The sequence below is a fragment of the Gordonia ajococcus genome (assembly GCF_012974285.1).
GTDB lineage: Bacteria > Actinomycetota > Actinomycetes > Mycobacteriales > Mycobacteriaceae > Gordonia > Gordonia amicalis.
In genome coordinates, this window is sequence record NZ_CP052884.1 from 4,545,927 (window position 1) to 4,603,597 (window position 57,671).

At 67.3% G+C, this 57,671-nt stretch carries 50 protein-coding genes and 3 pseudogenes (1 of these 53 only partly in view); 18 read left to right on the forward strand and 35 right to left on the reverse strand.

What is annotated here, in order from left to right; all coding sequences use genetic code 11:
* Both GAA2_RS20530 and GAA2_RS20535 read left to right on the forward strand, forming a co-directional pair.
* Positions 1 to 1,126, forward strand: the 3' portion of a protein-coding gene (locus GAA2_RS20530; RefSeq protein WP_024499616.1) for a sulfotransferase family protein. It extends 137 nt beyond the left edge of the window; 1,126 of the gene's 1,263 nt are visible here — the last part of the coding sequence; its start codon lies off the left edge, out of view; the stop codon is at positions 1,124 to 1,126.
* A gap of 105 nt (positions 1,127 to 1,231) precedes the next feature.
* On the forward strand, positions 1,232 to 2,062 hold the full coding sequence (locus tag GAA2_RS20535) for a DUF1353 domain-containing protein (protein WP_024499615.1): 831 nt from the start codon (positions 1,232 to 1,234) through the stop codon (positions 2,060 to 2,062).
* A gap of 58 nt (positions 2,063 to 2,120) precedes the next feature.
* Here GAA2_RS20535 and lon read toward each other — a convergent pair whose 3' ends face one another.
* From lon to GAA2_RS20550, 3 genes are all read right to left on the reverse strand, one after another.
* Positions 2,121 to 4,448, reverse strand: a complete 2,328-nt coding sequence (gene lon, locus GAA2_RS20540; protein ID WP_191834537.1) for an endopeptidase La — start codon at positions 4,446 to 4,448, stop codon at positions 2,121 to 2,123.
* 87 nt (positions 4,449 to 4,535) lie between these two features.
* Positions 4,536 to 5,138: a glyoxalase gene (locus GAA2_RS20545; RefSeq protein WP_024499613.1), complete on the reverse strand. Its 603-nt coding sequence runs from the start codon at positions 5,136 to 5,138 to the stop codon at positions 4,536 to 4,538.
* Between the two features lie 159 nt (positions 5,139 to 5,297).
* Entirely contained in the window at positions 5,298 to 5,444 is a 147-nt protein-coding gene (locus GAA2_RS20550; RefSeq protein WP_191834538.1) for a hypothetical protein, read from the reverse strand.
* Positions 5,445 to 5,724: 280 nt separating this feature from the next.
* On the opposite strand from GAA2_RS20550, the gene GAA2_RS20555 reads away from it, so the two are divergent.
* Positions 5,725 to 6,144: a MauE/DoxX family redox-associated membrane protein gene (locus GAA2_RS20555; protein ID WP_024499612.1), complete on the forward strand. Its 420-nt coding sequence runs from the start codon at positions 5,725 to 5,727 to the stop codon at positions 6,142 to 6,144.
* On the opposite strand, the gene GAA2_RS20560 is transcribed toward GAA2_RS20555, so the two are convergent.
* From GAA2_RS20560 to GAA2_RS20575, 4 genes are all read right to left on the reverse strand, one after another.
* Positions 6,141 to 7,610, reverse strand: coding sequence for a DHA2 family efflux MFS transporter permease subunit (locus GAA2_RS20560; protein WP_024499611.1), 1,470 nt, complete (start codon positions 7,608 to 7,610; stop codon positions 6,141 to 6,143). The two genes, GAA2_RS20555 and GAA2_RS20560, sit on opposite strands and share 4 nt — an antisense overlap.
* A gap of 73 nt (positions 7,611 to 7,683) precedes the next feature.
* On the reverse strand, positions 7,684 to 8,199 hold the full coding sequence (locus GAA2_RS20565) for an alpha/beta hydrolase (RefSeq protein WP_024499610.1): 516 nt from the start codon (positions 8,197 to 8,199) through the stop codon (positions 7,684 to 7,686).
* 250 nt (positions 8,200 to 8,449) lie between these two features.
* Entirely contained in the window at positions 8,450 to 9,835 is a 1,386-nt protein-coding gene (locus GAA2_RS20570) for an IS1380 family transposase (protein ID WP_024498686.1), read from the reverse strand.
* A 132-nt stretch (positions 9,836 to 9,967) separates the two neighbouring features.
* Positions 9,968 to 10,549 (reverse strand): TetR/AcrR family transcriptional regulator, encoded by a 582-nt coding sequence (locus GAA2_RS20575; RefSeq protein ID WP_035760112.1) that lies wholly within the window; start codon positions 10,547 to 10,549, stop codon positions 9,968 to 9,970.
* A 93-nt stretch (positions 10,550 to 10,642) separates the two neighbouring features.
* On the opposite strand from GAA2_RS20575, the gene GAA2_RS20580 reads away from it, so the two are divergent.
* Positions 10,643 to 11,551, forward strand: a complete 909-nt coding sequence (locus GAA2_RS20580) for an alpha/beta hydrolase family protein (protein WP_024497354.1) — start codon at positions 10,643 to 10,645, stop codon at positions 11,549 to 11,551.
* Between the two features lie 108 nt (positions 11,552 to 11,659).
* Here GAA2_RS20580 and GAA2_RS20585 read toward each other — a convergent pair whose 3' ends face one another.
* The 3 genes from GAA2_RS20585 to GAA2_RS20595 form a co-directional block, all read right to left on the reverse strand.
* Positions 11,660 to 12,994 (reverse strand): lipase family protein, encoded by a 1,335-nt coding sequence (locus GAA2_RS20585; protein ID WP_035760132.1) that lies wholly within the window; start codon positions 12,992 to 12,994, stop codon positions 11,660 to 11,662.
* Between the two features lie 17 nt (positions 12,995 to 13,011).
* The gene (locus GAA2_RS20590; protein WP_191834539.1) at positions 13,012 to 14,262 is read right to left on the reverse strand and encodes a hypothetical protein; all 1,251 of its coding nucleotides are present in this window, start codon (positions 14,260 to 14,262) and stop codon (positions 13,012 to 13,014) included.
* Positions 14,263 to 14,470: 208 nt separating this feature from the next.
* A complete protein-coding gene (locus tag GAA2_RS20595) occupies positions 14,471 to 14,878 on the reverse strand; it encodes an SRPBCC family protein (protein WP_096274708.1) in 408 nt (135 codons plus the stop codon).
* A 104-nt stretch (positions 14,879 to 14,982) separates the two neighbouring features.
* On the opposite strand from GAA2_RS20595, the gene GAA2_RS20600 reads away from it, so the two are divergent.
* Together GAA2_RS20600 and GAA2_RS20605 are read left to right on the forward strand one after the other, a co-directional pair.
* Positions 14,983 to 15,156 carry a hypothetical protein gene (locus GAA2_RS20600; RefSeq protein WP_191834540.1) on the forward strand — a complete coding sequence of 58 codons (174 nt, stop codon included), beginning with the start codon at positions 14,983 to 14,985 and terminating at the stop codon, positions 15,154 to 15,156.
* A 74-nt stretch (positions 15,157 to 15,230) separates the two neighbouring features.
* Positions 15,231 to 15,944 carry a cutinase family protein gene (locus GAA2_RS20605; protein ID WP_238064022.1) on the forward strand — a complete coding sequence of 238 codons (714 nt, stop codon included), beginning with the start codon at positions 15,231 to 15,233 and terminating at the stop codon, positions 15,942 to 15,944.
* A gap of 7 nt (positions 15,945 to 15,951) precedes the next feature.
* Here the strand turns inward: GAA2_RS20605 and GAA2_RS20610 are convergent, their stop codons facing one another.
* The 6 genes and pseudogenes from GAA2_RS20610 to GAA2_RS20630 all read right to left on the reverse strand — a co-directional run bounded on the left by GAA2_RS20610 (position 15,952) and on the right by GAA2_RS20630 (position 20,420).
* Positions 15,952 to 16,617, reverse strand: a complete 666-nt coding sequence (locus GAA2_RS20610; protein WP_096274709.1) for a GntR family transcriptional regulator — start codon at positions 16,615 to 16,617, stop codon at positions 15,952 to 15,954.
* A 6-nt stretch (positions 16,618 to 16,623) separates the two neighbouring features.
* A complete protein-coding gene (locus GAA2_RS20615) occupies positions 16,624 to 17,358 on the reverse strand; it encodes an HAD family hydrolase (RefSeq protein WP_157753408.1) in 735 nt (244 codons plus the stop codon).
* Positions 17,355 to 17,717, reverse strand: coding sequence for a sulfurtransferase (locus GAA2_RS23290; protein WP_248664843.1), 363 nt, complete (start codon positions 17,715 to 17,717; stop codon positions 17,355 to 17,357). The genes GAA2_RS20615 and GAA2_RS23290 overlap by 4 nt, the downstream gene beginning before the upstream one ends.
* A 174-nt stretch (positions 17,718 to 17,891) precedes the next feature.
* A pseudogene (locus GAA2_RS23295) lies at positions 17,892 to 18,230 on the reverse strand (sulfurtransferase); the annotation flags it as partial.
* A gap of 16 nt (positions 18,231 to 18,246) precedes the next feature.
* Positions 18,247 to 19,587: pseudogene (locus tag GAA2_RS20625) on the reverse strand (LLM class flavin-dependent oxidoreductase); the annotation flags it as partial.
* A gap of 59 nt (positions 19,588 to 19,646) precedes the next feature.
* Positions 19,647 to 20,420, reverse strand: a complete 774-nt coding sequence (locus GAA2_RS20630) for a hydroxyethylthiazole kinase (protein ID WP_096274713.1) — start codon at positions 20,418 to 20,420, stop codon at positions 19,647 to 19,649.
* 168 nt (positions 20,421 to 20,588) lie between these two features.
* Between GAA2_RS20630 and GAA2_RS23300 the strand changes: the two genes are divergently transcribed.
* A complete protein-coding gene (locus GAA2_RS23300; RefSeq protein ID WP_232513028.1) occupies positions 20,589 to 20,765 on the forward strand; it encodes a hypothetical protein in 177 nt (58 codons plus the stop codon).
* Between the two features lie 313 nt (positions 20,766 to 21,078).
* Here the strand turns inward: GAA2_RS23300 and GAA2_RS20640 are convergent, their stop codons facing one another.
* The 4 genes and pseudogenes from GAA2_RS20640 to GAA2_RS20650 form a co-directional block, all read right to left on the reverse strand.
* Positions 21,079 to 22,458 (reverse strand): cytochrome P450, encoded by a 1,380-nt coding sequence (locus GAA2_RS20640; RefSeq protein WP_096274714.1) that lies wholly within the window; start codon positions 22,456 to 22,458, stop codon positions 21,079 to 21,081.
* Positions 22,459 to 22,675: 217 nt separating this feature from the next.
* Positions 22,676 to 22,969, reverse strand: a complete 294-nt coding sequence (locus GAA2_RS23305; protein ID WP_232513029.1) for a hypothetical protein — start codon at positions 22,967 to 22,969, stop codon at positions 22,676 to 22,678.
* Positions 22,957 to 23,154 (reverse strand): annotated as a pseudogene (locus tag GAA2_RS23310) (hypothetical protein); the annotation flags it as partial. The gene GAA2_RS23305 and the pseudogene GAA2_RS23310, both read right to left, overlap by 13 nt.
* Positions 23,155 to 23,165: 11 nt before the next feature.
* On the reverse strand, positions 23,166 to 23,486 hold the full coding sequence (locus GAA2_RS20650; RefSeq protein WP_096274716.1) for a hypothetical protein: 321 nt from the start codon (positions 23,484 to 23,486) through the stop codon (positions 23,166 to 23,168).
* A 75-nt stretch (positions 23,487 to 23,561) separates the two neighbouring features.
* Between GAA2_RS20650 and GAA2_RS20655 the strand changes: the two genes are divergently transcribed.
* Entirely contained in the window at positions 23,562 to 24,344 is a 783-nt protein-coding gene (locus GAA2_RS20655) for a sulfate transporter (protein WP_096274717.1), read from the forward strand.
* Between the two features lies 1 nt (position 24,345).
* Here GAA2_RS20655 and GAA2_RS20660 read toward each other — a convergent pair whose 3' ends face one another.
* The 3 genes from GAA2_RS20660 to GAA2_RS20670 are packed head-to-tail and all read right to left on the reverse strand — an operon-like array spanning position 24,346 to position 26,986.
* Entirely contained in the window at positions 24,346 to 24,990 is a 645-nt protein-coding gene (locus GAA2_RS20660; protein ID WP_096274718.1) for a TetR/AcrR family transcriptional regulator, read from the reverse strand.
* Between the two features lie 27 nt (positions 24,991 to 25,017).
* Complete coding sequence (locus GAA2_RS20665) at positions 25,018 to 25,899, reverse strand: LLM class flavin-dependent oxidoreductase (RefSeq protein WP_096274719.1); 882 nt, start codon at positions 25,897 to 25,899, stop codon at positions 25,018 to 25,020.
* Positions 25,900 to 25,942: 43 nt separating this feature from the next.
* Positions 25,943 to 26,986, reverse strand: coding sequence for an alpha/beta fold hydrolase (locus GAA2_RS20670; RefSeq protein WP_096274720.1), 1,044 nt, complete (start codon positions 26,984 to 26,986; stop codon positions 25,943 to 25,945).
* Positions 26,987 to 27,198: 212 nt separating this feature from the next.
* On the opposite strand from GAA2_RS20670, the gene GAA2_RS20675 reads away from it, so the two are divergent.
* Positions 27,199 to 28,290, forward strand: coding sequence for a Rieske 2Fe-2S domain-containing protein (locus GAA2_RS20675; protein ID WP_096274721.1), 1,092 nt, complete (start codon positions 27,199 to 27,201; stop codon positions 28,288 to 28,290).
* Between the two features lie 28 nt (positions 28,291 to 28,318).
* Positions 28,319 to 29,404 (forward strand): dihydrodipicolinate reductase, encoded by a 1,086-nt coding sequence (locus tag GAA2_RS20680; protein ID WP_096274722.1) that lies wholly within the window; start codon positions 28,319 to 28,321, stop codon positions 29,402 to 29,404.
* Between the two features lie 78 nt (positions 29,405 to 29,482).
* Here GAA2_RS20680 and GAA2_RS20685 read toward each other — a convergent pair whose 3' ends face one another.
* The 3 genes from GAA2_RS20685 to GAA2_RS20695 all read right to left on the reverse strand — a co-directional run bounded on the left by GAA2_RS20685 (position 29,483) and on the right by GAA2_RS20695 (position 32,609).
* The gene (locus GAA2_RS20685; protein ID WP_096274723.1) at positions 29,483 to 30,415 is read right to left on the reverse strand and encodes an oxidoreductase; all 933 of its coding nucleotides are present in this window, start codon (positions 30,413 to 30,415) and stop codon (positions 29,483 to 29,485) included.
* Positions 30,416 to 30,576: 161 nt separating this feature from the next.
* Complete coding sequence (locus GAA2_RS20690; RefSeq protein ID WP_096274724.1) at positions 30,577 to 31,935, reverse strand: styrene monooxygenase/indole monooxygenase family protein; 1,359 nt, start codon at positions 31,933 to 31,935, stop codon at positions 30,577 to 30,579.
* Between the two features lie 119 nt (positions 31,936 to 32,054).
* Positions 32,055 to 32,609, reverse strand: a complete 555-nt coding sequence (locus GAA2_RS20695) for a dihydrofolate reductase family protein (RefSeq protein WP_096274725.1) — start codon at positions 32,607 to 32,609, stop codon at positions 32,055 to 32,057.
* 159 nt (positions 32,610 to 32,768) lie between these two features.
* Here GAA2_RS20695 and GAA2_RS20700 point away from each other — a divergent pair, with 159 nt between their 5' ends.
* Positions 32,769 to 34,997, forward strand: coding sequence for an acyltransferase family protein (locus GAA2_RS20700; protein ID WP_096274726.1), 2,229 nt, complete (start codon positions 32,769 to 32,771; stop codon positions 34,995 to 34,997).
* Positions 34,998 to 35,004: 7 nt separating this feature from the next.
* Here the strand turns inward: GAA2_RS20700 and GAA2_RS20705 are convergent, their stop codons facing one another.
* The 4 genes from GAA2_RS20705 to GAA2_RS20720 all read right to left on the reverse strand — a co-directional run bounded on the left by GAA2_RS20705 (position 35,005) and on the right by GAA2_RS20720 (position 39,382).
* Positions 35,005 to 36,123 (reverse strand): ABC transporter ATP-binding protein, encoded by a 1,119-nt coding sequence (locus tag GAA2_RS20705; protein ID WP_096274727.1) that lies wholly within the window; start codon positions 36,121 to 36,123, stop codon positions 35,005 to 35,007.
* An 11-nt stretch (positions 36,124 to 36,134) separates the two neighbouring features.
* On the reverse strand, positions 36,135 to 37,628 hold the full coding sequence (locus GAA2_RS20710; RefSeq protein WP_096274728.1) for an ABC transporter permease: 1,494 nt from the start codon (positions 37,626 to 37,628) through the stop codon (positions 36,135 to 36,137).
* A gap of 58 nt (positions 37,629 to 37,686) precedes the next feature.
* The gene (locus GAA2_RS20715; protein WP_096275025.1) at positions 37,687 to 38,712 is read right to left on the reverse strand and encodes an extracellular solute-binding protein; all 1,026 of its coding nucleotides are present in this window, start codon (positions 38,710 to 38,712) and stop codon (positions 37,687 to 37,689) included.
* A gap of 103 nt (positions 38,713 to 38,815) precedes the next feature.
* Positions 38,816 to 39,382 carry a vancomycin high temperature exclusion protein gene (locus GAA2_RS20720; protein WP_096274729.1) on the reverse strand — a complete coding sequence of 189 codons (567 nt, stop codon included), beginning with the start codon at positions 39,380 to 39,382 and terminating at the stop codon, positions 38,816 to 38,818.
* A gap of 161 nt (positions 39,383 to 39,543) precedes the next feature.
* Between GAA2_RS20720 and GAA2_RS20725 the strand changes: the two genes are divergently transcribed.
* The 6 genes from GAA2_RS20725 (at position 39,544) to GAA2_RS20750 (ending at position 49,819) form a co-directional block, all read left to right on the forward strand.
* Positions 39,544 to 40,917, forward strand: a complete 1,374-nt coding sequence (locus GAA2_RS20725; protein WP_096274730.1) for a WS/DGAT/MGAT family O-acyltransferase — start codon at positions 39,544 to 39,546, stop codon at positions 40,915 to 40,917.
* A 235-nt stretch (positions 40,918 to 41,152) separates the two neighbouring features.
* On the forward strand, positions 41,153 to 44,473 hold the full coding sequence (locus GAA2_RS20730; protein WP_096274731.1) for a (Fe-S)-binding protein: 3,321 nt from the start codon (positions 41,153 to 41,155) through the stop codon (positions 44,471 to 44,473).
* Positions 44,474 to 44,595: 122 nt separating this feature from the next.
* Positions 44,596 to 45,849, forward strand: a complete 1,254-nt coding sequence (locus GAA2_RS20735) for a pyridoxal phosphate-dependent aminotransferase (RefSeq protein ID WP_096274732.1) — start codon at positions 44,596 to 44,598, stop codon at positions 45,847 to 45,849.
* 128 nt (positions 45,850 to 45,977) lie between these two features.
* Complete coding sequence (locus tag GAA2_RS20740; protein WP_096274733.1) at positions 45,978 to 47,759, forward strand: SDR family oxidoreductase; 1,782 nt, start codon at positions 45,978 to 45,980, stop codon at positions 47,757 to 47,759.
* On the forward strand, positions 47,756 to 48,682 hold the full coding sequence (locus GAA2_RS20745) for a metal-dependent hydrolase (protein ID WP_096274734.1): 927 nt from the start codon (positions 47,756 to 47,758) through the stop codon (positions 48,680 to 48,682). The genes GAA2_RS20740 and GAA2_RS20745 overlap by 4 nt, the downstream gene beginning before the upstream one ends.
* A gap of 9 nt (positions 48,683 to 48,691) precedes the next feature.
* Positions 48,692 to 49,819: a PDR/VanB family oxidoreductase gene (locus GAA2_RS20750; RefSeq protein ID WP_096274735.1), complete on the forward strand. Its 1,128-nt coding sequence runs from the start codon at positions 48,692 to 48,694 to the stop codon at positions 49,817 to 49,819.
* Here GAA2_RS20750 and GAA2_RS20755 read toward each other — a convergent pair.
* Positions 49,781 to 51,439, reverse strand: a complete 1,659-nt coding sequence (locus tag GAA2_RS20755; protein ID WP_191834541.1) for a DHA2 family efflux MFS transporter permease subunit — start codon at positions 51,437 to 51,439, stop codon at positions 49,781 to 49,783. The two genes, GAA2_RS20750 and GAA2_RS20755, sit on opposite strands and share 39 nt — an antisense overlap.
* Positions 51,440 to 51,551: 112 nt before the next feature.
* Between GAA2_RS20755 and GAA2_RS20760 the strand changes: the two genes are divergently transcribed.
* Complete coding sequence (locus tag GAA2_RS20760; protein WP_096274736.1) at positions 51,552 to 52,142, forward strand: TetR/AcrR family transcriptional regulator; 591 nt, start codon at positions 51,552 to 51,554, stop codon at positions 52,140 to 52,142.
* On the opposite strand, the gene GAA2_RS20765 is transcribed toward GAA2_RS20760, so the two are convergent.
* The 4 genes from GAA2_RS20765 to GAA2_RS20780 all read right to left on the reverse strand — a co-directional run bounded on the left by GAA2_RS20765 (position 52,143) and on the right by GAA2_RS20780 (position 57,578).
* On the reverse strand, positions 52,143 to 53,894 hold the full coding sequence (locus GAA2_RS20765; RefSeq protein WP_191834542.1) for a hypothetical protein: 1,752 nt from the start codon (positions 53,892 to 53,894) through the stop codon (positions 52,143 to 52,145).
* 77 nt (positions 53,895 to 53,971) lie between these two features.
* Complete coding sequence (locus GAA2_RS20770) at positions 53,972 to 55,408, reverse strand: UDP-glucose dehydrogenase family protein (protein ID WP_191834543.1); 1,437 nt, start codon at positions 55,406 to 55,408, stop codon at positions 53,972 to 53,974.
* A 76-nt stretch (positions 55,409 to 55,484) separates the two neighbouring features.
* Positions 55,485 to 56,057, reverse strand: coding sequence for a dCTP deaminase (gene dcd / locus GAA2_RS20775; protein ID WP_191834544.1), 573 nt, complete (start codon positions 56,055 to 56,057; stop codon positions 55,485 to 55,487).
* Between the two features lie 21 nt (positions 56,058 to 56,078).
* Positions 56,079 to 57,578 carry an HNH endonuclease gene (locus GAA2_RS20780; protein WP_024497374.1) on the reverse strand — a complete coding sequence of 500 codons (1,500 nt, stop codon included), beginning with the start codon at positions 57,576 to 57,578 and terminating at the stop codon, positions 56,079 to 56,081.
* Positions 57,579 to 57,671: the final 93 nt, after the last annotated feature.

Consider the following 57,671-nt stretch of genomic DNA (forward strand, 5'->3'; position numbering starts at 1 on the left):
CGCGAAGCACGGGGTCGAGGGTCTGGGCGAGCCGGCGCAGTGGCGTCCCGGCCTGGAGCAGTACCTGGAATCGGCCGGCGAGGACGGGCGGTTGAACGCCGTCGGCGTCCGGAATGCGCAGGACGCGGTGATCGGAAAGCTGCGGGCGCGCTCCATCTTCGACAAGACCCTGCGGGAGAACCCCTCGGTGAGTGAGCGTGATGTGCTCCCGCCGATCGTGATCATCGGGGGCTGGCGCACCGGGACGACGTTCCTGTATCGGCTGATGGCCCGCGATCCCCGTCTCCGCGCGCCACGCCCGGTGGAGTTGTACGCCCCGTGGCGGGTTGCACAGCTGTCGCCGGACGAGCGCGAGCAGCTGATCGAAACCCAGGCCGCCGAGCCCAATCCACTGCACATGCTGAATCCGGCGATGGCCGCGGTCCACGATTCCGGGCCGGCACTGCCCGAAGAGTGCGTGCTCGGAATGGGCACGACCATGCGCAACTGGGCGTTCAGCTCGACGATGCGCCTCGACAGTTACTCGCGCTGGCTGGCGGAACAGGACTTCGCCGGCGAGTACGCGGCGCACCGCACGATGCTGCAGATCCTCGACGATGGTTCCCGACGACGCTGGCTGCTGAAGGCACCGGCCCACACTCCCGAACTCGCCGACCTCGCACAGACATATCCCGGAGTCTGCATCGTTCATCTTCACCGCGACATCGTGGAAACCGTGGCCTCCGGCGCGAGTCTGTTCGCGACATACCGGTCGACCTACAGCGACGACGTCGACGGGCACGACGTCGGGCGGTTCCAGATCCAGCAGTCCGAGTTGTGGTTCCGGCGGGCACTCGAATTTCGCGACTCCCCTGCAGCCGGATCGGCGACCGTCCTCGACATCGACTACCAGGACCTGGTGTCCCGACCCGAGGAGACCGTCGGCCGGGTTTATGCCGCGGCCGATGTCGAACCCCCCGACATCTCGTCGATGCTCATCGAGCACAACGCCGAGCAACCGCGGCACAGCAAGGGCAGACATCGTTACGGTCCCGAGGAATTCGGGATCGACCCCGGAGCCTTGCGCGAACGGATGGCGTTCTACACCGACGTCGTCGCCGAGTGGACGTCGCACCCGGTGTCCTGAGGGCAGGACGACGACCGGTTGCACTTGTGTATCCGACGAGCCGATTTCTCGCCCGCACACCGTCGAACGGGGTTACCGTCGCGGTGTCGGACTCGGGAGGTCGAGATGGGCGAGGTCACGTCGGTAGAGGCCGAGACGGATGTCCGGTGGGTGCCGTGGCGGGTGGCGCCACATTCGGGTTTCGAAGTCGACGATCCCACGGGCAAGGGCAGCGTCCGGGTGGTCCAGGTCGACGATCGGCAGTTCGTCGTACTCAACACCTTTCGTTACTCGGACCCGGATGTCGAGAAGGACCTGTCGACGCGACTGGTCCGCAGCGGGATGAGTGACGCCCGGGCACGCGCGGCAGTTGACGACGCGCGGACTTTCGTCCCACGTGAGGACAATCCCACGGATCTGGCGTCGGTCCCGCGCTTCATGCGGTGGTTCGAGGACTCGTACGGGCGGCACACGCTAGCCGCGATGATCCATGACGAGCTCATCAGCGACGCGGTCAACTCCGGCGCGCTGCAGAGTGACACGCTCTCCGACCGCTTCTTCCGGGAGATGATGCGTACTTCCGGGGTCCCCTGGCTGAAGCGCTGGCTCATGTGGTCCGCGGTGGCGCTCCGCACCCGTTGGGTCGCAGGCGGTTACCGCCGGTGGAGCATCGTGCTGTGGCTGTTGCTCAGCGTCGTCGGGATCACTGCGACGGTCGGTTCCGCGGGCGCGTTGCTGTTCGACTGGCCGTGGCCGGTGTCGTCGCCGGCGTGGTCGCTCGTGGTGGCACTGCTGATGATCTTCGTCGCCGCACCGCTGTGGGGGCGACAGTGGGCCGCCAGCCTCATCGCCGCGGTCGGTGCGTTGTGGCTCGTGCCCGCCGCTGCGGTGACGAGTCTCGCCTGGCTTGTGTACGTGGTGCTGGAGAGGATCGCCCGGGATCTGGGGCTTCGGTGACAAGGGCGGGGCGTCGTCCGGTGGTCCGGACGACGCCCCGCTCTGGTGTGTTCCGACGTCAGGCCGCGCTGACCTGTTCTCCCGCTGCGGGTTCCAGTGCCTGCGCGACGATCTCGGCGACATCGGTCATCGGACGCACGTCGAGGGCGTCGAGAACCTCAGCCGGCACGTCGTCGAGGTCGGGTTCGTTGCGCTGCGGGATGAAGACGCTCTTCAGCCCGTTGCGCTGTGCGGCGAGCAGTTTCTGCTTGACCCCGCCGATCGGCAGGACACGCCCGTTCAGCGTGACCTCACCGGTCATGCCGACCTCGGCACGCACCCGTCGACCCGTCGCCATCGACACCAGTGCGGTGACCATGGTGACGCCCGCACTCGGCCCGTCCTTGGGCACCGCTCCGGCCGGAACATGCACGTGGATGGTCTTGTTGAGCAACTCCGGGTCGACGCCGAGCTGCTCCGCGTGCGCCCGCACGTACGACAGCGCGATCTGTGCCGACTCCTTCATCACGTCGCCGAGCTGGCCGGTCAGCTTCAGTCCGGGATCGCCGTCGGTGGCGTTGACCTCGATGAAGAGGACATCACCACCCATTCCCGTGACGGCGAGACCCGTTGCGACACCGGGGACTGCGGTTCGTTCGGCCGATTCCGGGGTGAACCGGGGACGGCCGAGGTAGTCGCGCAGGTCCGGCTCGTCGATGGTGATCGGTGCGCTCGCCTTACCCTGCGCGAGGTTGGTCGCCGCCTTGCGCAGCGCCTTTGCGAGAAGCCGTTCGAACTGTCGCACACCGGGTTCCCGGGTGTAGTTCGCCGCGATCTCGCGGAGCGCCGCGTCGGTGACGGTCACCTCGTCGGTGGTGAGTGCCGCACGCTCGGCCTGCCTGGGCAGCAGGTAGTCGCGCGCGATGGCAACCTTGTCGTCCTCGGTGTAGCCGTCGAGGGTGACCAGTTCCATGCGGTCGAGCAGGGCCGACGGGATGTTCTCGATGACGTTGGCGGTCGCGAGGAACAGGACGTCGGACAGGTCGAGATCGAGGTCCAAGTAGTGGTCGCGGAAGGTGTGGTTCTGCGCGGGGTCGAGGACCTCGAGCAGCGCCGCGGCCGGGTCACCCCGGTAGTCCGAGCCGACCTTGTCGATCTCGTCCAGCAGCACAACGGGATTCATCGATCCCGCCGCGCCGATGGCACGCACGATGCGGCCGGGCAACGCACCGACGTAGGTGCGCCGGTGCCCGCGGATCTCCGACTCGTCGCGCACACCTCCGAGGGCGACGCGCACGAACTTGCGGCCCAGGGCCCGGGCGACACTCTCGCCGAGCGACGTCTTGCCGACGCCGGGCGGACCGGCCAACACCATGACGGCACCCGATCCACGTCCGCCGACGACCTGCAGGCCGCGTTCGGCGCGTCGTGCTCGCACCGCGAGGTACTCGACGATGCGGTCCTTCACGTCGTCGAGGCCGTGGTGGTCGGCATCGAGGATCTCGCGGGCCCCCTTGATGTCCGTGGAATCCTCGGTGCGGGTGTTCCACGGCAGGTCGAGGACGGTGTCGAGCCAGGTGCGGATCCACCCGGTCTCCGGCGACTGGTCGCTGGCGCGTTCGAGTTTGCCCACCTCCCGGAGTGCGGCTTCGCGCACCTTCTCGGGCAGGTCGGCTTCGTCGATGCGCGACCGGTAGTCGTCGGCACCCTCGGGTTCGTCCTCGCCGAGTTCCTTGCGGATGGCGGCGAGTTGCTGACGAAGGAGGAATTCCTTCTGCTGCTTGTCCATTCCCGCACGGACGTCCTCGGCGATCTTCTCGCTGACCTCGGACTCGGCGAGATGGTCGCCGGTCCACTCGATCAGCAGGCGCAGGCGCGCGGCCGTGTCGGGTGTTTCGAGGAGCTCACGTTTCTGCTCGTCGGTGAGCCAGGATGCGTAGCCCGAGGTGTCGGCGAGGTCTGACGGGTCGGTCATCTTGTTGACCGCATCGATGAGCTGCCACGCCTCGCGACGCTGCAGCATCGCCAAGACGAGTTTCTTGTACTCGCCGGCCAGGGTCCGGACCTCGTCGGTGACCTCGGAGTCTTCGACCTCGGTCACATCGACCCACAGCGCCGCGCCGTGGCCGGGCGTACCGGTCCCGATCTGAGCCCGCTGCTCACCCTTGACGACGGCGGCCAGTCCACCGCCGGGGATACGCCCGACCTGCACGATCGAGGAGATCACCCCGTAGGTGGGATACCGGTCGTCCAGGCGTGGGGCGACCAGCAGTTTTCCGGTCTCGCTCGCCCGCGCGGCGTCGACGGTGGCCTGAGCGGCATCATCGAGCGGGATCGGCACGACCATGCCGGGCAGGACGACAACGTCCGGGACGAAGAGGACCGGCAGTGAATATGTCTGCGACATGAAACCTCCAGAGTTAAGCCTGACCGACTCAACTGAGGTGGCTGGAAGTTTGTTCCCGCGTGGTTTATGCCAGGGGCGAACGAAGAGTCACTCCCAACTGAACCCATCCGGATCGACGAACTGCCCGGCGTCACCGCCGATCATCAGCCGATGCGACCCGGAACCCGCGGCGTCGACGCCGGCATCCTTGGCCGCGGCTTTCCGGCCGTAGAGCGCGAGTTTCACCGAGTCCGGGCCGCTCTCGAACTCGACGTACTTGCGGCCGTAGCTCTTGCCGACCACGAACCCCCGGTCCACGTAGAACTGCTTGGTGGCCGCGACGTCGTCGACGCCGAGCAGCAGGACCAGGTCGTCGAACTCCCGGGCCCGTGCACCGGTCGGCTTCTTCGACGAGCTGGCGACCTTCCAGATCGCGCCGTCGGGCGCCTGGACCACGCCGCCGTAGCCCCAGAAGGACTTCTTGGCGGGCTTGAGCACGGTGGCGCCGGCGTCGATCGCGGGTTCGAGGAAGGAATCGGCGACCGTCGGGTCGGCGACCACGAGCGAGATCACGAAACCGCGAAAGCCTTGGCTCGGCGATGCGGCGGCCTGGAACCGCAGCCGATCGCCGAGTCCGAAAGCCTTGTCGTAGAAGACCTCCGCAGCGCTGATGTCCGGAACTTCGAGGGTGAGTGCGTTGATGTTCGTCATGCTTCGACGCTATGGCGCGTCGAAGCGTTCGCGCTTCTCGATTCCTGATCGATCGGTTCTGGTCAAGCGCTCACGAGCGTTCGGCTGGCTTCGATACGGCTCGTCGCAAGCTCCTCGCCTACTCAACCAGCAGGCGGATCGATCGGCAGCAGGGGTGGTTCAGCCCGGGAGGTCGGCCGCCACGCGGGCCGTGAAGACGACGACCTGCGCCACGACCAGTACCGCCAGTCCGACGGCGAACGCCGCCGCCGTGACGACCACCCCTGCGGAAGCCTTCAGCGCATCCCATACCGACTTCAGCGTCATGACCGATCCCCGAGTCGCGTGGCGAACAAGCGGTCTATGGACGGGTGTCGGCGGACCGACATCGAGTCGAGGGGCATGGGCTGACCTCCGTGCGGACAAATATCCCGGACGACGGTGTCCGGGGTCACATATGTACCACACATTAGTTGATACCGCGACTAAATTTGACGTTGGAGTCAGCGGGTCGACTCGCCGAGTCTCACTCCGGGGCAGTCCGAGAGCCGCCTCGGCCACGAACCACGGGGAACGCAACGCACACGCCAACATCCGAGGAGCTTGCATGTCGGTCCTGTCCCCCACCTCCACCCGCCAGCCGCTGGGCCGCGCCATCGCCCGGATCGCGCTCGGAGCAATCCTGGCGATCGCCGGCATCGGTCACCTGACCGCACAACGCGACGAGTTCCAGGCACAGGTCCCCGACTGGGTGCCGTTCAGCAAGGACTTCGTGGTCCTGGCCTCGGGTGGGGTGGAGATCGCATTGGGCGCAGCCCTCATCGCTCTCCCGCGTCATCGCAAGATCGTCTCGTGGATCGTTGCGGCATTCTTCGTCGCGGTGTTCCCCGGCAACATCCACCAGTACGTCGAAAACATCGACGCCTTCGGCCTCGACACCGACCAGAAGCGGCTCACGCGCCTGTTCTTCCAGCCGGTCCTGGTGCTGTGGGCGATCGCGGCCGGAACCGGGAAGCGTTCCGACTAGCGGCGACGGGTGCACGCATCCTGGCAAGCGGTGTCCATCCCGGCCCGGACCTGCGGCCGGAAGCCGGCGCCCGAGCTGATCGTCAGAGCGGCGACGAGCCCCCCGACAGCGCAACCCGCTGCACAGATGTACATCGCCGTCCGGAAGCCGTCGCCGAGAGGCTCGCCCGGTCCGGCGTCGATCCCGGCCACCGCGGGCAACACCGCCACCGCCAGCAGACCGGCCACGCGGGCCACCGCGTTGTTCACGCCCGACGCGGTCCCGGCCAGCGCATCGTCGACCGCACCGAGGGCAGCCGACGTCAGGGGCGCGACGGTCACCGTCATCCCGAGCCCGAACACCAGGACGCCGGGCAGCACATGAGCCAGGTAGTCCGTGCCCGGCTGCACGCGCGTCATGAGCGCGAAGCCACCCGCGGCGATCAGCGGGCCGACGGTCATCGGTAGCCGCGGCCCGGTGGTCTGGGCCAGCCTGCCCACCAGCGGAGAACCGAACAGCATGATGAACGTGCTCGGGAACATCGCCGCACCGGCTTCGAACGCCGAGTATCCGAGGCTCTGCTGCAGTTGCAGGGCAAGCAGGAACAGTGCGCCGCCCAGGCCCGCGTACACCAGCAGCGTCGTCAGGTTGGCGCCGGTGAACTGCGACGATCGAAACAGCCTCAGCGACAACAACGGCGACCGCACCCGCGTCTCGATGACCACGAACGCGACGAGAGCCGCCACACCCGCGAGACCGGCGGTCGTCGTACCGGCGGACCAGCCGCTCGACGGGCCCTCGATCAGCGCGTAGATGACGCCAGCGAGACCGAGCGTCATCGTCACCGCGCCCGCGACGTCGAGTCGACGCGGCGCGGACGGATCGCGGGACTCGGGCACATGCCGAATCGAGATGACCAGCGCACCCACCGCCAGCGGCACACTCAGGAAAAAGGTCCAGCGCCACGACGCCGCGTCGACGAGCCACCCGCCGACGAACGGTCCCAGCGCACTGGTCGCGCCCGACATCCCGGCCCACAGACCCACGGCCGCACCGCGATCCGACGGCGCGATCTCCGCGTTGATGAGTGCGAGGCTGCCCGGCACGACAGCCGCTGCCGCGACGCCCTGAACGAGCCGTGCGACCACCAGCCACTCGACGGACGGCGCCACCCCGCAGCCGATCGTCGCCACCGCGAACATCGCCAGGCCCCCGGTGAAGACGAGCCGACGGCCGTACCGGTCACCGGCGACGCCTCCCAACAGCAGAAGTGAGCTCAACGTCAGCAGATAGCCGTCGAGTACCCACTGCTGTCCACGCAGACCGGTGTCGAGGTCGCGGGCGATCGACGGCAGCGCGACGTTCACGACCGTGCCGTCGAGGAATGCGACGCCCGACCCCAGGACCGCGGCGACGAGCAGCCACCGCCCCGCCGGCGACGCAGCGCGAATGCCGACCGGTTCTTCCGCCGAACGGTTCGCGATCATGTCTGCCTTCCCGAGACCGGGGTCGCCGTCTCCCCAGGGTCATGGTCAGAACGTTGACGCGCAACCGTCGCCGTCAGCGACGCATATCGGCAGCGATGGCGTCGACCAGTCCGACGAACTGGTGTCCGCCGGTCTCGTGACGATGGAGCTGGGCGTCGGGAAGCAGCGCGGCGTTGAGATCCAGGTGGCCGATCGGGACTTCTTCGTCGTCGACGCAGTGGTGCAGGGACAGTGCGACATGGCGCGGTGGTGGTCCGGTGAAGTCGTACTCCTCCATGGCCCACCCGTCCGGCCCCCAGTTCGGCATCGCCAGGAGGACAGCGCGTCTCGGTCCGGCATACGCCGGCTCCGCCAGCAGGTGCAGCAGCACCGACGCCCCGAACGAGTGGGCCACGAGCAGGTCGTCGGCATCCATCGTCGACAGCCGTGCGCGCAGTGGGTCGGCCCACGCCTGCAGGGACATGTCGCCGGCGGAGAACTCGGGCATGTCGACGGGCACATCGAGCGCTGTGCCCAGGCCGGCGGCGATCGGCCGGTCGTCGGTGAACCCACCAGCACCGTGGATGAACAACAAATGTGTCTGACTCATCGATCCTCCTCGAACTCGTGCGTCACCGGGTTCGACTCGCGCAGACGCGCGATCTCATCGCAGGGTTGCGCTCCTCTTGACTCAGCCTGGATGCACCGATGTGGTGTGCCGGTGGTGGTGGAGGGTGTTGTGGGCGTGCGGTTTTGGGGGTGGTGGTATGTGGGCGTGGGTGGTCTGCCGATCTCGGAATGTCGGCTTGTTTCACTGGGTGTCCTGGTTGGGCCCGGGGGTGGGCGGGGTTGGTAGGGGTTTACGCGGGTTTTCGATGGTGGGTGTGGTCGAAGAGGTTCTGCCAGTACGGTTGCCAGGGCCAGTCGCGGGGTAGGTGCAAGGTCACGCGGCGTGCTGAGCGGGAGATGCGGGCGGCGATGCTGATCAGGGTGCGGCGCACGGTGGCGGTGGTGGCGGTGGTCATCCCGGCCACACATCCCGCGGCGCGGGAGAGGTTGAACGCGATGACTGCGCAGGTCAGCCAGGCGTTGTTCGCGGCGAACTGTGCCGAGGGCAGGTGGGCCAGGGGCCCGTTTTTGAGGTCGGCGTGGACGTTTTCGATGATGGCGTGTCCGCGGTGGATGGCGTCGGCGGTGACCGGATCGGGGTCGGGTTGGCTGGTGAAAAACGCGTGGTAGCGCCAGATCGGGAACAACTCGCCGGTCTGGGTGCTTTGTTCGTCGGGTACTCGCCGCACGATCAGGTGACCAGGCACTGGCTTCTTGCCGCTCATGTTGCCGGTGAATGCGGTGAACGGGGTGGCCGCGACCTGGGCGCGGTGGACCACGGTGTGGGTGTCGGGGTCATAGACCGGGCGGGTGTAGGTGATCGGTGTCCAGGCGGTGGCGTCGATGTTGGCGATGGCGCGCAGGACGTCGGGTTGGCGCCGCAGGGTGATCGAGACGTGCGCACCGTGGGCCAGGCAGGCGCGGACCATGTCGTAGGAGTAGAACGCGGAATCGGCACGCACCAGCACTGGTGGTGCAGTGGTGGTGGGCCTCAGACGGGTGAGCGTCTTCAGTGCTGAGGTGATCATTGACGCTGCGCCGTGCGAGGAACCGCGAGCACCGCGGCGTAGGCGCTGCCCACAGATCACCGGGGCCCGTCCTGGGGCGGTGAGCGTGGTCAGCAACACGTTGAGTCCGCGGGTGCCGGTGTAACCGACCTGCGCGCCCTGTTTGCCATAGCCGTGGACCTCGATGACAGTGTCATCGATGTCGAGCATCACCGAGGCGCTGGGATTACTGAGATCACCGAGCAGGCTGGTCTGTCGTGTCAGTTCGCCGAGAAACCGGGTGGCGACTGCGTCGAGTTGGCGGGTGTGGCCGTAGGTGAACATCCGCAGAAACGATCCCAGCGTGGACGGTGCGTAGGTGCGGTCGAACAGGGTACCCATCGCTCCGTGACGCAGCACACCCATGTCGGCGATGCTGTCCGCACCCATGACCATGCCGGTGACCAGCGCCGATACCTTCGCTCCTGGGTGGGCGCCTTTGTCGGTGGGGATCGTGAGCCACTCGTCGGCCAGGTCGGCCAAGCTGCACGAGGTGGCCAAGCCCATCACCGGCACGACCCCCGCTGCGGCGATCAGGTTCGGGTCGTCGAACGAGGCTGCTGCTACCGGGTTGGTATGAGAGAATCGCATCTGCGAGATGCCTTTCTTCGTGCCTGAATGTGTTCCTTAGACAAGTCCCATTCTTGCACTGCAGCAAGGCATCTCGCTTCTCAACACCCCATCAAACACCAGAAACCTCACCCCAAATCGGTGCATCCAGGCTCAGGGAGCAGGGGCGGACGTGGCGCCCGACCCCGCCAGCAGCAACCCGACCATCGCCTTGGCATCCGCTTCGGTGTAGCCGGGTCCGACGATGCAGAGGTTGCCGATCGCACGCAGGAACGTCACGGGGCTGACGTCCTTGCTGACCTCACCCGACTCTTGAGCCCGCTCGACCAGCGACGCGAACGCCGGAACGAGACTGTCGAAGATCAACGCGTGCAGGTTGTTCAGGCTCGGATCGTCCGAACTCAGAGCATCACTCAACCCGTGTTTGGTGACCAGGAAGTCGGTGAACGCCGAGGTCCAGCGACACAACGCATCCGTCGGAGGCACGTCGTCGGCGATCAATTTCTCGGCCAGTGCGACGCACTCCTCGACCTGATGGCGGTACACCGCGGTCACCAGGTCGGCGCGCGTCGGGAAGTGCCGATACACAGTGCCGACACCCACACCGGCACGCTTGGCGATGTCGCGGACCGGCGCTTGCACCCCGGTTTCGACGAAGGCCGCCGCAGCCGCATCCAGCAGCGCCTCACGGCTTCGTTCTGCACGTAGTTGACGTGCGGTTTTCGACTCCGACACAGTTCACCCCTTGCTCGCGGAACACTGTTCCGATAGGTTGGCGGAACAGTGTTCCGTCAAGATTATCGCAACCCTTCCGCGAGAGAAGCCATCATGTCCACTCCCCTGCTCGAACGTCGAATCGTCGCCGTCAAGCCGCTCATCGTGCCCACCACCGATCGCCCGGTCCCTCTTGCCGTGAAGGTCACCGCACCGGTCGACGGGGACAACCTTCCACTCATTGTGTTCTCGCACGGCAACGCGTGGTCCATGGACGGTTACGAACCGCTCGTGGACCGTTGGGCTGCTGCGGGATTCGTGGTCGTGAACCCCACCCACCTCGACTCCCGGCGCCACGGAATCGGATTCGACGACCCGCGGTTCGTCGACATCTGGCGCATCCGGATCAGCGACGTTCACGCCGTCATCGATCATCTCGACGACATCCTCTCGACCGCCGGTCATGACCTCGGCACCCGGGCCGACACATCGAAGCTTGCAGCCGTCGGACATTCCTGGGGCGGGCAGACGGTCGGCACACTTCTCGGAGCACGCGTCATCGACGTCGATGGTGTTGTCGGCAAAGACTTCTCACATCCGTCAGTACGCGCGGGAGCTCTCATCGCGACCGCGGGAACCGGCGACAGCCTCACCGACTTCGCGCGCGAACACCTGCCGTTCATGCGACCGGACTTCAGCCGGATGTCCACGCCGGCTCTGGTCATCGCGGGCGGAAAAGATGACTCGGCGTTGTCGACCCGCGGCCCAGAGTGGCTCACCGACGCCTACCACCTCAGCCCGGGGCCCAAGCGGCTGCTCTACATCGACGACGGCGAGCACACCCTGGGAGGGATTGCCGGAGAAGCGGTTCACGAGACCACCGACGAGGACCCGCGGCGGGTCGAACTGGTCGCAGACGCCGTATCCGCCTACCTGCTGGACGTATTCGGCCTCAGCACAGGCGAATGGGAGAAGATCGCCGTCGGCGCTGCGGAGGGTGCGTACAGCATCGACGGCAAGTAGCCCTTCGAGGCTCGTCGCTATCGCTCCTCGCACCTCAGGGAACAGGAGGCCGCACCAACCCTCCTCGCACCTCAGGGAACGGGAGGCCGCACCAACCCTCCTCGCACCTCAGGGAGCAGGCGACTCCAGCTTCTCCGCCAGCCAATCCACGGTCTGCATGCCGAACAGATCCGTGCCCCAGCCGTAGAGGTTGGTGAGGAACCGTACCATGCTGCAGTCGGTGGGCTGGTAGTCGACCTGGGTGCCGCCGCGGCGGTAGTCGGCGGCGAGCTTCCGCGAATCCGCGGCCGGGACCAGCGACATCGGCGAGTCGTCGGCCACGCAGGAGGCGATGAGCACCGGTGCGTCGGGCGACTTGCGGCCCAGCTTGTTGTCGTCGTACACCGCCTGGAAGTCGGCGATGTCGGCGGGATTCTCCCCGGACTTGAACAGCGCGTTCATCGGCACGAACGGCATCGTGAAATACGCCGGGGTCTGGCACTGGGTGCGGAACACGTCGGCGATGGCCTTGCCCGTCGGGGTGAGCTTCTCGTCGAGCTTCATCTCCGGGTAGCGCGGCTCTAGACCGAGCAGCGTCGCGAGGACGAAGGCCGAACCGACCGAGCCATCGGCGGTGGCGATGAAGTTCTTCTGGTCGACGACCATGCCCTCGAGGACGACGCCCTTGATCTCCAGTTCGGGCGCATACCTTTTCGCGTTCTCCGCGGCGAAGGCCGCGCCGACGCCGCCGCCGGCGATGCCGAACACGCCGAGGGGCGACGCGACCGACAGGCCGTTGTCCTTGTGGCGCAGTGCAGCTCGCAGCCCGTCGAGCAGCGCCTTGCCGGCGAACTTCCCGGCGAAGACGCCGTGCGGCTTGGGATCACCGTCGTTGCCGACATCGCTCATCATGACCGCGTAACCCTTGCCGAAGAACTGCGCCAGCGGACCCAGAGCAGACCACGACGCGCCGTCCATGGGATCGCCGCCGGTCCACATCGTGGAGGGATGGCAGTAGGCGCCGACGCTGTCGTTGGCCAGCTGATATCCGATCAGCGGTCGAGTGGCATCGGAGCGCCCGTCGCGCGGGATCATCAGGAGCCCGGTCGAGATCTCGGGCTCGTCGTGCAGTCCCCGGGTCACGTACATCAGCTTGTAGGCGTCGAGCTTGCCGGGACGCACACCCATGAACTGGACGGCGACCCTCTTGGCTTTCAGTACGTCACCGGGCTTTTCGCGACCGGTCAGACGCGGCTCGGCATAGAAGGGGTCACCGGCGACGAGCGGGTCTATGACCTCCTGCGGGCTGGCGAGCCGCCCGTCGCGCAGGGCGCCGACGACGAAGCCGTTCAGCACCTCGTCGAGGCCGGGCGTCCGGTTCGGTGCGGCGGTGGCCGGTGCAACCAGCCCGATACCCGACAGGACCATGACCAGCACGGCCGCGAGCGTGACGCTTCGGGACATGCGCGAGAAGGAGGAGATCACTGGTAGGTCACCTTGATCGAGGTCAGAACCGACTGCATCAGCGGCAGCAGGTTGCGGGTGGGACGGTGCGTTTCCATCTGCTCGAAGTACGGAGCCCTCATGGCCGCGCTCAGTTCCGGCCAGCTGTACTCGACCTGTGCGCGGTACTTCGGCAGCAGCTGATCGGTGATGTAGAGCCACCGGTCCTCGTACACCGACCAGTTCCATTCCGGCAGCGGCAGACTCACGACTGCGCGACGACCGTCGGGCGCGCGGCCCTCGACCTCCATCGGACGGAACGACCGCGGGGGCACCACGCCGGCGACCGACGGCGCGGCAGCAACAGTGCTGCCGTAGGTCATGGCCTCGCCGACCTCGCCCTTGTAGTTGCGGGTCGCATCCCACTGCTTCTTGATGACCTCCCCCTGCTCGCGCTGCAGCAACCGGGCGTTACCGGCGGCGACCGCGGCGGGATCCTTGGAAGCGATACCCTCCCAGGCGCGCATGATCTCGTCGTCGAAGATGCCCGCCTCGTGCATCTCCCGGAGTGCCGGCAGACCGCCGACGACGTAGGCCCGGTGCATCGGCATCAGGTCGGAGAAGATGTTCTTCTGCATCACCAGGATCTGCCCCTGGACCTGCCGGAGGTCGTCGGCGGTGATCTTCGCGCCCACGCGAGCCAGGGCGCGGAGACCACCGGGCAGGCTGTTGACCGCCTGCGGTCCCGCGAGTTCGTTGGCGCGCGCCACGATCGCGTGCGCGACCGGCTGCAGTCGGCTGAACTCGAAGATCTCGGTGGCGTCCTTGTAATCGAGGAGGCCGCCACCGAAGTCGCCGCCGACCAGACCACCCATTCCGGCCCACTGCAGTTCACGGTGTGCGAGTTGCAGGTCCTCGTAATAGCGGTAGGACTTCAGCAGGTTCTGGTGATTGGCGCCGACGCCATCGCGCGGGTTCCACGATGCGAGGTCGATACCGGCGCGTGTCGTGGTCTCGACGAGCCAGTACTGGAACAGCAACGCCTCATACGACGACGGGGCGAGCCCGCGATCGCGGGCCTGCTCGACCAATCGATGGAGAGTGCCGGGATCGGTCGGCAATGCCGGGTGCACGCCGCCCTGCCCCTGCGACGCATCACGATTCACCAGCGGCAGGTTCAGATACCGCCCGAGGGATTCGGCGGAGGCCGAACCCCCACCGACGAGCGAACCGAGCGCGACGACCACTGCCACCGCCGCGCAGACCGACCCCCGCAAGACCTTGTTCACGACGCCCCCCCCGTTTCAAGGCACCGACCATCACGGCCGAATCACATTCGAATAACCGAAGTGAATCTAATCCTTGATGTAGTCAGACAGCAATTCGGCATCGATAAATCCGTACGAATCCGCCGAAACACGCCCTGTCGGGCGAACAGGGCAGCGCAACACCGTATTCGACGATGCCCGAACTGCCCGGATCATTCTCCGCTCAGGATCAGCGCATTCTGGTGGGCCGCGTCTCGAACAGCGCCTTGAGGCGGGCCAGATCCTCTTCGACCATGAGGGTGTCCCGGTCGAACTCCTCGTCGGACATGGACAACTGCCGCACGGTGAACACCACCTCCGCGCCCTCGGGATGAGGTAGCACGCGCAGCGGATTGTGCACGGTGGCCCCGTTCGGGAGGATCACGTCGTGGTCGACGACCCCGAGGGTGTTCCGCGGAACGAAGCGGACCGTCACGGTGCCCATCGGCGACTCGGCCACGAGGTCGTCACCGCGTCGGACGACCTCCGAGGTCGCCAACCCCGCGGCCCATTCGGGGAGATTGTCGGGTTCGGAAACGAATTCGTACACATCGTCGGCTGACGCGCCGATCACCGTGCTGACATGACGACTCCTCATGAGCAGACTCTAAATCGGGTTTCGCGCATCTGTGGTGGGGGAACGTCGAATCGTCGACCGTGGAAAGTTCCAGTCTCAGTCATCCGACAAGGGAGTCACGACGAATGACCGACGAGCCAACCAACCGACCGTCCGACCCCGACGATCAGCACGACCCGGACGCCGATCCCGACATGCTGACATCCACCACGACGCAACCCGATCAAGCCGAGGGCGAAGACGACGACCCTGCGGAGACCAGCAAAGACGCGACGAAGGACGACGAAGGGTCACACTGATGACACACGATGAACCGAACCGGGACGACTCGGACCGGCACTTGCACACCCGAACGGCCAGGCGTAAGACCGGCATGATCACGCGAATGGGCATCGTCGCCGCATCCCTGATCGCGGCTGCCACAGGGTCGGTGATCGCGGGGAGTGCCGCGGCCGAGGCTCGGCCGGCGTGCTCCGACGTCGAGGTCGTCTTCGCTCGCGGCACCGTCGAACCCGCCCCGCCACTGGGGGTGACCGGACTGTCCTTTGTCGAGGCCGTCCGGAGTCAGCTCCCCGGCAAGTCGGTCGCCGCCTACGGCGTCCGATATCCGGCGAGCGACCAGTTCCGCAACCGTTTGAAGTTCGCCCGGACCGTCGCCGACGGTGTGCGTACGACGCAGAACCGGGTGAAGTACCTGGCGGCCAACTGCCCGGGCTCCAAGGTCGTTCTGGGCGGCTACTCCCAGGGCGCCGTCGTCGCCGGATATGCGGTGCACGCCGGTCTCGACCTCCCCGCTCGGTACGCCGCCTACGACCGTTTTGTGCCGCCACCGCTGCCTGCGTCGCTCTCGCGCAATGTCGCGGCGATCGTCTTCTTCGGAGCTCCGTCGGACCGCTTCATCGACGACATCGGCGCACCGCCGGTCCGGGTCTCCACCCCCTACCGCGGCAAGACCGTCCGCTACTGCGTCGCCGGTGACACCATCTGCGACGGCGCCCCCGTCGGCGGTCCCAACGCTCTGCACACCCTCTACTCGGTCAACGGCATGACACTCGACGCCGCACGCTTCGTGGCCCGGCGCGTCTGACCGCTGTTCAGGGGCTGGGGCTCTCCCCCGCCGCAACACCCATCGTCCGGGAGACGAGCTGCGAGATACGCACATCCCGATCGTGATTCAGGTGTTCGAGCATGAGCAAGCGGGCCTTCTCGGCTGATCCGTCGATGATCGCCGACATGATCTGCTCGTGCTCGCTCACCGAACTCTCGAAGCTTTCGCGACCGGTCGGGGCGAACCACGGTGCGCTGACCTTGATCTGGTCTCGCAGGTCCCGTTCCATGCCGTATATCGTCTCGTTGTGCGCCGCCCGCATCACGCAGTCATGGAAGACGTTGAGTGCGTGTCGAATCTCGACCGGATCGGTGTGACTCGCGCTCTGCGCCAGCGCCTCTCTGAGCCGGGCGATGTCGACCGGTGTGTGGCGTTCGGCGGCCGCCGCTGCGGCACTGGACTCGAGAATCGCTCGCACCTCGAAGATCTCGAGCATCTCCTCGTCGCTGCGGATTCGCAGGACGAATCCCCGCGACGCCGCGATCAGGAGCCCCTTGCGTTCGAGGAGCCCCAACGCCTCTCGAACAGGGGTCCGCGACACCCCGAACTCCTCGCTCAGCGCCTGAGGGATGAGGGTCGCGTCGGCGGGATAGTAGCCGTGCGTCAAACGCTCGTGCAGCGCTTCGTAGACCGCGTCGCGGGCGCTCTTCATCGGCGGTCACCTTCCGTCGGGTGGGGCGGACTCTGCGAGCCCCTCGATCCTCGCAGACAACCCGACAAGCGTGTCGACACGAACCGGCCTCAGGTCGTCGACGACGAGTGCGGTGTCGTCGGCGAAGCGGTGTGAGTCCGTCTGCACGCCGACCAACGGGATGCCGAGGTGCCGGGCCGTGAGTTCGTCCCACTTGCCGTCCCCGAGGATCACCATCCGCCAGTCGTCGATCTTGTGACGACGCGATGCCTGACCGATGGCGTCGCGCACGATCTCGGCGCGGTTGTCGTGCTCGGTACCGGTGGCGAGCTGTGCGTCGTCCGGTTCGACGCCGAGCACGCGCAGTTTGGTGCGGGCCAGGGCACGAAACGACCCGGTGGCGAAGGCACCGTACACATCACGCCGTGTCGCCAATTCTGCCAGCAGCTTTCGTGAACCGGCGATCTCGTCGACCGCTCCCGTGGACACGTGAGCGTCGAACTCCTTGGCGTAGAGTCGCTCCAGTTCCGCGATGAACTCCGGGTCGGCGGGAATGCCGTGCTTGTCCTCGTACACCTCGTTGGTCACCGCCGAATCGGTGTATGCACGGTAGGCCTCCCACGGCTTCGCGAGCACATCGAGGCCATGCCGGGCGAGCACGTCGATCGCCACCCGGTCATGCGCTGCGGCCGAGTCGAGCAACGTGCCGTCGATGTCGAAGATGACCAGCGTCGGCGTCTCCGAAAGGGCTCCGTGGGTCATCGCGGCCGCATTCCCGTCACGAGCGGGAGATCGGGATGACTCCGCCATTCGCTCAGCGAACCGTCAAAGACCCGGGGTTGCGGGTAACCGGCCTCGACGAAGGCCAATGCCGCACCCGCGGCGTTGATCCCGCCGCCGCAGTAGACGATCACTTCGGCATCTTGATCTATCTCACGCTCCTGCAGCGCCTTCCGGGTTCGCTCGGTCGAGAAGGTGCCGTCGTCGTTCAGCAGGTCGGGGTAGGGCACGCTCAGACTGCCCGGGATGTGACCGGGCCTGTCGCCGCCGGATTCACCGGTGTAGTCCGGAGACCGGAGTGCACATACGAGCGTGGTAGACGATCCTTCGTCATCGGACACCGCACGTACCTCGGCGAGGTCGGCGAACACCGGGGTGCCGAGGTCCCGGATCTCCACGCCGGTGGCAGCGCCGACGATCTCGGAGTCGCCGGTGGCGACCGGGTAGCCGCGGTCTGTCCAGCGGGCGAATCCGCCATCGAGCACGCGAGCACCGTCGTACCCGAAGGACCGCAGCACCAGCCACACGCGCGCGGCGTAGGCGCCGGTGAGCTGGTCGTACACGACGATGTCGTCCTCCGGGTTGAGGCCGAGTTCCGCTGCTGCCACGGATATCTGGTCGATGGTCGGCCGCGTGAAAGCAATCGTCGACGACGGATCGGAGAAGGCCGCGAACAGGTCGGCGAACCGGGCTCCCGCGATGTGGGCGGCGCGGAAGACCTCGTGACCGGGACCGAACACCGTCAACCCGGCATCGTCGACCGACCGCGCGATGCTCGCGTCGAGCACGACGACGGAATCGGCGTTGCGGTGCAGCCATTCCGCCGAGACGAGTGCGGAGTCGGCGCGGGTCACGCGCCGGCCTCGGCGACGCCCTCACCCGGTTGCGCCATTCGCCACGTTCCGGACGGTTGAGACCGAGGTTCTCGCGCAACGTGTCGCCCTCGTACTCGGTGCGGAACAGGCCGCGACGCTGTAGTTCCGGCACCACGTGATTGGCGACGTCCTCGAAAGCCGCGGGCACATGGGTCGCCTGGATCATGAATCCGTCGGCGGCCCCGGCGTCGAGCCACTGCTCCATCGTGTCGGCGATGTCATCGGCCGAACCGATCATGTTGCCCTCGGTGCGCGCACCGTACCAGCGTCCGATCTCGCGGATGGACAACTTCTCGCGCTCGGCGAACTCCACGACCTCGCGGTAATGGCCTTCCACGCCAACCACTTCGAGCGACGGGAGCGGACCGTCGAGGTCGTACTTCGTGAGATCGACGTTGACGTGGTACGCCAAGCGGGACAGGCCGGCCTCGTGGTCGACGAGTTCGAAAAAAGCCTCGTGCTTGGCCATCGCGTCGCGGACGTCGGTGCCGACGACAGTGGTGGCGGCGGGCAGGATCTTGAGCTGCTCGGGATCCCGGCCGTGGGCGGCCGCGCGCCGCTTCATGTCCTGGTAAAAGTCAACGGCACTCTCGAGCGACTCGTGGCTGCAGAACACGACGTCGGCCCAGCGGGAGGCGAAGTCGCGTCCCGTCGGCGACGCGCCGGCCTGCACGATGACCGGGTATCCCTGCGGCGGCCGGGGCACGCCGAGCGGCCCCTGTACCTGGAAGAAACGGCCCTTGTGGTCGATCGCCTCGACCTCCTCGGGACGAGCGAAGCGGCCGGACTCCTTGTCGTGGATCAGCGCGTCGTCGGACCAGGAATCCCACAGGCGGGTGGTCACCTCGAGGAACTCCTCGGCCCGCGCATACCGCTCCTCGCGATCGGGCAGCTTGTCCTGGTTGAAGTTCTGCGCCTCCGCATCCTGAAAGCTGGTGACGACGTTCCACCCGGCGCGTCCGCCACTGAGGTGATCGAGCGTACCCATGGACCGCGCGAGGTTGTACGGCTCCTGGTAGCCGGTCGACATCGTCGCGGCGACACCGAGCCTGGTGGTCACCGAGCTCATCAGGGCGATAACCGTCATCGGGTCCAGACGCGGTGTGCCGGTACCGAATTTGACCGCCGGCTCGAAGGAGTCGCCGAGACTGCGCGGTACGGCGAGCGCGTCGGGCACGAACGCCACGTCGAACTTGGCGTCTTCGAGGACCCGGGCGATGTGCAGATAGTGCTCCGCGGTGAGGAAGCCGTCCCCGGCGTCGGGATGCCGCCAACCGACCGTCCCCTGCGGGCCGGCATTCATGAATGCGGCCAGGTGGATCTGCTTACGGGACATGTCATTCGCTCCTTTGCGACTGATCTGCGGTTGACGATGGGCGGGGCGCGTCTGCCTCGTCAGAGAGTGGAGAGTTCGTCGAGGAAGGCCACGGCGAACCATCCGGTGCCGGTGGTGCGAGTACCTGCCCGCTCCCCCGCCGCGGCGAATGCGGCGTGCGCGGTGCGTGCTGCGGTGAACGGATCGACGACAGCACAGTACGCCGCGCTGAGTGCACCGAGGCTGCAACCGGTGCCGGTGACCTGAGGCATCTTCGCGTCACCGCCCATGACCGAGGTCGCCCGGCCCGACGGTTCACAGATGTAGTCGACCTCGCCGGACACCGCCACCACCGCGTCGAGGCGGACGGCCAGGTCCTTGACGGTGTCGATGACCTCCGAGGAGTCGAGCGTCGAGTCGACGCCGCTGCCGCCGGCGCCGCCGGCCAGTGCCGAGATCTCGCTGGCGTTGCCGCGGATGATCGACGGCTTGTACTTCAACAGCGACGTCAAGATCTCGTCGTATTCGCCTGCCCCTGCGCCGATGGCCACGGGATCGAACACCCACGGGGTGCCCGCCGTATGCGCGGTCGCGGCGGCCTCCTCCAAGGCCTCTGGAGTCACCGACGACATCAGGGCTGCACCGTTGATCCAGACCGCGCCCGCCCCGGCGGGGAACGCAGCGGTGAAGCCGGGAGCCGCCCCGATCGCGGGACCCGCACCCAGCGCGAGCAGCACGTTCGCGCTCAGGTTGGCCGCAACGTAGTTGGTCAGGCCATAGATGAACGGGGCCTTCTCCCGGAGGCTCGCGATGGCAGTCTTCACATCGGGCGACTCGATCGTCGTCGTTTCCATCGGTACTGCTCCTCGCACTTCGCACTCCGGGACTAGAACTGCATTTAGTTGTATACAGTTGGATGCGAGCCGAGCCAGCCAGTTCGTAGTTAAACTCAGCCCGGTTTCAACACATGCCACGTGCCTCACGGCGACTCCCGGCACAGTGGGCGACGGTATACGGCACGCGTGACCTCACCCCCGACGACCGGCGTGCTGCTGTCTGTGTTCGCCGTTCTGCTCCTGGCCTTCGGCGCCGACTTCCACTTCTCCCGGCGGATCGCGAAACGCCACAAGCTCTCGGCGCGGATCTTCATGACGGTCAACGTGTCGGCGAGCTCGCCACGGCTGTCGCCCTGGTCCTGACATGGGTCGCTCTGTGGAGTCCGGCGGCGTGGGAACGGATCGACAACCTCCTGGTCTTCGGACCTGGCACGGTGGCGATGCTGTGTGTCGTGATCCTCACGGTCGAGACGGTCCTCTCCCGCACGTCGGATGCATGGCGGGGCCATGGGTTTCGACAGGCTCAACCGGCAGAACAACCTCGCTCAACCGGCAGAACAACCGCGCTCAACCGGCAGAACAACCCCGCCCAACCGGCAGAACAACCTCTCTCAACCGGCAGAACAACCCCGCCCAACCGGCAGAACAACTCGATCCTCGAACTCCCGGCGGGGGGTCACCGGCCGACCGGGACCAGCTCGATCGTGAGGTCGAAATGGTTGATCGCGTGCGGCATCTCGGTGACCCCCGACCGCACGCGCGGCGACAGGACGTTGTCGCGGAAACGGTACTGACGCAGCAATTCTGCGATCACCAGAGAACTGAACAGCATCACGACGTTGCGGCCCGGGCACTCCCCCGGGCCGTCGCTGAACGGCACGACACCGGCGAGGTCCTGCGCTCGACCGTCGAGCCAGGCGTCGGGAGTGAACTCCTGCGCGAAATCCATCGCCTCGTCGTCGCGCTGGAAGAACTCGCCGATGACGATCGTGGTGGCACCGGCCGGCACGACACCGCCGGCCCACCGCACGTCCCGTTTCGCCTCGCGCAGGATCGCCAGCGTGGTCGGCCACAGCCGCAGCGATTCCAGAACCGTCGCACGCACGACGGGGAGCCGGGGTGATCCGCCGGACTCGCCGGCGCGAGCGTCCTCCCGCGCCCGTTCGCTTGCGCCCGGATGGGCGGCGAGCAGGGCGAGCGAACGGTGCACGGCGACCGCCACGGCGTCGAAGGCGAAGAGCCACTGGGGAATCTGACCTACGGGGTCGGCATCGGTCCGGTCGTCGACCGGCGCATCCCGGATGGCGCCGGCCAAAGAATCCTGTGGCGCTCGGGCGACGAGTTGTTCCAGACGACGCCGGAAGCGCGAGTAGGTCGACTTGCGGCGCGGGAACGCGTACGCCCAGTTGGCATCATGACGCAGCACCGTGAGCAGATCGGTGACCTCTTCGTCGTCACGCGCCGCGTCGCCGAAGACGAGTCGACGCACCATCCGCCAATGGGATACGACATACCGATCCCAGGTGAGTTGTCCGTCCGGACACGAGGCGACGAGGTCGTCGACCTCGGACCGGACGATCTCCGCGCACCGAGCATGGAGCGAGTGGACAGGCGAGCTGGTCTGCAGCGCAGACTCGTTCAGCTGTCGACGCACCCGACGACGCTCTCCGTCGGAGATCAGGACTCCGGTCGGCTGGAACCTTCCCACCGCCGCCACCTTCTCCCGGGTCGCCGAGGTGAACGGGTCGGGGGTCGCGGCGAGGATCGTCTGGACCGCGATCGGACGCAGGGCCACGACCATGGCTCGCGGGAACCGCAGGCGCAGCGCGTCGGCCTCGTATTTCTCGCGGATGTCATCGAGGATCCGGGCCGCACGTGCGTGGGTGTCCAACCGCCCGCCGAGGCGCACCAACGCTTTGCGCCTGGCGAGGACCCCTTCGGACACGATCGGCGTCAGCACCCCGCCGATGATGCGTGCGGTGTCCAGCACGCCGGCGGTGGCGAGGCGCGGCGCAGGCGCGGTTTCGCGATCGTCGGTCCCTGGCGATGACGGCAACGGCTCTCCCTTCGTCGAGTACCTTGCTCGCAGGGCACATCGATCCCTGCCTGCGGCAGCCACATGAGATGCTGCCGCGGGCAGCGGGTACCCGCGCACTAGCGCGGCAAAACGAAGACTTCCGGCTCCGCAGACCCGTCAGCTGGTCGAGAGCGAGGCATCGAGCCGGCGGTGGCCGTCCCGGACGAGAACACCGTCGCCATCGACTCGAGTGACGTCACCCCACGGAATCAGAAATGATGTGGTCCCGGCACCAGCGCTCCGGCCACGCCAGCTCCAGGTCCTCCTGAGACTCCTCGAGGTCGACCGTCACATCGATGTCGCGCACGCGGTCGATCGGGCTGCGATCGAGCTCGTCGACATGCGGTCCCCCGCCGAGCATGCGGTACAGCAGGGCACGACCACTGAGGAGCGCCGAGACGTGGGGCGGCCCGTCGTCGCGGATCTCGATCTCGACATCGTCGACGACGCCAATCGGTACCCCGTCCCGGTCACGGATCTTCCTGCCCAAGAGATGGATTCGAACATCGATCGTGGTGCGTCGGGACACCTTTCGACTCGCGTGCGAACGACCACCTGCCCCCACGGAGGCTGCAACAGGAAGAAGGCCACCCCGAAAGCCGCAAGGCACAGCCCCACCAAACCGGTCACGTTCTCCATGACCTTGAAGTTGTTGCGCCACCGGATGATCCACACGGCAAAGGCGGCTATTCGAATCGTGTGACAGCGCGGGACGACACCAGCACGCGGGTGGCCTCCGCCATGGCGGCTTCCACACCGGCGCGCATGGGTTCGTCTGCCGCGTCGTCGATGTCGAGATTGACGACGGTTCCGTACGCCGAGAGCGACTGCTCGATCATGTCATCGAGCGGAACCCGGACGTACTGGGTCGTGGCATCTCCGTCAGCCCAGAGCATCACCCCCTGGTGTGCGGAGGCGACCGCGCTGACCACATCGCCGGACGAATGCGAGAGCTCGGCGGTCGCGCCACCCACGGCCATCCGGTGGCCGAAACGCCGGGCGTGCATACATCCCGCGTCGATGGGTACCCGATCGCCGAACGCCGCACAGCATCGACACGACCACCATCGCGAGGACTGACGATGAGCACCGACGATCTTTCCGTGCAGTCGACGCACGGGGAGCCGGCCACCGTTCTGGAAGTGTCCGGTGTCCTCGACTCCGACACCTACCTGCATGTGCGGGACGCCATCGTGCAGGCGGCCTCCAGCACACCGGGATGCCTTGTCATCGACATCCGCGCACTGACAGTGCCGGCGCCCTCGGCGTGGAAAGTGCTGACCAGTGCCGCGTGGCTCATCCGCCGGTGGCCCGCGGTCCCGATGGCCGTCGTCGCCGATCCGGCCCGCCGGGCCGAGCTGGACAACGAGAAGATCACCCGATCCGTCCCCGCGTACGACTCGCTGGACACCGCCCTGAATCGTCTGGCGGAAAGCCAGGACGACAAGGTGACTCGACGGATCCACACCACGATCCGTCGCGACATCGGTTCGCCGATCGCCGCGGCACGGGCGGCCGTTGCGGATGCAGTCGGCAAGTGGGACCGCGATTTCGTCTCGCTGGCACTCGTGCTGACCACCGTCCTGGTGCGAAATGCCCTGGTGCACACGTCTGCCGACCCCGAGATCGCGATCGAGGTGCGCGGCTCCGACCAGCTGTTCGTCGCCGTCAGCGATGACAGCTCGGACGTCCCCGCGCGAGTCGAGGACGAGCACGGTCACACCCGGGCCGCGTCCGGACTCGCGGTGCTCACCACGTTGAGCCGCCAGTGGAGCTACACGCCCCGCGGAACCGGCAAGACCGTATGGGCCGTGATCGGACCGGAAGAGGTCGCGCGTTTCACCAATCCCGAGCGTGAGGTCTGACTCAGCCGGCGAGCAGCGCCACTATCGCCCGTGCGAGACCGCGGCGCGCCAGTTGCTGATCCTGGAAGCTGCCCAGTTGCTTCTCCGACACCAGACCGCGCATCGCACCCGGCAGGAATGCCGCGACCTCGCGAACCCGGTCGGGATCGACGTCGAGATCGGCGAAGGCCCGCTGACAGGAGTCGGTCCACGACGGCCCCCACGAGGCGAGCTCGGCAGCGGCCTTGGGGAACAGCCGCCGCAGTTCGTCGGGATCCCGCGGAAGAGCGGCCCGCAGCGTCTCGATGGCGCGCGACTCGGGGGCCGTCAGCCCCTCGTACATGAGGTCGATGATCGCCTCCACCCGTTCCGCCAGTGGCGCTTCGGGTTTCACACTGACCGGGAGGTCGCCGCGTTGTTCGGCGGTTCGATGGAGCACGGCCGCCCAGAGACCGTCGATGTCGTTGAACTGGTACTTGATCGCACCCCACGTGGCCCCGATGTCCTTGGCTATCCGGTTGCCGGACACCGACGACGGGTCGCCGGAGGCCAGCGAGCTGATCGCGGCGTCGAGCATCGCGTCGCGGGTGGCCTGCCCACGACGATTCGCACGCCGCGCACCGCGCACCGGCGTACCGGTCGGGGTGCGGGCGTCGACGGGTGCCATGATCGCCGATGGTAGCCGCTCGGGCGTTCAGCCCTGGCGTTCGGCGGCGACGAGTTCACGGACGGCCGGCGCCACCTCGTTCGCGAACCTGGCCAGATCGTCAGGATCATCGGTGGCCAGGACGTATGTGCTCATCCCGAGGGTGACCGTGAGATCCGTGAGCTGCTCGGCCCACTGCGCAGGGGTGCCGGCGAGTAGTCCGTCGCCGGCACCGAAAGTACCCGCGATGTTGTAGATCCGGGTGATCTCCGCGGGGTCACGACCGGCCGCACGGGCCAAATCGTCGATGACCATCGATTTCTCGGCGATCAGGTCCGGCGGGACGAACTGCAGGCTGGGCACCCAGGCGTCGGCGACTTCTCCGGTCAGTCTCAACATCCGGGGACCCAACGCGCCGAGCCAGATCGGGATGTCGTGAGCCGGAGCGGGTCCGGCGTGCAGACCGTGGACGGGATAGAACTCACCGCCGAGATCGACTGTGCCACCGGACCAGAAGGCCCGCATCACGGTGATCGCCTCGGCCAGCGCGTCGACCGCCTCGCCCGGCGACCGGCGGGGCCCGCCCGCGGCGACCACACCGTCCCAGAATGCCCCGGCACCCAGACCGAGTTCGACGCGGCCCCCGGTCAGGATGTCGAGGCTCGCCGCCGCCTTGGCCAGCATCACCGGCGGACGCAGTGGCAGGTTGGCGACGTTGGGCGACAACCTGATCGACGTCGTGCGCGCGCCGATGACGGACAACAGCGTCCAGGTGTCGAGGAAGCGTCGCTGGTAGGGATGGTCCTGCACGCTGACGAGGTCGAGACCCGCGTCCTCGGCGGTGCCGACAAGCCGCAACAGGTCGTCGGCGCGGTCGGCACGTGGACTCGGAAAGAACCCGAAGCGCAACGGTTGTCCGTAGTCGGTCATGACGTCTCCGTATCGGCGAACCGGGGAGTGACTCCGGGACGACTCAGCTCGCGGCGCCCTCCACCTCCGGAGGAGTCGAGACCGAGTACATGACCCGGTGGATCTCCGCGGTGAAGTCCTCGGCGGCCTCGATGTTGGAGGCATGGCCGGTGTCGAACACGACGAGCTGGTCGAGATATCCGCGGATCGAGAGCGTGTGCGCGATGCGCTGGGTCATCGCATGGGGAAGCAGCAGGTCGTGGCGGCCGCCGATGACCGTGGTGGGTACCGTGATCGCTTCGGCCCCCACCGGACCGAGGGCCAGTTCGACGAGCGCGACCGCAGCCTTCGCCCGTGCCGCAGGGCTGCAGGAGCGGGTCATCGCGAGCACGAACGCGGCATGATCGATGGTCGCCGCACGACCGTTGAGTATGCGGGTCCGGACGAGACTCCGCGCGACCCGGCCTCCGGGAAACGGGAACGGTATGGCCAGAGCGGCCTGGCCGAGCCAGAGCGGAGCCTTGAGCGGGTTGTTGAGCAAGGGCAGGACGCGGGTCTCGGCAGCTATCCCGCCCCACGTCGTGTTTGCGAGAACCAATGCCGCAGCACGCTCTTCGACCCTGTCTTGATGACGGTGAGCCCAGGCCTGCACGGTGATGCCACCCATGCTGTGGCCGACGAAGACAGCTTTCGACGAGTCCGGCACGGCCTGCTCGACCACCGTCTGCAGGTCATCGGCCAGGACATCGGCGTCGAATTTGCGCTTGCCCCAGGTGCTCTCGCCGTGGCCGCGCTGGTCGTAGGCGATGACGTGGTAGCGCTCGGCGAGGGCGTTGATCTGCGGGTTCCAGTATTCGATGCAGCACGACCACCCGTGGATCAGCACCAGCACCGGCGCATCCGCCGAACCGTAGTGGTGGACCCGGAGCCGGGCACCGTCGTCGGTGAGCGCCCACGAGGTGCGCTCGGGCTCGCGCGAGTTGAACAGCGCGTTCTCGTACTGTTGGCTACGCAGCCGGCGGCGAGCCTCGGCCGGTCGGACCAGACCGGTCAACAGCGCTCCGGCCGCGGCCAATCGTGCAACGCCCAACGCGCCACCTGCGTTCATCTCGGCCTCCCGACGTCATCACTGTAACTCGCGTCACAGTACCGGCTGATGATACAAACCGGCGCCCAGCGTTCCAACAGTTTCGTTTGAAGAATTGTTGGACACACGAGTAACCAAACCAGGCGGCACTCAAACCACCACGAGAACGCCGTCTCGGAGACTTTTCACAGAGCCCTCTTGCATTCTGGGCCGGCCGGTCCTACCGTGACCGCATGGCGAGAACGCCGCTGTCGATGACACCCACCGGGTGGTTTCAGGTCGCATGGTCGACGGAGATCGCCGTCGGCACCGTGCGCACGATGAAGTACTTCGGACGCGAGATGGTCGCGTGGCGATCGCGGTCGGGACATATCTCCGTCTTCGACGCCTACTGCGAACACCTCGGCGCCCACCTCGGTCACGGCGGCCACGTGGAGGGCGAGAACCTGGTGTGCCCCTTCCACGGGTGGGAGTGGAACCGCGAGGGCCGCAACGTCTGCATCCCGTACGAGAACCACCCCAACAAAGGCCGGCGCATCCGCAGCTACCCGGTCGTCGAACGCAATGAGGCGGTGTGGATCTGGCACGACGTCGACGGACGGCCACCGTACTTCGACGTTCCCGACATCTTCGCCGACTTCGACAGCGACAACGGCGGGGGGACCACCGCGGCCGACTACTATCCGCCGGTTCCCGCGGCGACACTGTTCCGGCCGGGGCTCGAGATCCACCCGCAGTACATCATGGAGAACGGCGTCGACTTCGCCCACTTCAAGTTCGTCCACAAGACACCGTTCATGCCGGACTTCACCCGGCACGACTTCTCCGGGCCGGTGTCCTACGTGGACTTCACCATCGCATTCGACGAAGGTGCAACCCTCGAAAGCGCCACCAGCGGTGTCGAATCCGTCAATGCCGGGCTCGGGTGCTCGGTCACCAAGAGCTGGGGCATGGTCGACAACCGCACGATGCCCGCCGTGACCCCCGTCGACGAGCACACCTCCGACGTGCGGTTCACCGTCTGGATCGGACGCAAGCCCGGCGAGGAGACCGGCGAGATCACCCGGTACGGAAAGACGATGGCCGACCTGGTGATCGAACAGTTCGCCGCCGACATCGACATCTGGGCACATCAGCGCTATTCCGATCCACCTGCCCTCTCGCGCAAGGAGTTCGACGGCTTCACCGCACTGCGGCAATGGGCCCGGCAGTTCTACCCCGACGGCGGCGCGTCGGCCGACGAGATCGTCCGCATCCGGCGCTCCGAACTCGATGCCCTACGCGCGGCAGCGCATACCGATTCCCGCGCGGCAGGGCAGCCCTGATCCCAGCCCGTCCCGAAAGGACCTCACGATGACCGCACCCGCACCGATCCGGGTCTTCCAGGTCGCCACCGGCAATCTGGGCACCGAGATGATCGATCGAATTCGCCATCATCCCGACCTGGAACTGGTTGGCCTGCACTGCTATACACCGGACAAGATCGGCCGGGACGCCGGTGAGATCGTCGGCATCGGGCCGGTCGGGGTGATCGCGACCGGGACGGTCGAGGAGATCATCGCGGCACGGCCCGACGTGCTCACGTTCCACGGCGTGTTCCCCGACGAGGATCTGTACGTTCAGATCCTCGAGGCCGGGATCAACATCGTGACCACCGCCGACTGGATCACCGGCTTCCACCGGGACACCAACCATCCGCACCACTCCGGACGAAAGGTCAGCGAGGTCATCGCCGAGGCCTGCGCGAAGGGCGGCGCGACCTTCTACGGGACCGGGATGAACCCCGGCCTGGCCCAGATCCTCGGGATCGTGCACACCGCCGACGTCGCCGAGATCGAGAACGTCACGGTCACCGAGTCGGTGGACGTCTCCTGCCATCACTCGGTCGACACGTGGAAGGCGGTCGGCTACGGCCTGCCCGTCGACGACCCGAGCATCCCGGACTCGTTGTACAAGTACACCGCCGTCTTCGCCGACTCCGTGTATCTCATGGCCGACGCCTTCGATCTCGAACTCGACGAGGTCACGTTCTCCTACGAATTGGGCGCCTGCACCAAGGACGTCGACCTCGGCTGGTATCAGCTCCCGGCCGGGTCACTGGGCGGCAGCTACATCAAGTACCAGGGCATGGTCGACGGTGTGCCTCGCGTCGAGTCCCACCTGGAATGGCAGATGACGCCGCACACCGACCCTTCGTGGAACATCCAGGCCTGCTACATCACCCAGGTCACCGGCGACCCCAACATCTACTCCAAGCACATGATCTTCCCGCGCAAGGGATTCGACCTGTCCAAGCCGGAGAACTTCGCGTCGATCGGCATGACCGTCACCGGCCTGCCCGCACTCAACTCGATCCGGTCGGTGGTCGCGGCCCCGCCCGGGATCGTGACCAGTGCCGACCTTCCGCTTCGGAGCTTCGCCGGCCGCTTCACGTTGTGAGTCGGTGCGGGATCGGTGTCGACCTCGGCGAACCCACCCTCGAGAATCCCTCCCTCGAGACTTCTTCGGGAATCCCCTTCAGCCGAGGTCGATACTGACGCCGGTGAGCTCCGCGCCGATGTCCCACAACCGCTCCGCGACCGCGCGATCCTTCGCCTTCGGCGACGGTTCGACCAGTACCGGCGGACCGGCGAGACCGAAACTTCCGGTGGGGCCGTAATACTGGCCTCCCGAGACCTTCGGGTCGGTCGCTGCACGCAGGATGGGCAACGCACCCTCGGGCGGGTCCATGATGAACCGATCGGTGAGCCACCGCAGCGACGGTGCGTGATAGGCCCACTGCAGGAACTTGTTCTGCTCGCGCATCACGCCGGTCCTCGTGCCACCGGGATGGGCGGCGAGTGAGATCGCTTGGAGCCCCGCTGTTCTCAGCCGACGGTCGAGTTCGAGTGCGAACAGCATCTGGGCGAGCTTGGCGCGTGAGTACGCACCGGCGCTGGTGAACGTGCGATCCATCGGAAGATCGGAGAAGTCGATGGTGCCGGCGCGGTGCGCGTGACTGCCGACGGTGACGATCCGCGCGGCGTCGGTCGCGAGGAGCCGGTCCATCAGCAACCCCGTGAGCGCGTAATGACCGAGGAAGTTGGTACCGAAGTCCATCTCGAAACCGTCGGGGGTCAGGTCGCGCTGCGCGCGCATGACGCCGGCGTTGTTCACCAGTACGTCGATGCGGGGGTGGCGTCGCCCGATCTCCTCGGCGGCTGCGCGGACGGAGTCGAGACTGGCGAGGTCGAGGTCGACGATCTCCAACTCGGCACCCGGGACCTCTGCGACGATGTCATCGCGCGCGACGGCCGAGGTCTCGGGGTTGCGGCAGGCCAGCACGACGGTGGCGCCGAGGGTGGCGAGCCCGCGCGCGGCTTCCCGGCCGATCCCTCCGTTGGCGCCGGTGACCACGGCCACCCGCCCGGTCTGTGGCGGCGCGTCGGTCAAGGTCCAACCCGTCTTCACGTGCTCCCCCTCTGCGTTCCGGCACAACAGACGCTGTTGTTCGTATCACATCTCATGTGACATATCCGGGCCGGGTGTCACACGCGACCGCACCCCGACTGCGTCCGGGAACGCGATCGGGGTGCGGATCGACTGGTGGTCAGCGCAACGGAATCCGGACGTCAGACGGTCACGGCCGCCGGTGCGGCGCTGCTGAACCGTCCGGCCGGCGCGAAGCGGGCGAGGACCTGATCATGCGGCTCCCCTGCCACCGCGGTGATGAAGCCCTCGACATCCTCGCGGGTCCGCAGACCGAGCAGCGGATTGGGGTCGGAGAGCAGGCCGAACAGCGCCTGAGCGATGGCCGGACTGACTGCGGCCGCCGGAAACGACAACTCCGCGTGCGTCGCGTAATCGGGATCGCCCAGGAAGAGCCGGGTGACCTCGACGGCGGCGTGGCCGCGACGCTCCCAGTGCTTCTCGAACTCTTCCGCCAGCCAGTCCGCGGTGAACTCACCGTCGTGCGCACGGGCGGCCTTCACCAGCTCGGCGACCTGGATGACCGTGTTCTGCGCTCCCTGGCCGGCGACCGGGTCGACGGCGATGGCGGTGTCGCCGATCGCGGCAACGGGATGTCCGCTCGTGGTGGTTGCCACGGCCTGACGCACGGTCGGGGTGACCGCACCCTTCAGCCACGACACCGGATCGGACTCGATGACGTCGAGCTGCTCGATGACGGGAGCGTCCTCGGGGAAGAACTCCTGGAAGATCCCGGCAATCGTCCGGCGGGCGGTCACGGCGTCGTGGACGTCGTCGAGGCGCGGGGCCCACGCACCCGACGGCTTGGCGAACACGATGAACGACCAGGTCGCGCCGACATCCTTGTGCAGGAACGGGCCGACGAACAGCTCACCGTTCTCGCTGTCGAGGTTGTACAGCGAGTGGCCGGCACCGGCGGCGCTGCGGTAGGAGAAGACATCCGAGCCGTGGTCGACGCCGGTGAGCGTGACCTGCAGCAGGCGACGCTGCGGTTCGCGGTAGTGGGTGCGCGACTCGTCGACCGGGAACAGCGTCGACAATCCGCCCTTGCCGGTGGCGACGAGCGTCAGGTCGGCCGCGGCGGCGATCTCGTCGAGCCGGTCGACGTCGACGGTGGTGACCTCGAAACGCCCGCCGCGGTCCAGGAAACGACCGAGGCGATCATCGGCGCGCAAACGGAGGTCGACGGCCTGGGCGACATACCCGTAGTCGGGGTCGAACTCCAGGACGGGGGCGCGGTCCGCACCGGAACCCCCGTACAGGCGAGCACTCATACCGGTGGTGTTGCTGACCTCGTAGAGGTCCTCGATGATCTCGGCGTCCCACTCGCGGGACTTGCCGAAGTAGACGCCCACGCCGGTCGGCGGGACCTTGTTGCGCAGGGTCTCACGGTCGCGGTCGCTGTAGATCGTGACGTCGAAGCCGGCGTCGAGAAGGCCGAGACCCGCGGAGGTCCCGGCCAGGCCCGCCCCGATGATCGCGGCGGATCGTCGTGTCGTCATGTATGTCTCCCTGATCGGTTGCATGTGGTGCACGTGATGACTGGGAGACAGGGTGCCGGGGGGATCGTCGTGGCTGAAGGTTTAGACGCAGCCCGAGCTAATGGGTCGCCGGGGCGGCGCTACCCGCGGTTCACGGCATGTCGCTCGTAGATGACCTGATCGCCGAACGTCCGCGTCTCGACGAGCTCGAGGTCGACCCTCTCGGTGACCGGCGGGAAGAACGCCGTACCGCCGCCGACGACGACCGGGTAGCGGAAGATGCGGAGTTCGTCGACGAGGCCCTGTTCGAAGGCCTGCGACGCAAGGTCGGCACCGCCGATCTCGACATCCCCGTCGGTCGAGCCGACGACCTCGGCGACCTCGTCCGCCAACGGACGTCGGGCGAGTCTGGCGTTGCCCTCGACGCGGTCGAGCGTGCGGCTGAACACCACCTTGGGAAGTGCCGTCCACAGGTCCGCGAAGGCGATGCTCGCCTCGTCGTGACGCATCGCCGGGTCGGTTTCCCAGACCCGCATCGTCTCGTACAACCGGCGTCCGAGGATCTCCGCGCCGAGTTCGCGTATCCGGTCGGTGTGGAATTCGAAGAGTTCGTCGTCCGGCACCGACCAGTTGAAGTCGCCGTCACGGTCGGCGACGAAACCGTCGAGCGAGAGGCCCATCGAGAAGAACAGCATGCAACTCCTCACACCGTGGTTTGCGGGGAATCCTCCGAGCGTACGGCCGTATTCCGAGGTCGTAGCGGCATATCGCGAACCTGCGAACCACCTGTGCGTCCGCCGACACCCGCCGCATGGGCGGCGTGGCCGGGCCGCCGGCAAGTACCATCGCCCTCTGTGCGCACGCCCGTTCCCGAAGTGACCCCGGTCGTCGCGACGCCCAGCGAGGACGCCGCGACCGGTAACACCTCGGGCTATCGCCTCGACCTCGACGGCCTGCGCGGCATCGCGATCGCGCTGGTCGCGGTCTTCCACGTCTGGTTCGGCCGGGTCTCCGGCGGCGTCGACGTCTTCCTGACGCTGTCCGGCTATTTCTTCGTCGCGTCGCTGCTCAAGCACGTCCTCGCGACTCAGACGGTCTCGGCGTCCTGGGGCGCCGCGATCAACCCGTGGCCGCGCTTCTGGCGCCTCGTCCGCCGGTTGCTGCCCGCGCTACTCCTGGTCCTGGCATTCGTCACGGCGATGATCGCGCTGGTCATGCCGACCACGCGGTGGGGGCCGCTGGGTGCCGAACTGCAGGCCAGCGCCCTGTACTACCAGAACTGGCATCTCGCCTTCGAGTCGCAGGACTATGCGGCCGCCGACTCCGCGAACAGCCCGATGCAGCACCTCTGGTCGATGTCGATGCAGGGTCAGTTCTTCCTGCTCACGCTGCTGTGCGCGCTCGCGCTCGGTGGTGTGCTCCGCGCGCTGTCCCGCCGGATCGCCTTCTTCCGCCGGCCTCAGGCCGTGCGCGGCGTCGTCGGGTCGGCGCTGCTGGGCGTCGCGCTGGTGTCCTTCGCGTGGGCCAACTACCGCCACGGCATCAACCAGCCGTTCACCTACTACGACACCGTCGCCCGCCTCTGGGAGCCGCTCGCCGGCGGTCTGCTCGCGGTGTGGATGCCGAAGCTGGCGCTGTCCGCCCGGATGCGAAACCTGCTGAGCATCATCGCTCTCGGTCTGATCATCACCTGCGGCTGGTGGATCGCCGGAGTCCAGGAGTACCCCGCGGCGTGGGCGCTCGTGCCCGTGGGCGCGACGCTCATCCTGATCTGGGCCGGCTCTCCGGCCGCCGCCCGCCCGGGCGCGGGGCAGGCCCCGGTGAGTCGCGGGCTCGCGCATCCGCAGCTGGTCTGGCTCGGTTCCATCGCCTATGCGCTCTACCTGTGGCACTGGCCGCTGCTGATCTTCTACATGGCGTGGCGCTATCAGGACGAGGTGTCCTGGCTCGAGGGCACCGGAATCCTGGGCGTCTCCGTGCTGATCGCCTGGCTGACCACCAAGTACGTCGAGGCACCGCTGCGTTCCGGGTCGTTCCGGCGCACGAAGTCCGACGAGTCATCGGCAGTAGACAAGGCGGCGACCGTCGAGAAGGCGAAGCCCGGAAAGACGACCAAGCCGGGATTCCAGAACTCGCGCGGCTACCGCGGAGCTCTCCTCGCGGTTTTGTTGATCATCAGCGTTGCCGCCGGCAGTGCCGCGGTGACCTGGCAGCGCGACGCCGCGAACGCGACCCTCGACACCGAGAACCTCGACCCTCGCCTCTACCCCGGCGGCCGCGCCTTCCTCGACGGTGCGCCGGTCCCGAAGGTGACCGCCCAGCCGAGTCCGGACGTGGTCGACATGGACTGGCCGATCACCTCCTACGACTCGATCATCAGCGGTTGGAAGGACCCGACGATCAAGGTCGGGTACTACGGCGACGTGACCGCCACCCGCACCATCGCCCTGGTGGGCGGTTCCCACGCCGAGCAGTGGATCACCGCGCTCAACGAGATCGGCAAACGGCACAACTTCCGCGTCACGACGTACCTCAAGGTGGGCTGTGCGCTCACCACCGAGCACGTCTTCACCTGGTTCGGCCAGAAGTACTACCAGTGCAACGACTGGTCCCGACGGGTGATGGACCGCCTCGCCGTGGACAAGCCGGACTACGTGTTCACCACCTCGACTCGTCCGCCCGAGGGATCCGCCAGGGGCGACAGCGTGCCCAAGGATTACAAGGAGATCTTCGCCCAGTTCCGCGACCGTGGTCAGAAGGTCATCGGCATCCGCGACAACCCGTGGTCGACCGGCCAGCTCAAGCCGCCGGAGTGCCTCGCCAGCGGTCGCAAGCCCGAGGTGTGCGGCGTCTCGCGCGCACAGGCCATGGCACCGACCGACCCGGCCGCCGCTCTGGCCGACGAGTTCCCGAACATGACGTTCCTGGACTACACCGACGCGATGTGCGACGACACCTACTGCCCGGCGGTCGTCGGGAACATCTTGATGTGGCACGACTTCCACCATCTGTCCGCGACCTTCGTGCGCAGCCTCATCCCGGCGATGGAAGCGGATCTGCAGAAGACGACCGGCTGGTGGTGAAGCGGCCTCAGGCGCTGGGACGGAAATGCACCGGACGCCGCTGCCGGTAGGTGACCCGATCTCCCGGAGCGCCTGCCCATTCCGGCTCGGCGCGGACGGTGAGCTCAGCCGCCGCGCCGTGCTCATCACCATCGGCAACCGGCAACACCGACAGCCCGACCTCGATGTGATCACCGCACGGCGTGACCGCGAGCACTCTCCCGTGACCGCGGTCGACGCCGTCGGGACTTCCCGTGCTGTCTCCGCTGCCGGTGCCGGTCACGATCTCCAGATCGCCCGGCCGCAGTAGCACCGTGCCCGGCCCACACGCCGATTGGCGCAACCGCAGCACGCCGGCACCACACTGCACTCGGCCGCCGCGAGCCTCGCCGGGGAGTTCCGACACCTCGCCGAACATCCGCGCGACCTCGATGTCGACCGGTTCGAGATAGATCCCTTCCGGGGGCCCCACCTGCCGTACCCGCCCGGCCATCAGCACGACGATGCGGTCGGCCATCGACATCGCCTCTTCACGGTCGTGTGTGACGAGGAGGCCACTGGTGCCGTCGGCCAGAATGGTGTCGCGGACATGACGACGCAGGCGCGTACGCAGCTGCGCATCGAGCGCGGAGAACGGCTCGTCGAGACCGATAACCGCCGGGCGGGGGGCGAGCGCCCGTGCCAATGCCACCCGCTGCCGCTGGCCGCCGGAGAGCTCGCTGGGACGGCGCGCACGCAACTCGCTGAGCCCGACGACGTCGAGCAATTCGGTTATCCGCGTTGCACGGCCAGGGGTCCGGCGCCACCACGGCCCCAGCCCGAACCCGATGTTCCCCGCCACGCTCAGGTTCCCGAAGAGTGCACCCTCCTGCGGCACGAGGCCGAAGCTGCGCTTCTCCGTGGGCACATCGACACGACGTGTCCCGTCCGTTCGGACCGCGGCGACCTCGGTTCCGCCGATCTCGATGCGCCCCGATCGAATGGGCTCCAGACCGGCGATCGTCCGCAGCAACGTCGTCTTGCCGCATCCCGACGGCCCGATCACCGCGGTGATCGAACCTGCCGGCACCTCGAGCGACACCCCGTCGAGGACCGTCGTGTCGCCGAAGACGACCGAGATGTCCTCCACTCGCACTGCGTCATTCACTGACGTGTCACTCACCGGCCACCGGCCTTTCCGAACAGCGCGGACAGTGCCGCGGTGGGTATCGAGGCGACGACGATGAGAACCAGACCCAGGACTGCCGCACGCCCGTAGTTCATGTCGTTGTTGAGACTCCACATGTCGGTCGCGAGGGTCCTGGTGCCGATCGGCGCCAGCATCAAGGTGGCGGGTAGTTCCTTGGCCACCGAGAGGAATGCCAGCGCCGCGCCGGCCAAGACGGCCGGCGCCAGCAGTGGCAACTGGACGCGGACTGCGGTGGCCACCGGTCCCGCTCGGAGGGTCCGCGACACCTCCGCCATCTGCGGCGGGATCGCATCGACCCCGGAGCGGACCGGCCCCAGGCACACAGGCAGGAAGAGGACCGCGTAGGTCGCGATGAGCATCGCCGCGGTCAGGTAGTAATCGGGCAGGAGCCGGGTACCCAGGAACACCATCGACAGGGCGACCGTCACGCCGGGCAGCGTGTATCCGAGGTAAGAGACCACCTCGACGGCGTCACCGGTCCGTGTGCGCGGCCGGGATACGAAGAACGCCAACGGCAGGGCCAGGAGCACGATCACCATCGCGGCCTGGACCGACAACTCCATCGTGGTGCCCGCATACGGCCCCACCCAGGCGATCAGGTCACCGAGATCGTCGAAGCCGAGTCGCTGGGATTCGCTGATCTCCGTGCACAACCCGACAACGGGCACACAGACGCCCACCATGACGACGGACGTGACGACACCCCAGGCCACCGGTCGGTCCTGGACCTGTCGCGCTCGCAGCGGCGTGGACCCGGTGTCGACATCGCGGCGCATGCGGCGTTCGGCCACTGCGAGCACCACGGCGATCAGGGCGAGCACGAGACCGTACAAGGCGGCGACCGATCGGTCCAGGGTTCCGTTGTAGGCGTTGTAGATCCCCACCGTGAACGGCTCGAAGCGCACGATGGCAGGACCGCCGAAATCACTGATCGCGTAGAGCGCGACCAGCAGCGCGCCGGCAATCACGACGGGACGGATGCGTGGGAGCGTGACACGCAGGAACGCTCCGACCGGTCCGCACCCGAGGGTGCGCGCGGCGTCCTCGTCCGCCCGTCCGGTCCCGGAGATCACCGCCATGACCGGCAGCATGACGAGGGGATAGCAGGCCAGGGTCAACACCAGCGCCGCGGCCCACAACCCTTCGAATCCGGGGAACAGTCGGACCCACACGAACCCCGACACGTAGGACGGGATCGCGAGTGGTGCAGCCAGCAGCGCGATGACCACCGCGCGTCCGCGGCGGACGCCGTGGGCCACGCACCACGCCAACCCCACACCCACCACGATCGACGCACACGTCACGATGACCGCGAGTTGCGCCGTGCGCCAGAGCAGTTGCCCCGTGCGGGGCCGGAACAGAAGCGCGACCGCCTCATCGATGCCGATCCCCACAACCCGAATCACGAGATAAACCGCAGGGGTGATCAGCAGCAACGCGATCACGACACTGACCGACCCCAACAGAATTCGTCCCGACCGCGTTCTCTGGCCGGGACGAATTCGAATGCGGGTCAACAGATCAGACAGCGCCGACCTCGTTCAGCAGTTTGTCGGTCCCCGCGACGTCGGCGAGCTCGTCGAGCGTGATCTGCGGCGGCGACAACTGGTCCAGGGTCGGCAGCCCCGGGACCGGAAGCGGCTCGTTGCCGATGACCGGATACTCGCCGACCTCACGCGCGAAGTACGTCTGGGTTTCGGGCGTCAGCAGCTGCCGGATGAACTCGAAAGCCTGCTCCTTGTCGGATGCCGTCTTCAACACACCGATCGCCGCGACATTCACCAGCGCGCCGGGGTCGCCGTCGGAGAAGAAGTGGAGTCGACCGGGCACGTTCTCGATCCCCTTCTCCTGCACTTCCTGAACCCAGTAGTAGTGATTGGTGAGGCCCGCGGCGAGCTGACCGCTGTTCACCGCCTCGACGATCGGGCCGTTGCCGTCGAAGGACTTGGGGTCGTTCGCCAGAAATGCGGTGAGCCAGTCCCGCGCACCCGCGTCACCGCGGGTCAGTCGCAGAGCCGTCACGAAGGACTTGAAGGAAGCATTGGTCGGCGCATAGCCGACCTTTCCGCGCATCTCCGGTGCGAGCAGGCCGTCGATGCCGGCAGGCAGCTGGGCTGCGGGCAGCTGGCGCGGGTCGTAGATCAGCACACGCGAACGTGCGGAGGTGGACACCCAGGTACCCGTCTCGGACCGATAGGCCTCCGGGATGTTCGCGGCGATGTCGGCGGGCAGCGGCTCGAGCAGACCGGCGTCGGCAAGAGCACCCAGCTCACCGGCATCCTGCGCGAAGAACAGGTCGGCCGGCGACCGGTCGCCTTCCTCGAGAATCTGGGCGGCCTTCTTGTCATACCCGGCTGTCACCGGGATCGTGCCCCCGATGCGCTCGACGAGCGGACCGACCAGCGACTCCGAACGACCCGAGTACAGGACCAGGGTCTCGTCGTCTCCCGATGTGTCGCCACCTCCACAGGCGGCGAGCAATCCGGCCGCAACGATCGCCGCTGCGCCGATCGCGATCACTCGTCGGGCCCATCTCTTGGCTTCCACCTGTTCCACCCTTCTGTGGAGGTCATGCGGTCGACTCTGTCGCCCGCCAGCATGCGCAGCCTAACCTATGAAGCGTCGTCGACCCCAGCCGCGGTGGTTCACCTCAGCCGATCGCCGTCAGCAGCGCACGCGGACCCGCGAACACCGTCTCGCGAATGTGATTGCGCACCAATGTCCATGACGGACAATCACATTCAGCGACAACACCATTGGCGTCCACCCCTTCTCCGCGGCACAGCGCGATGGCACGCCTCAGGTGGAAGTCCTGGGTGACGATGAGCAGCGCCCGCACACCGAACACCTCCCGCGCGCGGCGGCAGCTCGCCGCGGTGTCGAACCCCGACGGGTCGTCGAGAATCACCTGCGCCGGTACGCCCGCGGCTTCGAGGTAGTCCCGCATCACCGCGGGTTCATCACCCGCCTCGGGAGAACCATTGCCGGAATTGATGATTCGTATGGCACGGCCGTCGCGATACAGCTCCGACGCCGTGTCCAGCCGGCCGCGCACGTAGTCCCCGGGAGAACCGTCCTCGACGAGGGAACCGAGCACCAGGAGCGTGGAACCGGACGGCACCTGACCGGCGCCGAGAATCCGGTCCGCAGACACGGCGTACATCCACGTCGCCGCGACGGCGATCCACAGTTCGACGACCACCAGCAACACCGGCATGACGAGACGAGCTGCTGACCTCACCCGTACAACCTAGGTGCACGAACACATCTCACCCAAGATGACCATTCGACGCCGCGCCGGTGGTGACGGACCGATACTGGATTCATCTGCCGCGCTCAGCCCGATGCGTAAACCGACAACCGTGGAAAAGAGTGTGAATGCAGTACATGCCGGTGACCTCGTCGATATTCCTGCTGGCCGAGACGCGCGAGCAGCCCATGCACGTGGGCGGGTTGCAGTTGTTCGTACCGCGGGAGGGTCAGTCGTCGGCCGACCTCGCCGAGGAGGTCATCGCGGCCTTCTCCTCCTGTGGCGAGATCCATCCGCTGTTCCGCAAGCGGCCGGCGTCGCCGGTCACGATCCTCGGCAACCTCGCCTGGACCTACGACGACGAGATCGACTTCGACTACCACGTCCGCCGTGCGGTGCTGCCGCGCCCGGGCCGCGTCCGCGAGCTGCTGCGCTACGTGTCGCTGAACCACGGCACCCTGCTCGACCGGTTCCGGCCGATGTGGGAGATCCACGTCATCGAGGGCCTCGAGGACGGCCGGATCGCGATCTACAGCAAGATCCACCACTCCATCGTCGACGGGGTGTCAGCGCTTCGCCTGCTGCAGCGCATGCTCTCGCCGGACCCCGATGACCGATCCGGATCGGCACCCTGGGACCCGGCCCTCGCCGGGAAGAAGCGTCCGCGACCAGCGCCGACGCTGAGGTCGCGGATCTCCGGGATCGCCGACGCCGGCCTGCAGGTGGCCGGGCTCGTACCCGCGGCCGCGAAGGTGGCCATCGCCGGTGTACGCAAGCCGGACTTCGTGCCGCCGGTGCCCCGCGCCCCGCGAACCATCCTCGACGTGGCGATCGGCAGCGCCCGCCGCTTCGCCGCCCAGCAGTGGGAGATGGAGCGCCTACGGGCGGTCGCCGACGTCCTGGACATCACGCTCAACGACGTCATCGCCGCGATGTGCTCGGGTGCGCTGCGCTCGTACCTGATCGATCAGGATGCCCTGCCCGATTCCTCCCTGATCGCCGCCGTGCCCGTGTCGATGCACACCGACGGGGACAGCGACGGGAACGCCGTCACCGCGATCATGGTCGACCTGGCCACCGATCAACCCGATCCCGAACGCCGGCTCGATGCACTCGTCGCGTCGGCTCGCCAGGCGAAGAACGTCGTCCGTGGCCTGAAGCCCCTGCAGGCGCTCGCTCTCGGCGCGGCCAATTTCGCGCCGCTCGCATTCGCGACCGTTCCCGGCTTCGTCCAATACGTTCCGCCGCAGTTCAACATCATCATCAGCAACGTGCCCGGGCCGTCGGAGCAGCTCTATTGGAACGGCGCCCGACTCGACGGCGTCTACCCGGTCTCGATCGCGATGGAGGGCCTGGCGTTGAACATCACCGTGACCAGTTCGGCCGATCACGTCAACTTCGGTCTGATAGGCGCTCGTGCGCAGGTCCCGAGCCTGCAGCGGCTGCTCACCCACCTCGACACAGCCCTCGAGGAGCTGGAGAAGGTGGCCCGGGTCCGCTGACGCGGACCGACCGCGGGAGCCGAATGGGATCCTCGACACCCTGACTCGACAGTAAGTTACTCGCGAGTATCATTCGATGTGAGATAGACCAGCGAAAATTAGGTCAACCTTGGCAGCGCGCCGACGGCGCGACGAATTACGGTTACCTGTAGTACACCGCCCTGTGGGAGAGCCCTGCGCACTCTGTGCGCTTCCTCTGCGGCGGACGACCTAGACGAAAGGCCGGTACGCGCCCGTGACAGCCACGACGATTGCCATCGGCACCACAGCAGCGGTGATCAGCCTCTTCTGTTGGTACTTGTTCCTCGGCGGCGTGGTGCGGATGTTCCGCACCATCAAACTCGGCCAGAAGGTCGACAGTTCCCGATTCTGGCCGGTACTCCCGCGTCTGGGAACGATGATCAAGGAGTTCATCGCCCACACCCGCATGGTCAAGTTCCGGACGGTGGGCTGGGCGCACTGGCTGGTGATGATCGGCTTCATGGGGGGTGCCCTGCTGTGGTTCGAGGCCTACGGCCAGTCGATCAACCCGGAGTTCCACTGGCCCCTCTTCGGTGACACGTTCGCGTGGCACCTCTGGGACGAACTGCTGGGCATCGGCACGGTCGTCGGCATCATGGTGCTGATCGTCATCCGCCAGCTCAACCACCCGCGCGTCCCCGAGCGCATCTCGCGATTCTCCGGTTCCCGCTTCGGCGCGGCCTACTTCGTCGAGGCCGTCGTCCTGCTCGAGGGTCTGGGCATGATCCTGGTGAAGGCGTCGAAGATCGCGACGTACCACCACTCGAACGCGTACTCCGATTTCTTCACCATGCAGGTCGCCAAGATCCTGCCCGAGTCGCCGACCCTGGTGTCGATCTTCGCGGTCATCAAGCTGATGAGCGGCATGGTGTGGCTGGCCGTCGTCGGTCTGAACACCGACTGGGGCGTCGCCTGGCACCGCTTCTCGGCGTTCTTCAACATCTACTTCAAGCGTGAGGCCGACGGCGGCGTCGCCCTCGGTGCCGCCAAGCCGATGATGAGCCAGGGCAAGGTCCTCGACATGGAGACCGCCGACCCCGACGTCGACGCCTTCGGTGCGGGCAAGATCGAGGACTTCTCCTGGAAGGGCTGGCTCGACTTCTCCACCTGTACCGAATGTGGCCGCTGCCAGTCGCAGTGTCCGGCCTGGAACACCGGCAAGCCGCTGTCCCCGAAGCTGCTCATCATGTCGCTGCGCGACCACGGCAACGCCAAGGCCCCGTACCTGATGGCCGGTGGCCGCAAGGACATGGGCGGGGACGAGGTCGGCCTGGTCGACGCCGACGGCAACGTCCTCGAGGACAAGCTCAACGCGATCCCCGAGGCCGCTCGTGCCGAGGCATCCCGCAAGCTCGTCGGCGAGTCCAAGGGCAGGCTCGGCGGCGGCGAGGGCCTCGAGTCCGCGGACGGCGAGTTCGATCCCGAGGCGCTGGGTGCGGTCATCGACACCGAGACCCTGTGGAGCTGCACCACCTGTGGTGCCTGCGTCGAGCAGTGCCCGGTCGACATCGAGCACGTCGACCACATCCTCGACATGCGTCGCTACCAGGTCCTGATCGAGTCGGACTTCCCCACCGAGCTGGCCGGCATGTTCAAGAACCTCGAGAACAAGGGCAATCCGTGGGGCCAGAACGCCTCCGCGCGTACCGCCTGGATCGATGAGATGGACATCGAGATCCCGGTCTTCGGCAAGGACGTCGAGTCGTTCGAGGGCTTCGAATACCTGTTCTGGGTCGGCTGCGCCGGCGCCTACGAGGACCGCGCGAAGAAGACCACCAAGGCCGTCGCCGAGCTTCTCGACATGGCCGCGGTGAACTTCATGGTTCTCGGCGAGGGCGAGACCTGTACCGGTGACTCCGCACGACGCGCCGGCAACGAGTTCCTCTTCCAGATGCTCGCGCAGCAGAACATCGAGATGCTCGGCGAGGTCTTCTCGACGGCGCCCGAGCAGCGCAAGAAGGTCGTCGTCACCTGTGCGCACTGCTTCAACGCGCTGGGCAACGAGTACCCGCAGCTGGGCGCCAAGTACGAGGTCGTCCACCACACGCAGCTGCTGAACCGACTGGTCCGCGAGAAGCGGCTCGTGCCGGTCGCCCCGCTCGGCGAGGGCGTCACCTACCACGACCCCTGCTACCTCGGCCGCCACAACAAGGTCTACGACGCCCCGCGTGAGCTGATGGGTGCCGCCGGATCGACTCTCACCGAGATGCCGCGTCACGGCGAACGGTCCATGTGCTGTGGTGCCGGTGGTGCCCGCATGTGGATGGAAGAGCAGATCGGCAAGCGCATCAACCTCGACCGGGTCGACGAGGCGCTGGACACCCTCGGTGACACCACGGGTGACCAGGTCAAGAAGGTTGCCACCGGTTGCCCGTTCTGTCGCGTGATGCTGACCGACGGTGTGACCGCACGGACCAGCGGCACCGAGTCCGAGGGCAAGGTCGAGGTCGTCGACGTCGCGCAGCTGCTGCTCGACTCGGTCAAGCGCGGCTCGACCGAGGTCAAGCTCGGCGGCCGCTTCCTCGGACCTCGTCCGAGCGCTCCGGAGCCCGAGCCGGAACCGGAGCCCGAGAAGGTTCCTGCGGCCGCCGCCGCAGCTGCGACGGCCACCACCGAGGCGGCTCCGAAGCCGAAGGTCGGCCTGGGCATGAAGGGCGGCAAGAAGCCCGGCGCCGCAGCCAAGACCGCAGCACCGGCAGAGGCTCCCGCGGAGGCACCGGCCGAGAAGAAGCCCGCGTCCAAGGGCTTCGGCATGAAGGGCGGCAAGAAGCCGGGAGCGGCGGCTGCAGCGCCCGCTGCGGCTTCGGCACCGGCAGAGGCTCCCGCCGAGGCACCGGCCGAGAAGAAGCCCGCGTCCAAGGGCTTCGGCATGAAGGGCGGCGCGAAGCGTCCGGGTGCGGCGAGCAAGCCTGCCGCAACGGCCGCTCCTGCTCCCGCCGAGGCCGAGTCGTCGGAGGCCGTCAAGGCCGAGGCACCCGCGGCTGAGAAGCCGGCCAAGGCCAAGGGCTTCGGTATGGCTGCCGGCAAGCGTCCCGGTCAGAAGACGGCCACCCCGAACGCGGCAGCTGCCGACGCCGGAGTGACCGCCCCTGCCGAGAGCAAGGTCGCCGAGGCCGAGTCGGCACCCGATGCGGCTCCGACCGTCGACACCGAGTCGGCCACGGCAACCGCGGCAACGGGCACCGCTGCCGCGACCGAGGAGAAGCCGGCCAAGGCGAAGGGCTTCGGTATGGCCGCGGGCAAGAAGCGCCCGGGCGGGATCGGCAAGGCCGCCCCCAAGCCGGCCGCGGAAGCACCGGCAGCCGAGGCACCGGCTCCGGCGGCTCCGGAAGCCGAGGCTCCTGCCGAGGAGACCGAGGCAACCCCGGCAGCCGAGGCACCGGCAGCGGAAGCCCCGGCCGAGACGAACGGGGCCGAGGTCCCGGCTCCGTCGAGCAACGGCTCGGGCGATGCCCGCACCATCGCCGAGACCGGGGCGTCGAAGGCCAAGGGCTTCGGCATCGCCGCCGGCAAGAAGCGGCCCGGCCACCAGTAGTCACCAGCAGTACCGCGAAACGGGCTCCGACCACCACGGTCGGAGCCCGTTTTTCGTAGGCCGGCCACTGCCGCGCAGCACTGGCGGAAACCGACTTGCACGCGGCTGCGACAATTGAACTCGTGAGTAGGCCCCATGTGTCGCATCTGAACCAGAACCTCAAGCCGCTCGAGCAGTCGCTCAAGCTGCAGAACGTGTGCTACGAGATCCGCGGACCCGTACACGAGCACGCGCAGCGGCTCGAGGCAGAGGGCCATCGCATCCTCAAGCTGAACATCGGGAACCCGGCGATCTTCGGGTTCGAGGCACCCGACGTGATCATGCGCGACATGATCCACGCACTGCCGTACTCGCAGGGCTACTCCGAATCGGCAGGCGTGCTGTCCGCGAGACGCGCCGTCGTGACACGGTACGAGCTCATCCCCGACTTCCCCTACTTCGACGTCGACGACGTCATCCTGGGCAACGGTGTCTCCGAGCTCATCACGATGACGATGCAGGCGCTGCTCAACGACGGCGACGAGGTGCTCATCCCGGCCCCCGACTACCCGCTGTGGACGGCGATGACCTCGCTGTCCGGCGGCCGTCCGGTGCACTACCGCTGCGACGAGGAAAACGGCTGGAACCCCGACATCACCGACATCGCGTCGAAGATCACCGACCGCACCAAGGCGATCGTCATCATCAACCCCAACAACCCGACGGGCGCGGTCTACTCACGCGAAGTCCTGCAGCAGCTCGTCGAACTGGCGCGTGAACACTCGTTGCTGATCCTCGCCGACGAGATCTACGACAAGATCCTCTACGACGACGCCGAGCACATCAACGTCGCCTCGCTGGCGCCGGATCTGTTGTGCCTCACCTTCAACGGCCTGTCCAAGGCGTACCGCGTGTGCGGTTACCGCGCCGGCTGGGTCGTCTTCACCGGCCCCAAGGACCATGCCACGGGCTTCCTCGAGGGCATGGGCATCCTCGCGTCGACCCGCCTGTGTGCGAACGTGCCCGGCCAGCACGCGATCCAGGTGGCGCTGGGTGGGTACCAGTCCATCGATGCGCTCGTCTCCCCGGGCGGTCGCCTCTACGAACAGCGCAACGTCACCTGGGAGAAGCTCAACGAGATCCCCGGTGTCAGCTGCGTGAAGCCCAAGGGGGCCCTGTACGCCTTCCCGCGCCTCGACCCCGAGGTACACGAGATCCACAACGACGAGCTGTTCGTCCAGGACCTGCTACTGCAGGAGAAGATCCTCGTCGTGCAGGGCACCGGGTTCAACCTCGAGGACCACAACCACTTCCGCATCGTCACGCTGCCGTGGTCGCGGGACCTCAAGGAGGCCGTCGAACGGATCGGCAACTTCCTGTCGTCGTACCGCCAGTAGGTTGCGGAGCGCCGTCTCGAAGGGCCCGGTCTTCTGACCGGGCCTCTTTGTCTCCTCCAGGGTCTGGACATTTGTGTAACCGTTGGTAACGTGTACCTCCAATCGGGGTCTACAACGAGGTGACACGGATGTCCGAACATGCAGTGCAGGTGCGTCCCGACTGGCGACGGGGAACGGTGACCGGCGACGGCGTCACCCTCGCGACCTTCGAACTCGGGGACCCTGAGAATCCGACGGTCATGCTGGTGCACGGCTGGCCCGACACCCACCATCTCTGGACCCACATCGCACCTCGGCTGGCCGAGAAGTATCACGTGGTCGCCTATGACTGCCGCGGATTCGGCGAAAGCGACCGTCCAGGCGAGGTCGGTGCGTACCGGCTGGCCGAGCTCGCCGACGACCTCTTCGCCGTCGCCGAAGCGGTGAGTCCCGACGCTCCCGTGCACGTCGTCGGTCACGACTGGGGTTCGGTCCAGGCCTGGGAGGCCGTCAGCCGACCGAGGTCGCACACCCGCATCGCATCCTTCGTCTCGGTCTCCGGACCCAACCTCGACCACCTCGGTCAGCTGTTACGCGAAGGACTGACCCGCCCGACACCCCGCCGCATGCGAACCATTGCGACGCAGTCACTCTCATCGGCCTACACGGGACTGTTCCAGCTGCCGGTGCTGCCGAACGCCCTGCTGACCGCACTGGGAAGTCCGCGGGCGTGGAAGCAGTTCCTGCACACCATCGAGGGCACCCCACCGGAGAACGTCGTCGTCGCCGAGACACTGCGCCGCGACATGATCACCGGACTCGCGCTCTATCGCGCCAACATCCGCCAGAAACTGGCCCGCCCGGAGCCCCGCTCGACCGCGGTGCCGGTGCTGCAGGTGGTCAACGAGCGCGACATCGCCCTGCGTCCGGCCATCTACGACAACACCCCGACCTATGCGGCCAAGCTGTGGCGGCGCGACACCCCGACCGGCCACTGGCTGCCGTATACCAAGCCGGGCTACCTGACCGACACGATCCTGGATTTCCTTGCCGCGCAGACCGACAACGAGGCGCCGCCGACCGTCGAGCGGTCGCGGGTGTTCGCCGAACCGAAACCGTTGGCCGGAAAGCTGGTCGTGATCACCGGCGCGGGCAGTGGCATCGGTCGGGAGACCGCACTGCTCCTCGCCGAGCGCGGGTGCGAACTCGTGCTCGCCGACCGGAACCTCGACACCGCCGCCGAGACGGCGCAGGCCTGCAAGATCGCCGGCGCGGTGGCGCACGCCTACCTCCTCGACGTGTCCGACACCGACTCGTTCACGTCCTTCGCCGCGACGGTCCGGGAGAGCCACGGGGTACCCGACATTGTGATCAACAACGCCGGGATCGGCTTGGCCGGTGGGGCTCTCGCCGCAACCGACGAGCAGGTCGATCGGCTCTTCGACGTCAACCTGCGCGGGGTCATCACGGGGAGCCGCGAGTTCGGCCGTCAGATGGTGGACCGCGGAGTGGGCGGGCACATCGTCAACGTCTCCTCGGCCGCGGCGTTCACGCCGTCGCGCAGCCTCGGCTTGTACTCGGCGTCGAAGGCGGGGGTCCTGCTGTTCTCGGAGTCGCTGCGCGCCGAACTCGCCGAGCACCGCATCGGTGTCAGCGCCATCTGCCCGGGCATCGTCGACACCAACATCGTGTCGTCGTCGCCGATCGCCGGACTGGACGCCGATACCGAACAGGCACAACGAGATCGGCTGAACCGCTTCTACCAGCGCCGAGGTTTCACCCCGGATCGGGTGGCCGTCGAGATCGTCTCGGCGATCGAGCACAACAAGGCAGTCGTCCCGGTGACGCCCGAGGCGAAGGTCGGTTATCGCATATACCGTTTCGCGCCGTGGCTGTCGCGCATCGGCGCCCGACAGAAGGTGACCGGATGAGCACCGTCGAACGCCCGCGTCCGGACCTGAGCCACACCGATCAGACGAGTGCTGATCAAGCCGATCCCGGCCCGGTCGAACTGCATGCCCGCAACGTGGCATTCGACTGGGACGACGTGCCCCTGCACTGGATTCCCGGCCACCCGGTGGCGTCCAACTTCATCAGCGTGTTGAATCTTCTTCTCCCGGAGGGGGAACGCTGGTTTGTGCAGACCTACAACGAGGCGCTGCCGCTGGTGGCCGACGAGGAACTCGCCTCTCGCATGCGGGGTTTCATCGGACAGGAGGCGATGCACGCCGAAGCTCACGACCATGTGCTGTGGGAGTTCCTCGATCACCACGGCATCGATCCACGTCCGTACCAGCTGCAGATGGAGTGGGTCTTCCGCAGAGTTCTCGGACCGGCGACGAGCGGCCCGCCGCAAGCGCGGCACAAGCACCTCATCGAGCGGTTGTGGCTGATCGCCGCCCTCGAGCACTACACCGCGGTGCTCGGCGATTTCGCACTGAACAACAACTGGATCGAGACCGGCGCGCATCCGACGATGGCCGATCTGTTCATGTGGCACGGCGCGGAGGAAGTGGAACATCGGGCCGTCGCGCACGACGTCGCAGCCTATTTCGGCGACAGTTACCTCCGCCGCGGGCGCGCGATGCTCGCCGTCCTCCCGATGCTGCTGTTCCTCATACAGCGCGGCTACCGGTTCATCATGAAGCAGGACACGTCGGTGTCCTACAACTACATCCAGAAGAAGTGGCAGTTCCACCGCGGCGTGCGCGCCAACGTCCTGCCCCCGCTTCGGAGCATCGTCTTCTCCACATTCAGTTACTTCCGGCCCGGCTTCCGCCCCGAACAGATCGGCAGCACCGCCCAGGCCGTCGCATACCTCGCCAAGTCACCGGCCGCACGCAACGCGGCCTGAGAGACTCCGATGAACCAACGCGCACATCCGCATTCGACGAGTCTCACCCAGCCACCGCCACATCTGTACGGGCGGTGGCGCCGCGATCCGATCCTCACCGTCGGGACCGCGTTCATGCGGGCGTGGTGGCCGGCCTGGCGGCCGCTGTCCCCGCTGAGGCCGGCGCCGGTCAACGACGGGATCACCCACGTCCGCATCGTGGACCGCGAGGTCGTCGCACATGACGAGAACGTCATCGCGCTGACCCTCACGGCCGCGGACGGCGGGGTGCTGCCGTCGTGGCACGCGGGTGCCCACATCGACGTGCTGCTCCCGTCCGGCCGCATGCGCGAGTACTCGTTGTGCGGCGACACCGCGGACCGTGAGCACTACCGCATCGCGGTGCGGCGCATCCCGGACGGCGGTGGCGGTTCCATCGAGGTCCACGACGCTTTGGAGATCGGCGACGTGATGTCGATCAAGGGACCGCGCAACGCTTTCCCCCTGGCGGTACCCGGCCACGGATCGCCCGCTCGCCGGATTCGCTTCATCGCCGCCGGGATCGGCATCACGCCGATCCTGCCGATGCTGACGGTGGCGGAGCGCTTCGGGCTGGACTGGTCGATGATCTACACCGGTCGCTCGGCCGACTCGATCCCCTTCCTCGACGATGTGGCGAGGTTCGGCGACCGCATCACCATCCGCACCGACGATCGGCACGGACTGCCGACGATGTCGGAACTGGTCGGTCCGGTCCCGGATTCGGACGCCGACCTCGCGGTGTACTGCTGCGGACCGGTTCCGATGCTGGAGAACCTCCGCCGCCACCTGGCCGACCGCGCGGACATCGAACTGCACTACGAACGTTTCAGTCCGCCACCGGTGGAGGACGGCACACCGTTCACGGTGACGCTGGCGTCCACGGGGGAACGGATTCCGGTGGCCGCCGACGAGTCGGCGCTCGCCGCGCTCCGGCGAGTGATGCCGTCGGTGCCTTACTCGTGTCAGCAGGGCTTCTGTGGCACATGCAAGGTCAGGACGTTGTCCGGCGACATCGACCACCGTGACAACATCCTGACCGAGCCCGAGCGGGAGGCCGGGACCATGCTGACCTGCGTGTCACGCAGTGCCGGCGGGAACCTCACGCTCGATCTGTGAGGTGGCCACTTCTCCCTGCGGACGCACCCCCGCTCCCTGAGGAGCATCCGGAGCTTGCGGAGGATGCGTCTCGAAGGGCCCTTCCTGCGAATCCGGCACCGCGTGCCGTCCGGCGACCGTGCCGCGCAGCAGGAACGCCGCTGTCACACCGGCTGCGGCCGTGATCGCCACCGCCGCCCACACCGCGTTGTGCAGACCGTCCATGAACACCTGCTGGACCGCGACCCGGACCGTCTCGCTCATCGCGGCGGGCACCCGGCCGGCGACCTCGACCCCGGCCATCACCGACTGTTCCGCGGTTGCGACCACCTCTCGAGGCAATCCGCTGTCCGACAGCCGATCCCCGATGCCCGCGACGTAGGCCGAGGTCAGGATCGAGCCGAGCACCGCAACCCCGAGGGTGCCGCCGATCTCGCGGGTGGTGTCGTTGACGGCGCTGCCGGCACCGGCCTGTTCCGGCCGCAGCGCATCCATGATGAGCTGCGTACACGGGCCCGAGATGAAGGCCAGGCCGGCAGCCATCAGCGACATCGACCAGACGATGAGCTCCCAGTAACCCGAAGCGCGCGAGGAGATCTCGACGAGCGCGAAGCCGCCGGACATCAGGAATGCACCCGCCACGGCGACGAAGCGTGCACCGAACCGGTGGGACAGGGCCATCGCCACCGGCGACAGCACCGCCATCACGATGGCGAACGGCAGGGTTCGCACACCGGCGGCCAGCGGACCGTATCCCTTGACCGCCTGAAAGAACTGGGTGATCAGGAAGATGAACCCGAACAGTGCGAAGAACGCCACGCTGATCATCCCGGCCGCGGTGGCGAAGTGCCGGTTGGCGAACAGTCGCACATCGAGGATGGGATGGGCGATGCGTAGCTGCGTCACCACGAACACGGACAGGATCGACAGGGCCGCAACGATTCCGAGGACGGCTCGGACCTCACCCCAACCGACGTGCGGCGCCTCGATCAGCGTGTAGGTGAGAAGCCCCAGACCGGCAACCGACAAGCCCACACCGATGGCGTCGAATCGCGGCACCGCCAACGGTCGGGTACCGGGGACGACCGCGAGGATCACCGCCAGCGCGGCCAGCCCGAATGGGACGTTGACCCAGAAGACCGAGGTCCACGAGAAGTGCTCGAGCAACCAGCCACCCAAGACGGGACCGATGGCGACGGCCACACCGGAGACGGCCGCCCAGATACCGACGGCCGTCGCCCGCTCCCTGGCGTCGACGAAGATCGTCGTGATGATCGCCAGCGTCGCCGGGAACACCAGTGCGGCAAAGAGTCCCAGGCCGCCGCGCGACGCGATGAGCTGGCCCAGGTTCTGCGACGACGCCGCCAGGATCGAGACCGCCATGAAGCCGACGACGCCGGCGAGGAGCATCCGCCGGTGGCCGAACCGGTCACCCAGATAGCCACCGGTCAAGAGCAGGCCGGCGAACACGAGCGTGTAAGCGTCGACGATCCATTGCAGGCAGGAGATCCCGGCGTCGAGGTCGCGGGCCAGCGTCGGCAGAGCGACGTTGACGATCGTGTTGTCGATCATGACCAGCAGTTCGGCAAAGCTGAGGGCGCCGAGCGCCCACCAGCGTGAGCCCATACGTCCTGTACGCATCGGCATTCTCCTGTTCCGTGAGCTGATGAAGTTCAGACGGAGTAGAACCTCGTCCTACAGTTATAGAATAATGTTCTATTCAAGAAGAACACCGTGCTAGTAGATTGTCAATATGCCCACCGCAAAGCCGCGCACCCGAACCTCCGCCGCCGACGTCCGGTCGGCACTGCTGCGCGCAGGTCGTGCGATCCTTGAGCGCGACGGCGAAGCCGGGCTCACCGTACGGGCGGCCGCGGCTGAGGCGAAGGTCGCGCCGATGGGCGTCTACAACCACTTCGACGGCCGCGATGGACTATTGGATGCGCTGGTCACCGATGGTTTCGTCGAATTCGCACGAGCAGTGGGAGCCACCGACGACGACCCGGTCGCCCGCTTGCGGAACTCCGGTCGCGGCTACCGCGAGTTCGCCGTGTCGAACCCCGTCCTCTACGGCCTGATGTTCTCCACGCGCTGCACGCCGGATCTCGAGGTGGCGGCGCATGCATTCGACGTACTCGTCGACGTCATCCGGTACGGACAGGTGGCCGGCGTCGTGATGGCCGGCGATCCCGCCGATCTCGCCATGCAGGCCTGGTCAGCGGTTCACGGTGCAGTCAGCCTGGAACTCGCCGGCACGCACCCGCCACAGGTCGACGGCGCGGCGAACTACGAGAGGGTCCTGGCGTTCGTCGCGCGAGGCCTGGCGCCGAGCCCCGCCGACTGATCACGGCAGGACGATCGGCGGCAGTCCGGGAATCGGATTCGGGATCGTCACGCCGCGCTGCGGACGCGGTGCGCGGGATCGTGGTCGCGGTGCCGGCCCCTGCTCGTTGGTCACCACCGGCGGTGGCGGTGGCGTGTAGCCCTGCGCGGGCTGACGCGCCTCGGCGAAGATGGCCGGGTCGGCGTACTCCTGGCCGGTCGGCGCCGTGGTCGTGGGCGCCGTAGTTGTGGGCGTGGTGGGAGCAGCAACGGGCGCCTGCGAGGAGTCATCGTTCCCCGTGGCCAGTGCGACCGCGACCGCGGTGATGGCGAGCGCGCATACCAGCGCCAGGCCTGCCAGGACCGTGCGTCGCGAACGGGACGGCACCGGAGCAGGTCGGCCGTAGGGCGAATGCTGTTCCCGCGCAGGGAACGTGCGATGGGTTGGGATCATCGGGGCGGTGCCGACGACCTGCGGACCCGGGTCAATCAGGCGTGCCTCGTCCTCGAAGGCCGGCGGCATGTTCACGTGCTCTCGAACCGGCGCGGGGTCTTGCGCGGGTGGAGTTCCGAAGGCAGAGGTCGCTGTGGCACCGAATGCCGTTGCGGGCGCAGGATCTACCGGACGTGAAGGCTGCTCACTGGATATGCGGTCAGCATCGACGACCGGGAAATCGCCTGAGCGACCAGGACTCCCGATCGGCGGCTCGGTTACCTCGTCGGCCACAAGGTTCAGCGCCGTGTCGACGACTGGTTCTGCGTCGAGTTCGACGATGGCACCGACACCATCTTCGACCTCGGCTGCGACCTCTGGCTCGTTGTCGGGGTCGGCACCGGCACGCGCAGCCTGTGACTCGTCGGCGTTCTCGGCCTCCACCGCGTCCGCATACGGCTGCGTCTCGTCTCGATCGCCGTCCACGGCTTCCGGCTCGGTCGATATGTTGTCGGTGCTCTGGCTGGTGTGCGCGGCAGCGCTGTTGTCTGTATCGACGCTGTCGTCTGCGGCGGCGCTGTTGTCTGCATCGGCGCTGTGGTCTGCATCGGCGGCGGTCGCGGTTCCGTCGGTGTCGGGGTCGGCGGACGTCGCTGCCTCGGCGTCGGGGGTGCCGCTAGCCGCATCCGGTATGTGCGCTTCCCGCGGGCCGCTGAGCGGTACAGCCGGCACCGTGGCCGTCAGCGGACTGGGCGCAGCGTCGACGACCGGTACCTGTACGGCTTTGGCGATCCCGTCGCGCAGGCCGGGCCACACGCTCAGACCGTCGGTGATGACGACTGCAGGGGCCTGCGCACCGGCCACTGCTGCGCGTGCCAGTTCCTCACCGCGTGCGATCAGCGCGCCGCCCGCCTCCTCGACATCCCGGCGTGCCAGGCGGAACAGCCGAATGTGTCGGCGTCCCATCAGGAATGTGCCGTCGGAATCCTGCAGGCGTTCGCGTCCGCGGGCGATGAGATCGAACAGTTCGTCATGCCATTCCGGCGATGTCGGTGACTCGACGCGCCCGATCCTGATCAGGTGGTCGGCGATGGCGCGGTCGAGCGCACCGACAGACAGGGCCACGTCGGAATAGGTGTCGGCGACCGTGCCCCGGGAGGTGTCGAACCGCCCGACGGATACGCAACCGTTCCCGTCGAGACCCAGCAGCACCACCTCAGGGGCGTCGAGCCCGCGCTGACGGAGTGTGGCCCGCACGTCGTCGAGCACGGCGGGATGAACCGAGACCTCTGCAGACGCAGAGGCCGGCCCCATGGCCGCATCGAACACCGTGTCGGTCATCTGATCAATTCCTGCACTTGTGTGCACCTCGCCCTACACGCCCCCACGGCGCGAAGGTCCCCCCGTCAATCGCGGGGTTAACCTAACACGTCCACTCGGGGAACCGCTTTCGACGAAGCCCCGTTCACCTGCGTGAACGAACTTGTTGTCCCAATTTTTCGCGCCGGCACCGGACCGCCCAGCGCCCGGTAGTCCCACCCGGCGTCCCGCCAGGCCTGTGGGTCGAGGCAACGACGGGTGTCGACAATTCGCTTGTGGCGGACCACGGGCGCGAGCTCGTCGGGTGACATGTGGACGAACTCCGCCCATTCGGTGGCGATGACGACGACATCGGCGCGATCGCAGGCCTCGCGCGCCGACGCCGCGTAGCCCAGTGTCGGCTGCACCCGGCGCGAATTGCCCATTGCCTGCGGGTCGAAGACGGTGACCGACGCCCCGTCCAGCGCGAGACGGCCCGCAACGGCGAGCGCGGGAGAGTCGCGGACGTCGTCGCTCTCGGGTTTGAAGGCGGAACCGAGTACGGCGACATTGCGGCCCAACGCTTCTCCGCCGAGCGCCTCGGCGACGAGTTCGGCGGCGGCGCTGCGCCGACGCATGTTGATGGCGTCGACCTCGCGCAGGAATCCTACCGCGCGAGGGGCGCCCATCTCGTCGGCGCGGGCGGTCAGCGCTCGGATGTCCTTGGGTAGGCAGCCGCCGCCGAAGCCCAGTCCCGCGTTGAGGAATCGCCGGCCGATCCGGGGATCGTGGCCCATGGCGTCGGCGAGCGTACCGACGTCGGCACCGGCGATCTCGCACAGTTCACTCATCGCGTTGATGAACGAGATCTTGGTGGCGAGAAAGGCATTGGCGGATACTTTGACGAGTTCAGCAGTGGCCCAGTCGGTCTCGATCAACGGCACACCAGTTTCGAGTACTTCGCGATAGATGTCTCGGACCACCTCGCCGGCCAGCGACACCGCCGGTGCGGCCTGCGGGTCGTCGACGAGTCTTCCGGCACCGAGGACCAGCCGGTCGGGCGACAGGGTGTCTTCGACGGCGAAACCCTCCCTCAGGAACTCGGGGCTCCACGACAGCTCGACGTCGGCGCCCGGCGCCGAGAGTCGCGAGATCCGTTGCGACAGTTCCTCACACGTGCCGACCGGGACGGTGGACTTGCCGATCAGGACGTGCTGGCCGCGAAGTGTGGGAACGAGTGTGTCGACGGCCGCGTGGACGTGGGACAGGTCGGCGCGGTGTCCACGCGCTTCCTGCGGGGTGCCGACGCCGATGAAGTGGACCGAGGCGTGGTCGGCGGCGATCGAGTGGTCGGTGGTGAATCGCAGCCGCCCTGCGTCGAGGTTGCGGCGGAGGATGTCTGACAGTCCGGGCTCGAAGAACGGGACGTCGCCGGATTGCAGGCGTTCGACCTTCTGCGGATCGATGTCGATGCCCACGACGTCGTGCCCGAGTTCGGCCATGCACGCCGCGTGCGTGGCGCCGAGGTATCCGCATCCGATCACCGTGAGCTTCATGATCGCAACGTTTACCCAGGTGGTTGAGCCTTGAACCAACCGTGGCGTTGCGTGTGGTGATCGGCCGGATGAACAGTCAGTCGGTCTTGTGGAAGTTCAGGTACGCCTTCGACGGGGTCGGCCCGCGTTGTCCCTGGTACTTCGATCCCACGGCCTCACTGCCGTAGGGGTGTTCGGCCGGGCTGCTGAGGCGGATGAGGCACAGCTGGCCGATCTTCATGCCGGGCCACAGTGTGATCGGCAGGTTGGCCACGTTGGAGAGTTCGAGGGTGATGTGGCCCGAGAACCCGGGGTCGATGAAGCCGGCGGTCGAGTGGGTCAGGAGGCCGAGCCGCCCGAGCGAGGACTTTCCTTCGAGGCGTCCGGCGAGGTCGTCGGGCAGGCTGCACACCTCGAGGGTGGAGCCCAGCACGAACTCACCCGGGTGCAGCACGAAGGGCTCACCCTCGGTCGGTTCGACGAGGGTGGTCAGTTCGTCTTGGCGTTGGGCCGGGTCGATGTGGGTGTACCGGGTGTTGTTGAACACGCGGAACAGACTGTCGAGCCGGACGTCGACGCTGGAGGGCTGGACGAGCGCAGGATCGAATGGATCGATGGCGAGGCGCCCGTCAGCGATCTCGGAGCGGATGTCGCGGTCGGAGAGCAGCACGGTGTCGAGGTTATCGAATGGTCAGGGTGGATCTGCGCCGGTGTCCGTCGGCCCAGACGCCTCGTCCTGCCCGTGACCACTCGACCGGCGTCGACGGGCATCGGCTCGCATCCGGTTGAGGACCTCGTCGGTGCGGTTGGCGTGATTGACCTTCGGGGTCTGATCCGGGTGCGACGTCGGCGGGTGCCAGACGACGCGACCTGCGTCGACCCCATCGGTGGCGATCGTGGTGGCCCACTGGTCGTCGCCGGGGCCGACCGCACGGTTGTGCGGTCCGCATGCGGTGGTCATGTTGTCGATGTCGGTGGGGCCGTCGTCGGCTGTCCATTCGGCCACGTGGTGCAGTTCGGAGTCGAAGGACGACCGCGTGCAGCGTGGACACGTGCAGCCGCCATCGCGACCCACCGCGGCGATCCGCTGCGCCCGGGATGCCAGGCGCTTGGCCCGTCCGAGGTAGAGGACCTCACTGGTGTGGTCGCGGAATACCTCGAGGTACTGCTGCGACTCGGCGGCGAGTTCGACGACATCCTTGATCGGGAGTAGCGCCCCCGTCGCGGTGCGCGCGGGAGCCCCGGCCCGGTTGCGGAGCGCCGATTCGGTGATCGTGACGATGACGTGCGGCGGCAGTCCGTGATGGGAACGACCGAGCGCGCCGTCGTCGAGTGCGTACCGGAGCAACGCCGAGAAGGCGTCGTGGTTGCGTTTCGCGGTCGACCGGTTGTCGCGTTCGGCAGCGGCCGCGAGGGCATCGGGATCAGCACTGCCGGGGTCTCCGACGGGTGACTCCGGGTCGTCGGGGTTGTTCATGCCCGGCGCTGCCCACACCGCCAGTACGACGTCGAGCATCGCCCGGGTCTTGGGGTCGAGGTCGGCGGTGAGCTTGGACATCAGCTGTGCGTCCTGAGGGCCGAGGCGCATGCCGCGCATTCGGGCACGGTCGCGGTCGTCGGTCAGGGTTCCGTCGGGATCGAGGTGGGCGAGAATCCGCCCGCCGAGTTCGCGCAGCGAGGACGGGTCGTAGTCGCGGGCGTAATGCGCAAGCGTCGCCTCGGCGGCTTCACGGTCCGCCGGGTCTGCGGCGGCCGGGACCTTCTTCATCACCTCGACGATGACGTCGACGTTCCGCCCCGAGATCTCGCCTTGGGCAACACCTTTGGCGGTCTCCGGGAATCGCGGCTCGAGTGCCTCGCCCTGCATGTCGGGGAACTTGCCGATCGCCCACACGCGGTTGAGTAGCCGGGTGGCCTCTCCGCTGCGGTTGAGCACGCTGGTGACGAAGTTGGTGACGGTCTGGCTGCCGGCTTTCCGGTATGCGGAGCGTTCGTCGATGTCGATGATGTGGGCGGCGAACGACGTGAGCATGCGACGCTCGGCGCGTTCGTGCTCCATCGCGACCTTGAGCAGGTCTGTGTCGGAACAGTCCGTGGACGCCGTCTCGCTGATCTCGTCCAGCAGCGCGTGTAGACGCTCGTACTGGTCGAGAAGAAGTGGCTGTGATGCAGATGGCTCGCCTAAAGCCATGATTTAACCCCCGTCATCATGGCTTTACTCGAAACTATGTTCGATAGTACGGGCGTCCGCGCCGGTGCGCAACCCCGGCTCGGAAAGAATCTT

Bases quoted from the DNA above. Each gene is read 5' to 3' on its own strand.
- GAA2_RS20655 (WP_096274717.1), top strand. From the start codon at position 23,562: ATGAGCACCGACGATCTTTCCGTGCAGTCGACGCACGGGGAGCCGGCC.
- GAA2_RS20550 (WP_191834538.1), bottom strand. From the start codon at position 5,444: ATGACGCTGAAGTCGGTATGGGATGCGCTGAAGGCTTCCGCAGGGGTG.
- GAA2_RS20535 (WP_024499615.1), top strand. From the start codon at position 1,232: ATGGGCGAGGTCACGTCGGTAGAGGCCGAGACGGATGTCCGGTGGGTG.
- GAA2_RS20605 (WP_238064022.1), top strand. From the start codon at position 15,231: ATGATCACGCGAATGGGCATCGTCGCCGCATCCCTGATCGCGGCTGCC.
- GAA2_RS20770 (WP_191834543.1), bottom strand. From the start codon at position 55,408: ATGAAGCTCACGGTGATCGGATGCGGATACCTCGGCGCCACGCACGCG.
- GAA2_RS20630 (WP_096274713.1), bottom strand. From the start codon at position 20,420: ATGGAAACGACGACGATCGAGTCGCCCGATGTGAAGACTGCCATCGCG.
- GAA2_RS20690 (WP_096274724.1), bottom strand. From the start codon at position 31,935: ATGACGACACGACGATCCGCCGCGATCATCGGGGCGGGCCTGGCCGGG.
- GAA2_RS20555 (WP_024499612.1), top strand. From the start codon at position 5,725: ATGTCGGTCCTGTCCCCCACCTCCACCCGCCAGCCGCTGGGCCGCGCC.
- GAA2_RS20580 (WP_024497354.1), top strand. From the start codon at position 10,643: ATGTCCACTCCCCTGCTCGAACGTCGAATCGTCGCCGTCAAGCCGCTC.
- GAA2_RS20600 (WP_191834540.1), top strand. From the start codon at position 14,983: ATGACCGACGAGCCAACCAACCGACCGTCCGACCCCGACGATCAGCAC.
- GAA2_RS20610 (WP_096274709.1), bottom strand. From the start codon at position 16,617: ATGAAGAGCGCCCGCGACGCGGTCTACGAAGCGCTGCACGAGCGTTTG.
- GAA2_RS20760 (WP_096274736.1), top strand. From the start codon at position 51,552: ATGCCCACCGCAAAGCCGCGCACCCGAACCTCCGCCGCCGACGTCCGG.
- GAA2_RS20680 (WP_096274722.1), top strand. From the start codon at position 28,319: ATGACCGCACCCGCACCGATCCGGGTCTTCCAGGTCGCCACCGGCAAT.
- lon (WP_191834537.1), bottom strand. From the start codon at position 4,448: ATGTCGCAGACATATTCACTGCCGGTCCTCTTCGTCCCGGACGTTGTC.
- GAA2_RS20780 (WP_024497374.1), bottom strand. From the start codon at position 57,578: ATGGCTTTAGGCGAGCCATCTGCATCACAGCCACTTCTTCTCGACCAG.
- GAA2_RS20755 (WP_191834541.1), bottom strand. From the start codon at position 51,439: ATGCGTACAGGACGTATGGGCTCACGCTGGTGGGCGCTCGGCGCCCTC.
- GAA2_RS20585 (WP_035760132.1), bottom strand. From the start codon at position 12,994: ATGTCCCGAAGCGTCACGCTCGCGGCCGTGCTGGTCATGGTCCTGTCG.
- GAA2_RS20615 (WP_157753408.1), bottom strand. From the start codon at position 17,358: ATGACCCACGGAGCCCTTTCGGAGACGCCGACGCTGGTCATCTTCGAC.
- GAA2_RS20665 (WP_096274719.1), bottom strand. From the start codon at position 25,899: ATGACCGACTACGGACAACCGTTGCGCTTCGGGTTCTTTCCGAGTCCA.
- GAA2_RS20695 (WP_096274725.1), bottom strand. From the start codon at position 32,609: ATGCTGTTCTTCTCGATGGGCCTCTCGCTCGACGGTTTCGTCGCCGAC.
- GAA2_RS20660 (WP_096274718.1), bottom strand. From the start codon at position 24,990: ATGGCACCCGTCGACGCCCGCACCCCGACCGGTACGCCGGTGCGCGGT.
- GAA2_RS20570 (WP_024498686.1), bottom strand. From the start codon at position 9,835: ATGCGATTCTCTCATACCAACCCGGTAGCAGCAGCCTCGTTCGACGAC.
- GAA2_RS20745 (WP_096274734.1), top strand. From the start codon at position 47,756: ATGAGCACCGTCGAACGCCCGCGTCCGGACCTGAGCCACACCGATCAG.
- GAA2_RS20650 (WP_096274716.1), bottom strand. From the start codon at position 23,486: ATGCACGCCCGGCGTTTCGGCCACCGGATGGCCGTGGGTGGCGCGACC.
- GAA2_RS20545 (WP_024499613.1), bottom strand. From the start codon at position 5,138: ATGACGAACATCAACGCACTCACCCTCGAAGTTCCGGACATCAGCGCT.
- GAA2_RS20675 (WP_096274721.1), top strand. From the start codon at position 27,199: ATGGCGAGAACGCCGCTGTCGATGACACCCACCGGGTGGTTTCAGGTC.
- GAA2_RS20720 (WP_096274729.1), bottom strand. From the start codon at position 39,382: ATGCCGGTGTTGCTGGTGGTCGTCGAACTGTGGATCGCCGTCGCGGCG.
- GAA2_RS20750 (WP_096274735.1), top strand. From the start codon at position 48,692: ATGAACCAACGCGCACATCCGCATTCGACGAGTCTCACCCAGCCACCG.
- GAA2_RS20670 (WP_096274720.1), bottom strand. From the start codon at position 26,986: ATGAACGCAGGTGGCGCGTTGGGCGTTGCACGATTGGCCGCGGCCGGA.
- GAA2_RS20725 (WP_096274730.1), top strand. From the start codon at position 39,544: ATGCAGTACATGCCGGTGACCTCGTCGATATTCCTGCTGGCCGAGACG.
- GAA2_RS20765 (WP_191834542.1), bottom strand. From the start codon at position 53,894: ATGACCGACACGGTGTTCGATGCGGCCATGGGGCCGGCCTCTGCGTCT.
- GAA2_RS20740 (WP_096274733.1), top strand. From the start codon at position 45,978: ATGTCCGAACATGCAGTGCAGGTGCGTCCCGACTGGCGACGGGGAACG.
- GAA2_RS20560 (WP_024499611.1), bottom strand. From the start codon at position 7,610: ATGATCGCGAACCGTTCGGCGGAAGAACCGGTCGGCATTCGCGCTGCG.
- GAA2_RS20595 (WP_096274708.1), bottom strand. From the start codon at position 14,878: ATGAGGAGTCGTCATGTCAGCACGGTGATCGGCGCGTCAGCCGACGAT.
- GAA2_RS20565 (WP_024499610.1), bottom strand. From the start codon at position 8,199: ATGAGTCAGACACATTTGTTGTTCATCCACGGTGCTGGTGGGTTCACC.